This is a genomic window from Psychrobacter sp. JCM 18900 (genome assembly GCF_904846625.1).
In the GTDB taxonomy this organism is placed as follows: domain Bacteria; phylum Pseudomonadota; class Gammaproteobacteria; order Pseudomonadales; family Moraxellaceae; genus Psychrobacter.
On record NZ_CAJHBL010000006.1, the window covers coordinates 57,672 to 115,342 of the forward strand.

The 57,671-nt window shown below is 42.6% G+C and carries 53 protein-coding genes and 1 tRNA gene (2 of these 54 cut by a window edge); 28 read left to right on the plus strand and 26 right to left on the minus strand.

Going from position 1 to position 57,671, the window contains the following annotated elements:
- On the minus strand, window positions 1-548 hold the start of the coding sequence (locus JMX96_RS11550) for a DUF4139 domain-containing protein (protein WP_201569182.1). It extends 1,105 nt beyond the left edge of the window; 548 of the gene's 1,653 nt are visible here — the first part of the coding sequence; the start codon lies at window positions 546-548; its stop codon lies beyond the left edge, outside the window.
- A gap of 412 nt (window positions 549-960) precedes the next feature.
- Between JMX96_RS11550 and urtA the strand changes: the two genes are divergently transcribed.
- From urtA to JMX96_RS11595, 9 genes are all read left to right on the plus strand, one after another.
- Complete coding sequence (gene urtA / locus JMX96_RS11555) at window positions 961-2,313, plus strand: urea ABC transporter substrate-binding protein (RefSeq protein ID WP_201569184.1); 1,353 nt, start codon at window positions 961-963, stop codon at window positions 2,311-2,313.
- Between the two features lie 312 nt (window positions 2,314-2,625).
- Window positions 2,626-4,353 (plus strand): urea ABC transporter permease subunit UrtB, encoded by a 1,728-nt coding sequence (gene urtB, locus JMX96_RS11560; protein WP_227677042.1) that lies wholly within the window; start codon window positions 2,626-2,628, stop codon window positions 4,351-4,353.
- 10 nt (window positions 4,354-4,363) lie between these two features.
- The gene (gene urtC / locus JMX96_RS11565) at window positions 4,364-5,434 is read left to right on the plus strand and encodes an urea ABC transporter permease subunit UrtC (protein WP_201569186.1); all 1,071 of its coding nucleotides are present in this window, start codon (window positions 4,364-4,366) and stop codon (window positions 5,432-5,434) included.
- Between the two features lie 44 nt (window positions 5,435-5,478).
- On the plus strand, window positions 5,479-6,288 hold the full coding sequence (gene urtD / locus JMX96_RS11570) for an urea ABC transporter ATP-binding protein UrtD (protein WP_413786746.1): 810 nt from the start codon (window positions 5,479-5,481) through the stop codon (window positions 6,286-6,288).
- Between the two features lie 78 nt (window positions 6,289-6,366).
- Window positions 6,367-7,065 (plus strand): urea ABC transporter ATP-binding subunit UrtE, encoded by a 699-nt coding sequence (gene urtE / locus JMX96_RS11575; RefSeq protein WP_101204888.1) that lies wholly within the window; start codon window positions 6,367-6,369, stop codon window positions 7,063-7,065.
- 303 nt (window positions 7,066-7,368) lie between these two features.
- Window positions 7,369-8,253: a prolipoprotein diacylglyceryl transferase gene (lgt, locus tag JMX96_RS11580; RefSeq protein WP_057761969.1), complete on the plus strand. Its 885-nt coding sequence runs from the start codon at window positions 7,369-7,371 to the stop codon at window positions 8,251-8,253.
- A gap of 33 nt (window positions 8,254-8,286) precedes the next feature.
- Window positions 8,287-9,003 (plus strand): DUF2971 domain-containing protein, encoded by a 717-nt coding sequence (locus JMX96_RS11585; RefSeq protein ID WP_201569190.1) that lies wholly within the window; start codon window positions 8,287-8,289, stop codon window positions 9,001-9,003.
- Window positions 9,004-9,051: 48 nt separating this feature from the next.
- Window positions 9,052-9,912: a thymidylate synthase gene (locus JMX96_RS11590; RefSeq protein WP_201569192.1), complete on the plus strand. Its 861-nt coding sequence runs from the start codon at window positions 9,052-9,054 to the stop codon at window positions 9,910-9,912.
- Window positions 9,913-9,976: 64 nt separating this feature from the next.
- A complete protein-coding gene (locus JMX96_RS11595; protein ID WP_201569194.1) occupies window positions 9,977-10,549 on the plus strand; it encodes a dihydrofolate reductase in 573 nt (190 codons plus the stop codon).
- Window positions 10,550-10,682: 133 nt separating this feature from the next.
- Here JMX96_RS11595 and uvrC read toward each other — a convergent pair whose 3' ends face one another.
- Both uvrC and JMX96_RS11605 read right to left on the minus strand, forming a co-directional pair.
- Entirely contained in the window at window positions 10,683-12,527 is a 1,845-nt protein-coding gene (uvrC, locus tag JMX96_RS11600) for an excinuclease ABC subunit UvrC (protein ID WP_201569196.1), read from the minus strand.
- 154 nt (window positions 12,528-12,681) lie between these two features.
- Entirely contained in the window at window positions 12,682-14,205 is a 1,524-nt protein-coding gene (locus JMX96_RS11605; RefSeq protein WP_201569198.1) for a DUF3360 family protein, read from the minus strand.
- A gap of 512 nt (window positions 14,206-14,717) precedes the next feature.
- Here JMX96_RS11605 and JMX96_RS11610 point away from each other — a divergent pair.
- Entirely contained in the window at window positions 14,718-15,278 is a 561-nt protein-coding gene (locus JMX96_RS11610; protein ID WP_102093128.1) for a DUF4442 domain-containing protein, read from the plus strand.
- Window positions 15,279-15,517: 239 nt separating this feature from the next.
- On the opposite strand, the gene rplS is transcribed toward JMX96_RS11610, so the two are convergent.
- The 4 genes from rplS to rpsP all read right to left on the minus strand — a co-directional run bounded on the left by rplS (window position 15,518) and on the right by rpsP (window position 17,956).
- Window positions 15,518-15,940, minus strand: a complete 423-nt coding sequence (gene rplS, locus JMX96_RS11615) for a 50S ribosomal protein L19 (RefSeq protein WP_057761981.1) — start codon at window positions 15,938-15,940, stop codon at window positions 15,518-15,520.
- 205 nt (window positions 15,941-16,145) lie between these two features.
- Window positions 16,146-16,910, minus strand: coding sequence for a tRNA (guanosine(37)-N1)-methyltransferase TrmD (trmD, locus tag JMX96_RS11620; RefSeq protein WP_201569200.1), 765 nt, complete (start codon window positions 16,908-16,910; stop codon window positions 16,146-16,148).
- A 77-nt stretch (window positions 16,911-16,987) separates the two neighbouring features.
- Window positions 16,988-17,521 (minus strand): ribosome maturation factor RimM, encoded by a 534-nt coding sequence (rimM, locus tag JMX96_RS11625; RefSeq protein ID WP_201569202.1) that lies wholly within the window; start codon window positions 17,519-17,521, stop codon window positions 16,988-16,990.
- Between the two features lie 165 nt (window positions 17,522-17,686).
- A complete protein-coding gene (gene rpsP / locus JMX96_RS11630; RefSeq protein WP_021812802.1) occupies window positions 17,687-17,956 on the minus strand; it encodes a 30S ribosomal protein S16 in 270 nt (89 codons plus the stop codon).
- Between the two features lie 426 nt (window positions 17,957-18,382).
- Between rpsP and JMX96_RS11635 the strand changes: the two genes are divergently transcribed.
- Window positions 18,383-19,858, plus strand: coding sequence for an ATP-binding protein (locus JMX96_RS11635; protein ID WP_201569204.1), 1,476 nt, complete (start codon window positions 18,383-18,385; stop codon window positions 19,856-19,858).
- Between the two features lie 38 nt (window positions 19,859-19,896).
- On the opposite strand, the gene JMX96_RS11640 is transcribed toward JMX96_RS11635, so the two are convergent.
- The 13 genes from JMX96_RS11640 to JMX96_RS11700 form a co-directional block, all read right to left on the minus strand.
- Entirely contained in the window at window positions 19,897-20,076 is a 180-nt protein-coding gene (locus JMX96_RS11640; RefSeq protein ID WP_201548390.1) for a hypothetical protein, read from the minus strand.
- 204 nt (window positions 20,077-20,280) lie between these two features.
- Entirely contained in the window at window positions 20,281-21,978 is a 1,698-nt protein-coding gene (locus JMX96_RS11645) for an ATP-binding protein (RefSeq protein ID WP_201569206.1), read from the minus strand.
- Between the two features lie 329 nt (window positions 21,979-22,307).
- The gene (locus JMX96_RS11650) at window positions 22,308-23,024 is read right to left on the minus strand and encodes a response regulator (RefSeq protein ID WP_057761994.1); all 717 of its coding nucleotides are present in this window, start codon (window positions 23,022-23,024) and stop codon (window positions 22,308-22,310) included.
- A 600-nt stretch (window positions 23,025-23,624) separates the two neighbouring features.
- Complete coding sequence (locus JMX96_RS11655; RefSeq protein WP_057761996.1) at window positions 23,625-24,041, minus strand: F0F1 ATP synthase subunit epsilon; 417 nt, start codon at window positions 24,039-24,041, stop codon at window positions 23,625-23,627.
- Window positions 24,042-24,155: 114 nt separating this feature from the next.
- Window positions 24,156-25,589: a F0F1 ATP synthase subunit beta gene (gene atpD / locus JMX96_RS11660; RefSeq protein WP_057761998.1), complete on the minus strand. Its 1,434-nt coding sequence runs from the start codon at window positions 25,587-25,589 to the stop codon at window positions 24,156-24,158.
- 38 nt (window positions 25,590-25,627) lie between these two features.
- Window positions 25,628-26,509, minus strand: coding sequence for a F0F1 ATP synthase subunit gamma (gene atpG, locus JMX96_RS11665; RefSeq protein WP_102093132.1), 882 nt, complete (start codon window positions 26,507-26,509; stop codon window positions 25,628-25,630).
- 216 nt (window positions 26,510-26,725) lie between these two features.
- Window positions 26,726-28,270 (minus strand): F0F1 ATP synthase subunit alpha, encoded by a 1,545-nt coding sequence (gene atpA / locus JMX96_RS11670; protein ID WP_057762002.1) that lies wholly within the window; start codon window positions 28,268-28,270, stop codon window positions 26,726-26,728.
- 93 nt (window positions 28,271-28,363) lie between these two features.
- Window positions 28,364-28,987 (minus strand): F0F1 ATP synthase subunit delta, encoded by a 624-nt coding sequence (locus tag JMX96_RS11675; RefSeq protein WP_057762004.1) that lies wholly within the window; start codon window positions 28,985-28,987, stop codon window positions 28,364-28,366.
- 13 nt (window positions 28,988-29,000) lie between these two features.
- Window positions 29,001-29,471 (minus strand): F0F1 ATP synthase subunit B, encoded by a 471-nt coding sequence (locus JMX96_RS11680; RefSeq protein ID WP_101205956.1) that lies wholly within the window; start codon window positions 29,469-29,471, stop codon window positions 29,001-29,003.
- A gap of 117 nt (window positions 29,472-29,588) precedes the next feature.
- Complete coding sequence (gene atpE, locus JMX96_RS11685; RefSeq protein WP_010197960.1) at window positions 29,589-29,837, minus strand: F0F1 ATP synthase subunit C; 249 nt, start codon at window positions 29,835-29,837, stop codon at window positions 29,589-29,591.
- 33 nt (window positions 29,838-29,870) lie between these two features.
- On the minus strand, window positions 29,871-30,737 hold the full coding sequence (gene atpB, locus JMX96_RS11690) for a F0F1 ATP synthase subunit A (protein WP_101205957.1): 867 nt from the start codon (window positions 30,735-30,737) through the stop codon (window positions 29,871-29,873).
- Between the two features lie 676 nt (window positions 30,738-31,413).
- A complete protein-coding gene (locus JMX96_RS11695; protein WP_201569208.1) occupies window positions 31,414-31,812 on the minus strand; it encodes an ATP synthase subunit I in 399 nt (132 codons plus the stop codon).
- 277 nt (window positions 31,813-32,089) lie between these two features.
- Complete coding sequence (locus JMX96_RS11700; RefSeq protein ID WP_227677037.1) at window positions 32,090-32,983, minus strand: metal ABC transporter solute-binding protein, Zn/Mn family; 894 nt, start codon at window positions 32,981-32,983, stop codon at window positions 32,090-32,092.
- Window positions 32,984-33,193: 210 nt separating this feature from the next.
- Between JMX96_RS11700 and JMX96_RS11705 the strand changes: the two genes are divergently transcribed.
- The 6 genes from JMX96_RS11705 (at window position 33,194) to gluQRS (ending at window position 38,875) form a co-directional block, all read left to right on the plus strand.
- Window positions 33,194-33,772, plus strand: coding sequence for a Fur family transcriptional regulator (locus JMX96_RS11705; RefSeq protein WP_201569212.1), 579 nt, complete (start codon window positions 33,194-33,196; stop codon window positions 33,770-33,772).
- A 72-nt stretch (window positions 33,773-33,844) separates the two neighbouring features.
- Window positions 33,845-34,642: a metal ABC transporter ATP-binding protein gene (locus JMX96_RS11710; RefSeq protein ID WP_201569214.1), complete on the plus strand. Its 798-nt coding sequence runs from the start codon at window positions 33,845-33,847 to the stop codon at window positions 34,640-34,642.
- 104 nt (window positions 34,643-34,746) lie between these two features.
- Window positions 34,747-35,550: a metal ABC transporter permease gene (locus JMX96_RS11715; protein ID WP_114701802.1), complete on the plus strand. Its 804-nt coding sequence runs from the start codon at window positions 34,747-34,749 to the stop codon at window positions 35,548-35,550.
- 316 nt (window positions 35,551-35,866) lie between these two features.
- Window positions 35,867-36,706, plus strand: coding sequence for a metallophosphoesterase (locus JMX96_RS11720; protein ID WP_201569216.1), 840 nt, complete (start codon window positions 35,867-35,869; stop codon window positions 36,704-36,706).
- Between the two features lie 492 nt (window positions 36,707-37,198).
- Window positions 37,199-37,636: an RNA polymerase-binding protein DksA gene (gene dksA, locus JMX96_RS11725; RefSeq protein WP_057762021.1), complete on the plus strand. Its 438-nt coding sequence runs from the start codon at window positions 37,199-37,201 to the stop codon at window positions 37,634-37,636.
- Window positions 37,637-37,879: 243 nt separating this feature from the next.
- Window positions 37,880-38,875 carry a tRNA glutamyl-Q(34) synthetase GluQRS gene (gene gluQRS, locus JMX96_RS11730; protein ID WP_201569218.1) on the plus strand — a complete coding sequence of 332 codons (996 nt, stop codon included), beginning with the start codon at window positions 37,880-37,882 and terminating at the stop codon, window positions 38,873-38,875.
- Between the two features lie 136 nt (window positions 38,876-39,011).
- On the opposite strand, the gene ftsW is transcribed toward gluQRS, so the two are convergent.
- Both ftsW and murD read right to left on the minus strand, forming a co-directional pair.
- The gene (gene ftsW / locus JMX96_RS11735; RefSeq protein WP_201569220.1) at window positions 39,012-40,208 is read right to left on the minus strand and encodes a putative lipid II flippase FtsW; all 1,197 of its coding nucleotides are present in this window, start codon (window positions 40,206-40,208) and stop codon (window positions 39,012-39,014) included.
- A gap of 280 nt (window positions 40,209-40,488) precedes the next feature.
- Window positions 40,489-41,913: a UDP-N-acetylmuramoyl-L-alanine--D-glutamate ligase gene (murD, locus tag JMX96_RS11740; RefSeq protein WP_201569222.1), complete on the minus strand. Its 1,425-nt coding sequence runs from the start codon at window positions 41,911-41,913 to the stop codon at window positions 40,489-40,491.
- A 708-nt stretch (window positions 41,914-42,621) separates the two neighbouring features.
- On the opposite strand from murD, the gene JMX96_RS11745 reads away from it, so the two are divergent.
- The 4 genes from JMX96_RS11745 to JMX96_RS11760 all read left to right on the plus strand — a co-directional run bounded on the left by JMX96_RS11745 (window position 42,622) and on the right by JMX96_RS11760 (window position 47,341).
- Complete coding sequence (locus JMX96_RS11745) at window positions 42,622-44,121, plus strand: SulP family inorganic anion transporter (protein ID WP_201569224.1); 1,500 nt, start codon at window positions 42,622-42,624, stop codon at window positions 44,119-44,121.
- A gap of 178 nt (window positions 44,122-44,299) precedes the next feature.
- Entirely contained in the window at window positions 44,300-45,154 is an 855-nt protein-coding gene (locus JMX96_RS11750; RefSeq protein ID WP_102092102.1) for a universal stress protein, read from the plus strand.
- A gap of 479 nt (window positions 45,155-45,633) precedes the next feature.
- Window positions 45,634-45,972 (plus strand): P-II family nitrogen regulator, encoded by a 339-nt coding sequence (locus tag JMX96_RS11755; RefSeq protein WP_010197981.1) that lies wholly within the window; start codon window positions 45,634-45,636, stop codon window positions 45,970-45,972.
- Window positions 45,973-46,078: 106 nt separating this feature from the next.
- Window positions 46,079-47,341: an ammonium transporter gene (locus tag JMX96_RS11760; RefSeq protein ID WP_057762031.1), complete on the plus strand. Its 1,263-nt coding sequence runs from the start codon at window positions 46,079-46,081 to the stop codon at window positions 47,339-47,341.
- Between the two features lie 192 nt (window positions 47,342-47,533).
- Here JMX96_RS11760 and JMX96_RS11765 read toward each other — a convergent pair whose 3' ends face one another.
- The 3 genes from JMX96_RS11765 to JMX96_RS11775 all read right to left on the minus strand — a co-directional run bounded on the left by JMX96_RS11765 (window position 47,534) and on the right by JMX96_RS11775 (window position 49,362).
- Window positions 47,534-47,917, minus strand: coding sequence for a DUF2147 domain-containing protein (locus tag JMX96_RS11765; RefSeq protein WP_191114376.1), 384 nt, complete (start codon window positions 47,915-47,917; stop codon window positions 47,534-47,536).
- A 261-nt stretch (window positions 47,918-48,178) separates the two neighbouring features.
- Entirely contained in the window at window positions 48,179-48,442 is a 264-nt protein-coding gene (locus JMX96_RS11770; protein ID WP_201569227.1) for a hypothetical protein, read from the minus strand.
- 71 nt (window positions 48,443-48,513) lie between these two features.
- Window positions 48,514-49,362: a DNA/RNA non-specific endonuclease gene (locus JMX96_RS11775; protein ID WP_201569229.1), complete on the minus strand. Its 849-nt coding sequence runs from the start codon at window positions 49,360-49,362 to the stop codon at window positions 48,514-48,516.
- A 174-nt stretch (window positions 49,363-49,536) separates the two neighbouring features.
- On the opposite strand from JMX96_RS11775, the gene JMX96_RS11780 reads away from it, so the two are divergent.
- Together JMX96_RS11780 and JMX96_RS11785 are read left to right on the plus strand one after the other, a co-directional pair.
- A tRNA-Ser gene (locus tag JMX96_RS11780) sits at window positions 49,537-49,627 on the plus strand.
- A 282-nt stretch (window positions 49,628-49,909) separates the two neighbouring features.
- On the plus strand, window positions 49,910-51,265 hold the full coding sequence (locus JMX96_RS11785) for a tyrosine-type recombinase/integrase (RefSeq protein WP_201569231.1): 1,356 nt from the start codon (window positions 49,910-49,912) through the stop codon (window positions 51,263-51,265).
- Between the two features lie 151 nt (window positions 51,266-51,416).
- On the opposite strand, the gene JMX96_RS11790 is transcribed toward JMX96_RS11785, so the two are convergent.
- Window positions 51,417-52,640, minus strand: a complete 1,224-nt coding sequence (locus JMX96_RS11790) for a hypothetical protein (RefSeq protein ID WP_201569233.1) — start codon at window positions 52,638-52,640, stop codon at window positions 51,417-51,419.
- Window positions 52,641-53,172: 532 nt separating this feature from the next.
- Between JMX96_RS11790 and JMX96_RS11795 the strand changes: the two genes are divergently transcribed.
- The 5 genes from JMX96_RS11795 to JMX96_RS11815 form a co-directional block, all read left to right on the plus strand.
- Complete coding sequence (locus tag JMX96_RS11795) at window positions 53,173-54,087, plus strand: inovirus-type Gp2 protein (protein ID WP_201569235.1); 915 nt, start codon at window positions 53,173-53,175, stop codon at window positions 54,085-54,087.
- A gap of 119 nt (window positions 54,088-54,206) precedes the next feature.
- A complete protein-coding gene (locus tag JMX96_RS11800; protein WP_201569237.1) occupies window positions 54,207-54,488 on the plus strand; it encodes a hypothetical protein in 282 nt (93 codons plus the stop codon).
- Window positions 54,489-54,530: 42 nt separating this feature from the next.
- The gene (locus JMX96_RS11805) at window positions 54,531-55,523 is read left to right on the plus strand and encodes a DUF932 domain-containing protein (protein ID WP_201569239.1); all 993 of its coding nucleotides are present in this window, start codon (window positions 54,531-54,533) and stop codon (window positions 55,521-55,523) included.
- A 106-nt stretch (window positions 55,524-55,629) separates the two neighbouring features.
- Window positions 55,630-56,757 (plus strand): YqaJ viral recombinase family protein, encoded by a 1,128-nt coding sequence (locus JMX96_RS11810; protein WP_201569241.1) that lies wholly within the window; start codon window positions 55,630-55,632, stop codon window positions 56,755-56,757.
- Between the two features lie 138 nt (window positions 56,758-56,895).
- Window positions 56,896-57,671, plus strand: the 5' portion of a protein-coding gene (locus tag JMX96_RS11815) for a hydrolase or metal-binding protein (protein ID WP_201569243.1). The gene runs 136 nt beyond the window's last position; the window shows 776 of its 912 coding nt (coding positions 1-776); the start codon lies at window positions 56,896-56,898; the stop codon falls past the right edge of the window.

Sequence of the window (57,671 nt, forward strand, 5' to 3'; positions counted from 1 at the left end):
ATTCTTTGGTTAATACTGGTCGCTTGAGTTTCTATATCGCGGGCATTATTGGCAATCGTACTAGCTGTATTGACTTGCGTGGCTTTGGTCAAATTCTGCAAGTAGGCCTTTGCTAACCGTGCCGCTTCTAATTCAGCATTGATATTGGCTAGGGTATTTTGCTGCGTCTGTACCTTGGCGTCACCTTGATACTGACATTGGGCTGCCTGCTCACCTGTCAGCTCTTCGATACTGACTTCCCCAACGTTGACACTACCTGTCGCTTGTACGCTTAGACTTTCTTTATCCATATAAGGTGAAAGGCAGGAAAACACCACCATTTGCTCACCGCTACCTGTGACTGGCAATGCGCGCGTCACGCTCGCTAGCCCCTGATAAATGGTCACTTGCTCGACGCTACTGGTGGCCGCTTGTGCCGAAGACAACCCCAAGATGCCACTACTACCAAGTACAAATGGCAAGATAGCAAATCTGGTCATTTGATTAAGTGGCGGCAATACGCTGCCATGCCCTGTTGAGACAGGCGAATCCGTTAATTGTGCGTTCATACATCATTCCTTAGCAGTAAAATCCATCATGGCAGCCACGCATTGGCTCAACGCGCAAAATAGTAACTATCTTAGAGATATTACCGTAGCCGTTTTGCAGGTCTTTGGCAATAAATGCTTTTGGCAGACAGCATTTTTAGTAATAAGCACTTTTAACGATAAATCTCTTCATATGATAGCTATGCAATTTTAAAAATTTGGTTTTCTGGATTGCACCATTTTTTTGTTCATCTCCCCTTTATGGTGCAATTTATTAACCATCCTGCACTAAATTAATGAATATATTAAACAGAACTTAATTATTGCTCAATTATTACTCGATTATTGGCTTTTTTAACTTGGCACAGAACTTGAACTCTTAATGGGTGTTCAGGAACATTATTTTACCTTTTGTATTTATTAGGAGATGTCCATGTTTTCGTTACCAATTTTAGCCAACACTCAAGTAGTAGACCCTCAATCACACGGAAAAATCAAATCGCGTTTATCGTTACTAGCGGTAGCCGTCGTTGGCAGCCTAAGTCTTATTGGTTGTCAAAAACCTGCCGAAACTGCTGCATCAACAGAGACCACAACTGAAACCAGCACAGAAACGACCACCGAGCCTGCTGCTGATGGCGACACTATCAAAGTTGGCATACTACATTCACTGTCTGGCACCATGGCCATCTCTGAAACCTCTCTAAAAGATACCGCGCTGATGACGATTGATGAAATCAATGCCAATGGCGGTGTGCTCGGTAAGCAACTAGAACCAGTCGTCGTCGACCCTGCTTCTGATTGGCCATTATTCGCTGAAAAAGCCCGTCAGCTACTCACTCAAGATAAAGTAGATGTCATCTTTGGTGGTTGGACATCGGTATCGCGTAAATCGGTATTACCTGTGGTTGAAGAGTTAAACGGATTGATGTTCTATCCAGTGCAGTACGAAGGACAAGAGCAATCAGAAAACATCTTTTACACTGGTGCGGCACCAAACCAGCAAGCCATTCCAGCAGTAGAGTACTTGATGAGCGAAGAAGGCGGCGGTGCAGAGCGCTTTGTATTGTTAGGTACTGATTACGTCTATCCACGCACCACCAACCAGATTTTAAAGGCATTTTTGAAATCAAAAGGCGTGGCTGATGCAGACATCATGGAAGAGTACACACCATTTGGTTTCAGCAATTATCAAACCATCGTATCTAACGTTAAAAAGTTCTCAACGGGCAAAAAGACCGCGGTTATCTCGACCATCAATGGCGACTCAAACGTTCCGTTTTATCGTGAACTAGCGAACCAAGGTATCAAAGCGTCAGACATTCCAGTCATGGCATTCTCAGTCGGTGAAGAAGAGCTACGTGGTATCGATACCAGTCTGCTACAAGGGCATTTAGCGGCATGGAACTACTTTATGTCGATCAAAAACCCGACCAATAGTGCCTTCACCAAACGCTATAAGCAGTATGCATTGGACCAAAAACTACCAAATGCTGAAAAAGTCGTGACCAATGATCCAATGGAAGCTACTTATGTCGGTATCAATATGTGGAAGCAAGCTGTCGAAAAAGCAGGTACGACTGATGTTGATAAAGTACGTATTAGCATGGCGGGACAAACGTTCGATGCACCTTCTGGCTACACGCTAAAAATGGATGAAGAAAACCATCATCTATGGAAGCCTGTCATGATTGGTCAAATTCGTGCCGACGGACAGTTTGATACGATTTTCAAAACGCCAGAAGTCATTCAAGCCCAGCCATGGAGCGAGTACATTCCTAAATAGGCTATTCCCTAAATAAGCCAGTACTGAAAAGCACGTGGATAGTAATTGAATAGTAGGCGGATGGATAAATGACACTGATAACAGTCCTAACGCCTACTTTTCACATTTATTTTCAACACTTATTCTCAACTTTTAAATAACACCAAACCTTATCAACTCTTCTATCGCTTAATCCGTTAAGTAGTAGTGGCTAAGGGTTTGTTGTCTATGAAAAACAGGGAGCCGCACATGCAGCACCATACTTTACGCCCGTTTGTAGGGCCAACATCGTCCAAAAGTGGTAATAACCCACAAGCATCAGCCAGTGAAGTCATGCAGTATGCGGCTCGTTTTTCAATTTATGCGCCTCTGCGTTTACTTGCATTGATGGCATTATGCATAACAACATTCATCACCACGGCGTATGCCGATCATGATGGTCAGGTACATGACCACGATACGGATACCGCTCATAGTGAGCAATCGTTGCTCACGCCTGCGAACATTCAAACCACCTCAGATACCTCAGTAGCAACTACAAGTTCAGGCGATGCCATTCAACAATTTGTAGCCGGTGATTTTAGTAAGCGCCAAGCCATGCTAAGTGATTGGCCAGGATCCGTTGAGAGTTTAGATAGTTTGGTTGAATTCATTGCCAATGATGAGCTATATCAAGGTAACAGTGGGCAAACGTATTTACTGAATAAAGATGATCAGCTATTTACCTATCCTGAGAAAAAAGAGACTGACGATTGGCCAAGTGATTTATCACAAATCACCCTAACCAATGCCCTTCGCTCAGCGCTCATCTTTGGTCAAGCCAAGGTAAAGCTAGCTTCTGACAAGCCCGCACAGCGCCTGCAAGCTGTAGAGATTTTGGCCGATAATATTGACCAAGTAGACCCAGCCATTATCACAATCGCTGCAGCAAATGAGGACAATGCTAAAGTTCAAAAAGCACTAACGGCACTACAAGCTCGTATTGATTTCAAAAACGGCGACCTACCCACTCAGATTGCAGCGGTCAACCTACTGGCAGATAGTGATAACCCACAAGTTTTGGTCGATATTGAATCTGCCCTCGCGGCTGATGGCTTAGATACCTCGCTCAAAGCTGCACTTATCGATGCTGAATCTAGCGTGTCACGTCGTATCGAAATCAGCACATGGACGGGTCATATCTTCACCGGTATGAGTACCGCTAGTATTTTACTGCTAGCGGCGCTTGGTCTCGCCATTACCTTTGGTTTGCTTGGTGTGATTAATATGGCGCATGGTGAGCTGATTATGATCGGGGCTTATACCACTTATATGGTTCAAAACTTCTTTCAAGCTTATATGCCAGATATGGCAGGTTGGTATTTGCTTGCGGCTATTCCAGCTGCGTTTTTAGTCAGCGCTGTTATCGGTATGATTATTGAGCGCATTGTCATTCGTCCATTATATGGTCGTGAGCTAGAGACATTATTGGCGACATTCGGGGTGAGCTTAATATTGATGCAGTTGGTACGGATGATTTTTGGTGCGCAGAACGTTGAAGTCAGTAACGTGGCATGGTTAAGCGGCGCATATCAAGTGTCATCAAGTTTGGTACTACCTTATAACCGTATAGCCATTATTGGTTTTACCGTCATCGTCGTGGCGCTACTGGTGTACTTACTTAACAAAACCCGCTTTGGTTTGTTTATACGAGCCGTTACCCAAAACCGTCAAATGGCACGTGCTGTCGGTATCCCTTCTGCACGTATCGATATGATGGCATTTGGTCTGGGCTCTGGGCTGGCTGGTATGGCTGGCTGTGCCCTTGCTCAAGTCGGCAACGTCGGTCCTGATCTGGGTCAAACTTATATCATTGATACGTTTTTGGTCGTCGTCGTTGGCGGTGTCGGACAAGTATGGGGCGCAGTATTGGCTGCCTTAGGACTTGGTGTGAGCGGTACGGTACTTGAGATTGGTATCGGTGCAGTATTGGCAAAGATTGTGTTGTTGGTTCTTGTGATTCTGTTTATTCAGAAACGGCCACAAGGTTTATTTGCACTCAAAGGCCGCTTTGTCGAATAAGGAGACTCCTATGATACTGTCCAAATTACTGTCTGATACACCGCGTAGTGCTGTTTTAATTGGATTATGTTTTGCCGTACTACTGATACTGCCTTGGCTACATCTTATGCCGGAGACTTCAGCTTTTCACCTTTCAGCCTACTGGATTACCTTGATTGGCAAAATCATGGCACTGGCCATGGTGGCTTTGGCACTAGATCTCGTCTGGGGCTATGCTGGTATTTTGAGCTTGGGACATGGCTTGTATTTTGCTTTGGGTGGTTATGCGTTTGGCATGTACCTAACACGTGAGACAGCAGGCGACGCGCTTCCTGACTTTATGCGCTTTTTGAGCTGGACTGAGATGCCATGGTACTGGGCTGGTACACAGCATTTTTGGTGGGCAGTCGCACTGGTTATATTAGTGCCTGGCTTAGTTGCTTTTCTCTTTGGTTTCTTTGCCTTTCGCTCCAAAATCAAAGGGGTTTATTTTTCTATCATCACTCAAGCCATGGTCTATGCAGCAGCCTTGCTGTTCTTCCGTAATGAGACAGGCTTCGGCGGCAATAACGGCTTTACTGGTTTTACTACTCTTTTAGGCTACGACATTACTGCTGCCTCAACTCGCTCAATGCTGTGTTTTGTCACGGCCGTAGCATTGTTAGTCTCTTATATGGGTTTGCGTCATTTAATGAACCAACCTTATGGGCGCGTACTTGGTGCGATTCGTGACAGCGAAAACCGCTTGCAGTATTTGGGCTACCGTACGCTGTGGTACAAGCTATCCGCTTGGGTATTATCCGCTGTCATCGCTGGTATCGCAGGTGCGCTATACGTACCGCAAGTAGGCATTATCAATCCGAGTGAAATGAATCCTGTGAACTCGATTGAGATAGCCGTCTGGGTAGCGACTGGTGGTAGAGGAAGCTTAATTGGCGCGATTTTAGGAACTGGTGTGGTAAATGCTGTGAAAACCTACTTTACGGTCGCCTACCCTGAGTTTTGGCTACTGATATTAGGCGGGCTATTCGTCGTCGTGACGTTGTTTTTACCTAATGGCATTATGGGCTTGTTCGATCGATTCAAAAAGGAGAAACAGTAATGCTAAATGATAAATCCTTATCAACTGAACAATCGACCAAAGCGCTGTCTGAATATGATCATACTGATGGACGTGACGGTCTCAGTCACCCCAAAAAATCAGGCGTCGATTTTAGCCATGGTATTGCTCTGTACTTAGAAGATGTGAGTGTCTGGTTTGATTCGTTTCGCGCACTTAACAATCTATCGCTCTATATCGAAGAAGGCGAGCTACGCTGTATTATCGGCCCCAACGGCGCTGGTAAAACCACGCTAATGGATGTCATCACAGGTAAAACCCGCCCTACGGAAGGCAGCGTGTTTTTTGGTCAGACTCATAACCTTGCCAACTTATCTACCGAACAAATCGCTGAAGCGGGTATCGGCCGTAAGTTTCAAAAACCTACTGTCTTTGAAAATTTTACCGTAATGGATAATCTGTTACTTGCTGCGCCGAAAGACAAACGTGTGGTTAAAAGCTTATTTAACAAACTCGATGCCGATACTCGCGATACCCTCGACGCTACCTTACAACAAATTCGCCTGACCGACAAAATCAACAAGCCAGCTGGATTGCTTTCACATGGGCAAAAACAATGGTTAGAGATTGGCATGCTGTTAATGCAAAGCCCCAAGCTGATTTTGCTTGATGAGCCCGTAGCAGGTATGACCGATGCAGAAACTGAACATACCGCCGAGCTGTGTCTACGCCTTAAAAAGAATCATACCTTGGTCGTAGTTGAGCATGACATGACCTTTATCGATGCTATCAGTGAAAAAGTCACGGTATTGGCACAAGGAGCGATTTTGGCCGAAGGTACATTAGCTGAAGTGCAAGCCAATGAGGCAGTGATTGAGTCCTACTTAGGTCGATAGCTAAACGTATCATCTAGACGAGCCAAACGAATATAACCTTTAAAATATTAGAAAAGTTTTAGAGTTTAGGAGACAGCCATGTTACAAGTGAACGATATCAACCAATATTACGGCGGCAGTCATATTTTACGAGACGTCTCGTTTACAGCGCCTGTAGGCGCGTGCAGCGTGGTACTTGGACGTAACGGCGTAGGCAAAACTACGCTACTTAAATGCCTGATGGGGATACTACCGATCAAATCAGGAGAGATTTTGCTTAATGATAAAGACATTAGTAAAATGTCTCCAGAGCAACGTGTCCGAGCAGGTTTAGCTTATGTACCCCAAGGTCGTGATATTTTTTCGACACTGACGGTAGAAGAGAACATATTAATTGGTATGGCAAAGTTTTCACGCAGTAAGGCCAAACATGTACCTAAGCATTTATACGATATTTTCCCCGTACTCGATGAGATGAAACATCGTCGTGGCGGTGATTTGTCTGGTGGTCAGCAGCAGCAGCTTGCCATTGCACGCGCCTTAGCCTCCGAGCCGACTGTGTTGATTTTAGACGAGCCAACTGAAGGTATCCAACCCTCTATTATAAAAGATATTGGCCGTGTCCTTCGAGACCTAGCAGATAAAGGTGACATGGCCATTGTGCTGGTTGAGCAATTCTATGAATTTGCCGAAGAGCTAGCTGACAATTACACGGTACTATCACGTGGTAAAGTAGTCTCACAAGGTGCAGGCGACACAATGGTCGAAAATAACGTACAAGATCTGGTCGCCATCTAATTTCTTTTAATAATAGATGTAATAATACAAATTGGTAGTGAACGCTCGATAATGCTAAAAATGGCATTTTTATCCCAAGCTGCTAGCTACCAAGATTACATATCATCACGAAAACACTCCTTAATTAAAGTCACTTTTTTCACCTCACTTCTTATTTTTTGACGCTTAGCCTATACATTCTCTACTATCTAAAAAACTCAAATTACTCATACACTCTGATTGGTGTCATAGCAATTATGTATGCCCAGCGAACGAAATTTGCTATTATAGTCAGCATTTTATTATCAATATTATGATGCCCTTATGATGATTCATCCTCAGTACGATCCTGTAGCATTAGCAGTTGGACCCGTCGAAGTCCATTGGTATGGGCTGATGTATTTGTTGGCATTTGCCGCCGCCTACGGACTGGCATGGTATCGCAGTACCAAGCGTGAAGGCTGGACGACAGATATGGTCTCAGACCTAGTGTTCTTTGGCGCACTTGGTGTGATATTAGGTGGTCGTGTCGGCTATGTATTGTTTTATCAGTTCGGTGAACTGCTTCAAAACCCTGCCTATCTGTTCAAAGTCTGGGAAGGCGGCATGTCATTCCATGGCGGCCTGATTGGTGTCATGTTGGGTATGCTGTATTTTGCCCGCAAATATAAAAAGACACCTTTCCAAGTGCTCGATTTTGTCGTTCCCTGTGTACCAACTGGTTTATTGTTCGGACGTATTGGTAACTACATCAATGCCGAGCTATGGGGCCGCGTCTCTGACGGTGGCTACAACTGGTTGACCTACTTCCCGCAGGCCGCTAGCGTTGATATGCAGCAGCTACAAGCCAATCCTGCGCTGCAAGACCTTATGACTGAAGTCAATGGTCAGTACCTGTTGCCTCGTCACCCGTCACAACTATATGAAGCCCTTGCAGAAGGTCTGCTGTTGTTTCTATTCTTGTGGTGGTACTCATCGAAGCCCCGTCCTCGTATGGCAGTGACCGGTGTCTTTATGCTTGGTTATGGCTTTAGCCGATTTATCATTGAGTTTTTCCGCCAGCCAGACATCGACCAAGGATTCATCTTGCTAGGCTGGATGACCAAAGGTCAGATACTAAGCGCCCCAATGATAATTATCGGTCTGTTCTTGATCGGTTACGCTTACAAACGCGGCATCTACGACTGGGGTAAGCAAGCTGCTTATTAAGTACGAGAGAAAATAATGTACGAACTCATAAAAATGGACGCTGTGTTAACAAGATATACTCCTTTTGTGAAGCTTATATCTATGTTAGAGCAAGGTTTTTTTATACCTAAAACAAATCTATTTGTTGATAACTGGGAAGGAAGTCTTCATTTATTTAACGGCAAAAAAGACCATTTTCAAACTGAAAATCAATTGGTAGCTGCAAAAGAATGGGTTTATGTAAGCTGTTGGTATTTAGACGAACCTGAATCTCATGCTATGTGGAATAGTTATGGACAGTCCAATGATTCTTTAGCAATTCAAACTACTCATCAAGATTTTAAGCTATCTTGCTCTCGTTCAAAAATTAATATGCTTGCTTATTTTGATAGGGTTAGATATCAAGAACCTAATACTGCTCAAAGGCTTTACAACGATCATCCTATAATGCGTTGGTATGACGAAGAGTATTCTTTCAGTGACTCTGTTTTCAATTACCTGCCATTGCAGCTCTATCACAAACATAAAGCTTTTTCATTTGAAAATGAAGCAAGATTAGTATTAGTAGATAATGGCGCTACTTTAGAAAGTAATAATAAAGAAGCTGGTCTCCATCTTTCTACTGAGCATAGTAGAAAAATGATAACGAAAATTATTTTACATCCCAATTCTTCAGCTTGGTTTGAAGATACTGTCCGTAAACTTATTAATGATACATATAAGCTAAATATTCCGATCTGTAAATCATCATTGGTTGGTCATAAAAATTAATCTAGCTGAACATTAAAATCTTTTAAATATTTATTGAAGTTGAAAAATATGATGAATAGTAATAACGAGCAGGCATATCTTGATTTGCTACGCCACGTTCTCGACAATGGCACTGAAAAAGGTGATCGTACTGGTACTGGTACGCTTAGCCATTTTGGCGCACAGCTACGCTTTGACTTAGCAGAGGGATTTCCACTGCTAACGACCAAAAAAGTTCACTTTAAATCCATCGTCTATGAGCTATTATGGTTTTTAAGTGGCAGTACTCATGTCGATTATCTCCAACAGAATAACGTTCGTATCTGGAATGAGTGGGCAACAGCAGAACAGACCGCGCGCTTTAACAGACCTGCTGGCGATTTGGGCCCTATTTATGGTCATCAATGGCGTAACTATGGTGCGACCAAAAATGAAGATGCTAGTTATAATGCTGATGGTGTCGATCAAATCGCACAGGTCGTTGAACAGATAAAGACCAATCCGAATTCACGCCGTTTGATTGTTTCTGGCTGGAATCCAGGTGAGGCAGAGCAAGTAGCCCTACCACCATGTCATACGTTATTTCAGTTCTTTGTCGCAGACAATAAGCTGTCATGCCAGCTATATCAACGTTCTGCTGACTTATTCCTAGGCGTGCCTTTTAACATTGCAAGCTATGCGCTATTGACTCATATGATCGCGCAGGTATGTGGTCTAGAAGTTGGAGAGTTTGTTTGGACGGGTGGTGATTGTCATATTTACCAAAACCACCGTGAACAGGCCGAGCTACAGTTAACACGCTCGCTATATAAACTGCCGACATTGTCTTTGAACCCTGAAGTAAAAGACATATTTGCGTTTGAATACGAAGACATTAGTGTCAATGACTATGAATCGCACCCTGCTATCAAAGCAAAAGTCGCCGTATAAAGTTAGTCTGATTAACTACATTAAATAAGAGCAAGATTTAAAAATACAATAAAAAGGATATATTATGAGCTATGCCCATACCGAAGTTGCCCAAATCGCTGCTATTAGTAGCAATCGCTGTATCGGCAAAAACAATGAGCTACCGTGGCATATCTCAGCAGATTTGCAACATTTCAAAAGCATGACGACCAAAGAAAACGATAGCAAGATTCAAGGTATCGTGATTATGGGTCGTAAGACATTTGAGTCGATGGGTAGCAAACCATTACCCAAGCGCGTGAGCTTCATTGTCACGACACAGATGGATTATGCTGAGACAAAAGGTCTCGCAGATAGCAGCAACGCCTATGTGGTACACAACCTAGACGATGCCCTGACACAAGCAGCTAGCCTTGCTCATGGCGCGCATCTCGATACGATTTGGGTGATTGGCGGTGAGCGAGTATTTAATGACGCTCTGATGTACACCGACCGTATTGAGTTGACTCATGTAGATACTGACATTGCTGACGGCGATGCATTTTATCCTGAGTTGCCAGAACGCTTTAAAGTAGCAGACGAATCTGAGCAAATGCACGATGAAAAAAGCGATTTAAGCTTTAAATTTACCACTTATAAAGTAGAAACTGATAAGTAGTAAAAGCCTATTAAAAAAGGGGCAGTCTTGGATAAGTAAAATTATCTAAGATAGCCCCTTTTTTTGTTTAATCTTCACACAGTCTTATTTATAGACAATCAATAAAAACTGCTGCTTGATAATATCTAATCCATTACTCATGCAATACCTTGTACACCGTTTTTGCGAGTACTGGTCCGATACCTTGTACGCCTGCCAACTCCTGCTGTGAAGCGCCTAATAGCTGCTGCATACCACCAAAGTGATTGAGCAAGTCACGACGACGTTTTTCACCCAGTCCCGGTATTACCTCTAGCACTGATGATGAGCGACGCTTATCGCGTTTTTTACGGTGAGCGGTAATCGCAAAACGATGCGCCTCGTCACGAATATGCATCAGCAAGTGCAATGCTTTGCTATCCATCGGTAGATCTAACGGTTCGTGATCGATAAAGTGCAATACCTCAAGCCCAGCCTTGCGCCCTTCTCCTTTTGCCACACTAATGAGCAAGGTGTCGCCAAGAATACCCAACTCAGTTAATACTTCTTTGGCAATACCAAGCTGACCTTTACCACCATCAACCAATAGCAAGTCCGGCAATGGCTGCTTTTTATAACGTCGGGTCAGCACTTGTTTCATCGCTGCATAGTCATCGCCGCCTTGGATATCATGGATAGCATACTGACGGTAATCGCGACGACGCGAGCCACCTTGATCAAATACCACGCAGCTGCCAATGGTCGCCTCACCCATCGTGTGGGAGATATCAAAACATTCAATGCGATCAATCGTCCGATCGGTGACAGTCGCCAATACGTCTTTTAGTGCGCCAAAGCGTGCATGCAGCTCTAAATAATCGCCAAGCTTGGTTTTTAATGCATTACTGGTATTTAATGTTGCTAAGTCCAGCCACTCTGAACGGTGTTCGCGTACATTGGTCTTGATGACTACTTTATTACCAAAGTGTGTTGCCAATGCTTCACTCACTGCCACCTGATCTGGTATCTGATGGCTCAATATGATTTCAGCTGGCAGATCATCGGTCACTTGGAAATAGAATGACGTAATAAAGGCCGATAAGTTATCTGCTAACGACTCACTACTATCCACATCTGGGAAATAGTTTTTTCCGCCCAATACACGGCCGCCACGTACTGTCAGTACGTTCACACAAGTCATGCCAGCCTGACTGGCAATGGCAATCACATCTGCCTCACCTTGTACGGTATAGACCGCTTGCCTTGCTTGTACTTCACGTAACATAGACAGCTGATCGCGATAAAATACCGCCTTTTCAAAATCTAGTGCTTCAGCTGACGCTTCCATCTTTTCAATCAACGTACTATGGATATCGCTAGAGTCACCCTTTAAAAAACGAATGGTATTATTCACATCTTCTGCGTACTCTTCTGGCGAAACCAAACCGACACAAGGCGCACGGCAACGTTTGATCTGATACTCCAGACAAGGACGCTGACGCTGCTTAAAAAAGGTGTTAGTACATTGACGCATTTGAAACATCTTCTGCATCAAGACCAATGTTTCTTTTGCCGCATGTGCAGAGGGAAACGGGCCAAAGAATCGACCTTTTTGGTGATTGCCTTTGCCGCGACCGTAAGCCAAACGTGGATAAGGCTTATCGGCTGAGATAAACACATAGAGGTAAGATTTATCATCACGCAGTAGCACATTATAAGGTGGACGATGCTCTTTGATCAGATTCTGCTCGAGCAACAGCGCTTCGGTCTCACTACGCGTAATGATAGTCTCAATATTATGAATCCGCGCCACTAGCGCCCGTGTCTTTGGATGATCAATCGTTTTGGCAAAATAGCTATTTACCCGATTTTTTAGCGATTTAGCTTTACCAACATATAATATATCGCCGTTCTTACCCAGCATCTTATACACCCCTGGTAAATTAGGCAGGCGTTTAATCAAATGCTTAAGACGGGCTTTTTTATCATCGACAGGACTCGATTCTGAGACATTAACCATAGAATTTATTGCTCTTAAAAATCTTAGTAATACTGCTAGTTATGGGGCGGGAGTCATTGTTTTACAAGCCAATTATTATCATAGCTTCACCCATAAAAAAGCCAGCTTTCGCTGACTTAGTTTGTTCTATGATCGTTTATTCAGCAACATACTACTAATGACGGAAGTTTGCCATCAATGCTGGGATGCCTGGCAACATACCAACGATAGCCATCACGCCAGTCAATACCACAAACATAATACCTGGTATGATCCAGCGGCTCATCTTAGTCAAATTGGCGCTACGTTCTTTAGAGCCAATCAAGCCCAAGTTATCAAGTAATAACGTAAGTGACCAACCAAAGGCAGGGTTTACCAATGCAGAGGCAAACACCACAATCGCAGCAGATTGGGTCGTTTTTCCTTCGCGAGTCATTTCCATGCCAGCTTCAAGCAGTGGAATAAACACCCCAACGATCAATGCCACACACATCACTGGCTGCCAAATAGCCAAATCCATTGGATAGCCCCAAACCCCTGCGATAATACAGAACAATGCCGTCAATAAGGCACCGGCAGGAATCGGACGTTTGGCAATCGCTGCTGGGACAATATACGTGCCCCACGATGACGCAAAGTTAGCACCGCCCAATACAGAGCCGACGACCTGACGAAACGAAGCGCTGGTCATCGTGTCATCGATATCCATGAGTACCTTTTCAGTACGTTTAGGATAGCTGATTTTCTGAAAGACCTGATGACCCAAGAAGTCTGGTGACCACATCGCAACGGCCAAAATAGCAAATGGCAGTACGACAATAAAGCTTTCAACCGTCGGTAATCCTAGCATCCAACCAGTATTTTCACCCCACCAATACATCGGGTTCATATTCGGTAAGCCTGGTGCGGTTTTAAACTCAAAAGGAGCGCCCAATGCAAATGCAAGCCCGCCACCTAAGACACAGCTTAGCGGCACCGCAAGCCAGCGTTTTTGCCAATGTTCAAGCAATGCATACAACAGGATAGTCGCCAGAATAATAAAGAAAGCGATATGTGACATGCCAATCCCTTCTGCCCAAGCAAAGAGATTTTTGACCTGCGAGGTGGTTCCGATAAAGCCCAAGTAAATCAAGAGGCCACCGCACACACCTTTACTGGTTAAGTTGGCTAGTAGACTTCCTCCTTTACTAATCGCAAGGAGCAGACCAAAAGCACCGATAAGCAAACCAAAGGCCATCGGGTGCCCACCAGCTGCTACCACAATAGGAATCAGAGGGATTAATGGGCCGTGAGTACCAGCGAGGTTGGCCGTCGGCAGTAGAAAGCCCGAAAATAAAATAATAAAGAAGGAGACGATCAATAGCTCATATCGCACGTTTTCTAAGACAAACGCATCACCTAAGCCGAGTGGACCTGCAAAGGTTGCTGCAATGGCGCCCACCATAACAACTTTACCGATGGTCGCGGCCATTGCTGGAATAGTATCTTCGTATTCAAAACGGTAATCACGGAATGGTAAATTAGGACGCCAGCGTTTCGGCTGCATGATTTGTAATTCATGGTTTAAATAAGCATCACGACTGTCAAAACTAGAACTGGGCTTATGCAAATCTACATAACTGCCTTGTACTTGACTGTCGTGGTTTACGTTCGAGGTCGGCGTATTAGACCCTGAAGAGGGGGTCTGAGGGTTACTCATCACATTTCCTTGTGTCGATTACGTCTTTGATTGACTACACACGCTCTGCTCTAATGTCATAGACCAAAGCGCCTATTACAAACTGCGAACTATTGTATGCCAAGACTTGATGAAATGCGAACCTAAAACCATTTAAAGATACTATGTATCTCATTATAATATATAAACTAAAGTTTCTATTTGAGACAAAACTGACCTTAATAGAAAACCATGAGGAAAAAATCTCTCTGTTATAGATGTTGAATTAGAATAAACGACCCTTTTATTGATAATGATTTACATCTAGGTGGATTTTTATCACATAGATGAATAGCAAAGATAGTTATAATAAATAACGATCGTTACCTGTAAGTGGGCATAAATATGCCATTTTGGTTACGCTTTAGAGCTAGCAGGCTGAGTACTTTTTAATTATGATAAATACTTTTTATCGATTTATTTCTCAGTAATACTGTGTAAAACCGCATTATTGATACAATCAAAAAATTGAGAAAAGGCAATAGGACAAGTTTATGAGTGTATTACCTACCAACCTTGAGACTTTGAAACGTCGGGCCAAGCAAAGCATCATGCCATTGCTGACACCGCATTTATTAAAGCTACGCCTTAATACTTATGCACCATATATTGGCGCAGGTATCAAAATCGATCATATCAGTCTCGATCAGGGTTTGTGCGTGGTAAGCATGGGGCTAAATACCCTAAACAAAAACATCGTCGGTACTCAGTTCGGTGGTAGCTTGTATTCAATGGTCGACCCTTTTTATATGCTTATGCTGATGCATCAACTGGGTAGCAATTACGTGGTATGGGACAAAAGCTCGCACATTGATTTTGTTGCGCCTGGCAGTAGCAAAGTCACTGCACGCATGAAAATACCTAGCTCTGAAATCATTACCATTCAAGAGCTGGCAAAAGAAGGCGAAGCGGTATTCCGTGAATATAAAGTCGACATCGTGGATGAGCAGCAAAAGCTAATTGCGACCGTCACCAAGACTTTATACATTAGACTGCGCAAATACAGTAAGTCCAAGGAGCAAGTCAACCGCATCGATACCTTTGATGCTCAATAAACTTTAGCTTATAACTGGCGCTATTAGAGCTGGTAATATCAGAGCTGATAAAATTCAAATTATTAATGCTATACATACAAAAACCCCAATCTAGCTTGCGCATAGATTGGGGTTTCGTCTTTTTTGGTATGGCCCGCTTATTTATAAATAAACCTATGAATAAGGGCTTGTATCTACTATTACCTTGTCTGGAGCCAATCCTAAAATTATAGGACTAACTCAAAACGGCAAACTTGTGCTTAGATACCAGGTGCAGTATCAACTGCATCAGGTACGCCAGCGTCAGTTTTTTTCTTAGCAACTGGACGAGCACCAAGTTTTTCGCGGATACGTGCTGATTTACCAGAGCGCTCACGTAAGTAGTATAGTTTCGCACGGCGAACAGCACCGCGACGTTTCACTTCGATGCTCTCGATGATTGGTGAATGCAATTGGAATGCACGCTCAACGCCAACGCCGCTTGAGATTTTACGTACGGTAAACGCTGAGTTTAAACCGCGGTTACGCTTAGCAATTACAACGCCTTCAAAAGCCTGTAAACGCTCACGCTCACCTTCACGTACTTTTACTTGTACCACAACGGTATCGCCGGGTGCAAAGCTTGGGCGCTCAAGCAATTGAGCGTTTTCGATGACCTGAACCAATGGATGCTTGTTGCTCATGAGAGTTATCTCCTCACATTAGATAATAGAGGCTTGACGCATATCACCTGTTTGTAATAATTAATCGCATCTCTTTATAGTGAGACACAACGTAAATGGGTTATAACCAACGGCCACTATGCTATGACTCGTTTTATTATTGCTCAAAATTCTGTTTCTTAACTGTTTATCAAACCTAGTAACGATAAAGTCAGATTCTAAAAATCTACTTTTTATCTGCTTTGGCCAATGCTTTCAACCACTTCGCTTGCTCTACCGTTGGGGTAAACGCTTGCCATAAGTCTGGACGACGCGTTTGCGTACGACTGACTTGCTGACTAAAACGCCACTTAGCGATATTAGCATGGTGACCTGAAAGTAATACCTCAGGAACCGCCATACCCGCAAACTCATGCGGCTTAGTATAGTGTGGACAGTCAAGCAAGCCATCGACAAAAGAGTCTTGCTCCGCTGACATGTCATCACCCATGATATCAGGCAGACGACGTATCACACTATCCATCAGCACCATTGCTGGCAACTCGCCACCAGTCAACACGTAATCACCTAACGATACTTCCATATCGACATATTGTGACAGTAAACGCTCGTCAATACCTTCATAACGACCGCATAATAAAATCATGCCATCGTAATCAGTCATATTGACTACGCTACTCTCACTAAGCGTCTGTCCTTGCGGTGACATATAAATCACCGGACAGTGCTCACTATCGACACGGCAACCATGTTGACTGGCACGCAATCGTGCATCCTCAATGGCTTTCGATAATGGCTCAGCCATCATGACCATTCCAGGACCACCCCCATAAGGGCGCTCATCAATACGGCGATAGTTATCGGTGGTATAATCACGTGGATTAATGCATTCAATCGTAACTTGCTCTTGAGTCACTGCTCGGCCCGTGATTCCAAATTCACGAATCGTGGCAAACATCTCAGGAAAAATACTAATTACGGCAAAATACATCTGATGTCTACTTGCGTTAAGGCTAAAACAATCGGTGTAAGTAATAACAACGTCTGACTAAAAAGCCAGAAACGCTATCAGTAATCACTCGGCCATGCCACAAGCACTGTTTTTTCAGTCATATTGACTTCTATTACAGTTTGCTTATGCCATGGAATCAGGCGTTCTTCATTGTCTAAACTGTCTGAATTTGCCGTTACACGCATGATGTCATGGGCACCGGTTTCAAACATTTCAGTGATATTACCTAGATACTCATTCTGCTCGTTTATCACGCGCAGACTGACCAAATCCGACCAATAATATTCGTCTTCAGCTGTTTCAGGCAGGACGTTTTGTTCGACCCAAACGGTAACACCGTTCATAGTCTCAGCAACATTACGATCAAGAATCTGCTCAAATTGAGCTACGATCCCTGTTCCTTGCTCACGCCAAGCCTTCACAGTTAAAGGTTTCATGCCAGTGGCAGTTTTCATCCACCACGGCTTCATGTCGAATATCGCTGTACGGTCATCCGTATCACTAAATACCCAAAGCCAGCCTTTAATGCCGTAAGGCTTCTTAAGCTGACCAATTTTCATAAGGGCACTAGCGTTTGGAACAGATGACATAGCAGCTAACCTAACAATGATTAAAACAGCAATTGCAAAAACAATTGCGTCAAAAGCGATAAACAGTTAATGGCGCACCCTGGTCAGACCAGTTACGCTATGTATTCTAAAGTCTACTGAGTCATGTCATAGTTTTGCTATGAACGTCTCAGTAACAACCAAAACTTAAGCAGTTGCTTCAGTTTGAGCTGCAGACTTGTTGTAAGCTTTTGCTAATGAAGCAACGCGATCTGAAGGTTGTGCACCTTTTGCGATCCACGCATTGTACGCTTCCATGTTTAGGCGTACTGCTTCTTCAGACTCTTTAGCGAGTGGGTTAAAAAAGCCGATGTTTTCAATATAGCGACCGTCACGCGCGCGGCGTTGATCAGCAACAACTACTTGATAAAATGGGCGTTTCTTGGCACCGCCCCGTGCTAAACGAATAACAACCATGTGAATTCTCTCTTTCGCAGGTATACCAAAAAGGGCATAATTATATCACAGTCTTTATTTGTTGAAAACATAAACTGTGCATATTTAATTATTTATTAACAATAGCTTAAATGTCGACCTAAGTAAAATATAACTGATGATAATGGCTTATTTTTAAATTTTTTCTTTAGATTCTATAAATTACTATCGCTCTTTCTGAAAAATAGACAATTGCTAAATACATTTATCCTTAAGCTTAACTTTATACCTATTTCAATAACTATCTGGCTCGCTCGTCGATTGCATACTGTATCAGTACTATTTATTGATTATGCTATTCTATGATATATCGCTATAGATTGATGCACAGACTAGCTTTAAGGCAATCGCAATTAGAGAGCTACACGCTATATCACAATAACTTTTCTTTTACTCTGTTGAACACATATGATCTCTCCAAACCCAAAGCCGCGTCGTAAAGGTTGGCTACCACGCTCTTATTCCAACACTTGGCTAACGACCTTGATGGTTGCCTTTATTGTGCTTATCAGTGTGAGCTTATCAATTTTGTTCTTTTGGCGCAGCCTGTATCTGCCAGAGCTAAAAAACCATGCGCGTTATTTGACGAGTGAGTTGCAGCTGATCAATAGTGTTAATAAAGACTGGCAGGGTCGTCCCGAAGTACGCCAATGGATTTACCAGCACTCTCATGTCGTCGTGGTGAATAACCCCAGCGACTTCCCAGAAGTCGCTGACAAGCCATTCGTGAGCTTTTTTACGGACGTAATGCAACGTGAAATCGGTGCACAGCTCGGTCGCCCTGTAGAGGTCTATTTTAAATTTAAGCCAACACCGCAGCTATGGGTACAAGATAGCCGTGATGACAGTTTTTGGGTGCGTGAGCCTGTCGTCTACTATTCGCAGTATAGCCCGACGTTACTGGTGCTATTTTTGATTGGACTGCCTATCCTATCGTTACTAACGATTATTCTATTAGCGCGTCAGTTAAATCGCCCACTACGCTACCTACAACGTGCAGCTACTAACTATATTCGTCTAGGTCATGCAACCACACTGCCAACGCAAAAAGGCCCCACAGAGATACGTCAAGTTAATATGGCCTTTAACCGACTGTTTACGACATTGAACCAAGCTCAAAAAGAGCGAACTATTATGCTCGCAGGCATCTCACACGATTTGCGTACACCGTTGACACGTATGCGCTTAACCGCAGAAATGCTACCAGATGATTTTTTCCGTGAAGGGCTGATTTATGATATTGAAGATATGGATGCTATTTTGGAGCAGTTCATCTCTTTTATGAAAGATGGTTCTGATGAGCCAGTCAGCCTGACCAATCTAGATACCATATTTAATGAAATTATGGTGCAGTTTGCGCCAATGAAGTTTGTATATGAGTCAGAATGCGACAAGGTCGTTCCCGTACGTCCATTATCCATCAAGCGTCTGATTATCAACTTGGTCAATAATGCCAATCGTTATGGAAAACCACCTATTTATTTATCGGCAACGGTTGTACCGACATTTATAGAAACTGTCAAAGACGAAGATACAGACGTAGTCAGCGAAAATGTGGTGAACAAAGAAGCTCAAGAACAACTAGTGATTTGTGTACGAGACTGCGGTGATGGCGTCGCTGACGATCAATTAGAGCGGATTATGCAACCGTTTGAACGTGGAGAGACGGCACGGACTACTCAAGGTAGCGGACTAGGTCTTGCGATTGTTGATCGTATTGCCCGCTTACATCATGGTACCGTCGAAGCCATTAACCACCCTGAAGGTGGACTACAAGTATGCGTACGCATTCCCCTACTCTCTAAAGTCGCTGGAGATACTTCGCTAGCTGCTGAAGTAGAAGAGGTATCTGAGGTAGACAATACGGTACCAAATTCAAAATAGTGATGAGACTTCAATCTGAATAAGCAAAGATATCAAAGCTAGTCTTTGCTACCAATAGCCGGCGGGATATACTCAGCACTGTTAGTAAAAGCTAATGGCTGGGTAATTTCAGCCTGAGCTGCTTGTAGTGTTTGGGTCGTTGACGGCTGTTTTAAGAATAAATAATAGCCTAGCGTAATCGCATTCAACACTACCAAGCCACCAAATAAATATGGCATCCTATGCCCTCCTATGACATTGTCCAACCGTCTTAAAAATAGCGACGAGCGCGTCATCTAGCTACAAAGCGCTATGGCGCTATACCATTAAGATGCCGCTGATTGTCTTTAGTATCATGACTAATAATTATGGCGTAGTCTGATAATTTAGCATGATAATTTAGCCTGATAGCTCGCTCTTATAGCTTAGCTCTATAACTTGACCTAATCTGACAACTTAGTATCGAAGTCGCGCTCGCTTTTCTCCTGCGTCAATTCATCAGCAGCAAGAATTTGCGTCAATGGTTTGATAGGCCATGTCATCACAAACCTTGCACCGCCTAACTCACGACTCTCATCTACTTTCATACTACCATTAAACCAAAAGGCGATACGCGATACAATAGACAAGCCTAGACCATAGCCACCTGAGGCGCGTGTACGGCTATCATCTAAACGTGAGAATGGAATGAATACTTTTTCGCGATCTGCTTCAGGAATACCATGTCCATCATCTTCGACACTAACGAAGGCATTACCTTTTTTGACACCAGCACTAATGATAATGGTTGTTTCTGCATAGCGTAATGCATTACCTGCAAGATTTTGAATCACACGGTGTAAGTAGCGTCTATCTGCCACTGCTGTTACTTTTGCATTTGGTAAACTGGTTACTATTTTGATAGGTTTACCTAGCGCATTGGTTTCGCGCTCGATCTGCTCTAACAGCTCTCTTAAGTTCACTGGTTCTAAATCTAACTTTGGTGATCCTTCCTCAAGCTTAGCATAGGTCAAAATCTCATCAATCAAACCATTAAGCGATTCAATATCTTCATCAATATAATCACGCTGCATAAAACGTGAGTCTTCGTCATCCGTATCAGCAAGCATATCTACTGCAAATCGAATACGAGCCACTGGCGTACGCAGCTCATGTGAGACCGCTCGGGTAAGCTCTCTCTGTGATTCAATCAAACGTTTAATATGTGAGGTCATAGCATTAAAAGTCGCTGACAAACGCGCTATTTCATCTTGACCAATAACCTGTACTTGAATATCAAGGTTACCTTGACTGACCTCATTCACACCTACCTGAATCAATTGCAGCTTACGTTCAAGCGGGAAGATGAGCGCATATACACCCAAGCTAATTAGGAACATACTGATAAGAATCATACTAATGATTAAGTTAAGCGGAAACCAGTTAAATAAAGGTATAGGCCCAATTAAAATTGCCATATCATTGATTTCAGAGGGTACTATTACCCTAATCGCAGAGTTACTCGTACTACTGTTAGTATCTTGCAGCGATATAACAACTTCGTCACGACGCAGACGAGCCATCTGATCTGAATCTAACTCAAGCGTATTAACTGCTTTGAATGCTAAAGGGAAAGAAAACTTCTTTTCCAATTCAGCCAAACGTGCGCGCTTGTCCGATAGTGTCATGTGATAAGACAAATCGTCTAATAAAAAGACTGCAATTGCCCGTACTTGCTGCTCGGTAACTTGAGAGATTCTTGCTGTTAACACACTCTTGTTGTCCGGCAAACGATAATAAACATCTGCATATACAGGCTGGTTAAAATAACGTACAACGGTATTATCATTTTTAAAGCGGCGTAGCTCACTGGCACTAAAGTCTACTTCGTCAATAGGTAAGACTTTAAAAGTAGTACCAAACAAACTACTTGCATCTGATAACCAATATTCACGCTCTTCCTCGGTATTTTGGTGAGAGATTCCTTCACTCACCAAATGGAACGCCCCCATTGCCATATTTTCACGATAGGACTGCACACGCTCCTTATTAATGGTATCCATCAATAACTGCGCAAACAATGCCACACATAAGCAGACTATAAGTAGCCCAGCATAGATACGAACAAAAATACTGTGTTTTAAAGAAGAGACTAATGACATACGTGCCGTGACCAACTTAATAAATAGAGATTGCCAATATCATCAAACATATAGGTAGTGCTATGTGTTTGATGATATCGAACATGATCGAATAGAGAGAGACTTTAACTTTGACTTTTAATTACCGCATTTTAATTCATATGTGGCAATCATCCAAAGACTTATATGTATGACATATATTTAGTCAGTGTCTACAATAATGGGTTAATTAAACCACATAACACTGCATTTAAGTTTAAAAATTAGAATTTAGCCACAAAAAAACCAGCATCGTTGCTGGTTTTTTCGAATAGCGATTAATAATTAATCAATGTACAGAAGCAACAATATTAGTTGCCTTCTTTTACAAATAGATAGCCTTTACTACGTACGGTCTTAATACGTTTTGGATTTTCTGGATCATCACCGATTTTTGGACGAATACGTGAGATACGTACGTCAATTGAACGATCTTGACCATCATACTCAATACCGCGTAGACGCTCAAAGATATCTTCGCGAGATAGGATACGACCTGCATTAGAAGCAAGTAACCATAGTAGATCATATTCAGCACTGGTGAAATCAACCAATTCATCACCTAGGTTAACTGAACGGCCACCGTTGTCGATAACTAACTCGCCAAACTCTAGACGTTGTGGCACATCTTCTGATGGTGCATTTTCTGAGCGGCGCAGTAGCGCACGAATACGGGCAAGCAATACACGTGGCTGAGCAGGCTTGGCAACATAGTCGTCAGCACCCATCTCAAGACCCAATACCTGATCCATGTCTTCAGTACGTGCAGTCAACATCAAAATTGGATTTTGATAATGCGGACGCACTTCACGGCATACGGTCAAACCATCGCTACCAGGTAGCATGACATCAAGTACAACCATATCTGGTTGCTCATTGACGATACGGCGAATAGCACGATTACCATCAGTCTCAATTGCCACTTCTAAACCATTTTTGACCAAGTAATCTTGAGTCAACATGGCCAGACGCTCATCATCTTCAACAATCAAGATTCGGGGGGTGTTGTCTTCTTCATTCGTTGTCATTGTTATATCCTCTAATACATCTAATTTAAAAGCAGTAAAAGTAAGAGCGGTAAAATTAATAGCACCATATAGTGGCACAATTGATGTTCGTATAGCTGTTACAAACTTGGTAGCACAGTATACTATTAAATTATCAGCTTCCTATACTATAGCTGATAGTCGGTAACAAAACCTATAAACTACCCCTATCAAAACTTTAGTTTGCGTCCAGAAATTACGTCAATTACTTCGTTAGTACATCGCAATTTGTATTATCTATCGTTTGCTAATTATCCAAACCATTGAGCAAACATTATCGCGTACAGTTACTGCTCGTTGCTTATAATACGTTATGTCTAATATAACCATATATTAACGTTGTCGCCAGTGTCTTTTTAAGAAAATTCCAATAGGCGATGATTCATTGATAATAAAAGATTTTTCCTGAGAATAGATTGAACTACCGCAAATACTATCCAAGTAATAACCGTGTGTATTTACCGCAGAACCGTTAATTTCATAATGAATAGACATAAAAAAACAGCCCATATAATGGACTGTCTTTTTATTATTACTTCTAGCGATAACTCTGAATGACTAGCTAGAGCTATCAGTAATAAATTACGCGCGGTTTTTGTACTTACGAATAGTCTGTAATTGTCCTACTGACTCTGCAAGTGAGGCCAAAGCCGCATTGGTTTGTAGCGTATCAGACTGGTTAACTAGCATTTGCTCAGCTTTTTTACGTGCTTCGACGATTTTGCTTTCGTCAAGATTGTGTGCACGCATGGCTGTATCAGCCAATACCGTAACCATCTTAGGCTGTACTTCTAGTACGCCACCTGAGACGTAAATTACTTCTTCTTCACCGTTTGGTGTTTGCACTCGCATTGCACCTGGCTTTAGCAAAGTAATAAGCGGTGTGTGACCTGGCAATACACCAATCTCGCCTTCGGTACCAGTAGCTATTAACATGCTAATTTCGCCTGAATACAACTCTTCACGAGCACTTACGACGCGACATTGTAACGTTGCCATACTTAATTCCTTACCATCAAAGCGCGATCAAAAAACAGTAAAACTGCGATGCGTTACTGAAGAGTAGATACAAGGTTTATATTATATCTACTCGTTAGCTTATGCTCATACAACTTACGCTGACTTAGACTTCATTTTTTCAGCTTTAGCGACTACTTCATCGATGCTACCAGCCATGTAGAACGCTTGCTCTGGTAGGTCATCGTATTCACCAGCGATGATTGCTTTAAAGCTAGCAATGGTATCGCGTAGTGGTACGTATTTACCAGGTGCACCAGTGAAGACTTCAGCTACGTGGAATGGCTGAGACAAGAAGCGCTGAATCTTACGAGCACGATAAACAACCAGTTTATCTTCTTCTGATAACTCATCCATACCCAAGATAGCGATGATGTCTTTAAGCTCTTTATAACGCTGTAGAACTTCCTGAACACCGCGAGCAACATTGTAATGATCTTCACCGATTACTTGTGGATCTAACTGACGTGATGTTGAATCCAATGGATCAACCGCAGGATAGATACCTTGTGATGCGATATCACGGCTTAGTACAACTGTTGCATCCAAGTGAGCAAACGTTGTAGCAGGTGATGGATCGGTCAAATCATCCGCAGGTACGTATACCGCTTGAACTGAAGTAATAGAGCCTGACTGAGTTGACGTAATACGTTCTTGTAATAAGCCCATCTCTTCAGCTAGTGTTGGCTGATAACCAACCGCTGACGGCATACGACCAAGTAGTGCTGATACTTCTGTACCCGCTAGTGTATAACGGTAGATGTTATCAACAAACAATAGGACGTCACGACCTTTGCCAGTAACAGGATCTTTGGTATCACGGAAGTACTCAGCCATGGTCAAACCAGACAGTGCAACACGTAAACGGTTACCCGGTGGCTCATTCATCTGGCCATATACCATCGCTACTTTAGACTTACTGAAGTCTTCAGTGTTTACAACGCCAGCTTCCTGCATTTCGTGATAGAAATCGTTACCTTCACGAGTACGCTCACCAACACCAGCAAATACTGACAAACCTTCATGTTTTAGAGCGATGTTGTTGATCAGCTCCATCATGTTAACGGTTTTACCAACACCAGCACCGCCAAACAGACCAACTTTACCACCTTTAGCGAACGGGCAAAGTAGATCGATAACTTTAATACCAGTCTCTAGTAGCTCAGTGCTGTTTGACTGATCCGCGTAGCTTGGCGCTTCACGGTGGATAGACCATTTTTCGTCAGCAACAACAGGACCTTCTTCATCGATAGGACGACCAAGAACATCCATGATGCGACCTAGCGTACCAGTACCTACAGGCACAGAGATAGGTGCGCCAGTATTAGTAACAGGTAGGTTACGCTTTAAACCTTCGGTTGAACCCATTGCAATAGTACGTACAATACCGTCACCTAGCTGTTGCTGTACTTCTAGGGTAGTTTCGGTACCGTCTACTTGCAAGGCATCAAAAATTTGAGGAACTTCATTACGGTTGAACTCAACGTCAAGAACCGCGCCAATAATCTGTACAATACGACCGCTACTCATTGCGTTCTCCTTGAACTTCTATATATAGGTGTAGTCAATTATGAAACAGCAGCAGCACCGCCAACGATTTCCGAGATTTCTCGGGTAATCGCCGCTTGACGCAGCTTGTTATAAACCAACTGTAAATCGTTAATAAGGTCACCAGCATTATCTGTTGCCGCTTTCATCGCAACCATACGTGAAGACTGCTCAGAGGCAATGTTTTCCATTACCGCTTGATAAACAATCGACTCAATATAGCGACCAAGCAATTCATCAATTAACGTCTTGATGTCAGGCTCGTAGATATAATCCCAGCTAAGTTCTGTCTGTAGACCACTGTCTTCATCATCAAATGACTGCTCTGGTAGAGGAACCAACTGATTGACTGTTGGTTTCTGAGTCATCGCATTGACGAATCGGTTGTAGACCACATAGATACGGTCAATATTGCCGTTACTATAGTCTTCAAGCATCGCTTGAACCGGTGCATTCAACTGTTCAAACGTTGGTTTATCGCCATAATCGGTCACAGCCGATGTAACTTTACCACCAAAGTTTTTAAAGAAACTCACACCTTTGGCACCGATGACTGCAAACTCAGCTTGTACAGACTGATCTTGATAATCTTGGATACTTTTAGTTAGGGCTTTGAATAAGTTAATATTCAAACCACCCGCTAGGCCACGGTCAGAGGTAATGACAATATAGCCAACCTTATTGACTGGACGCGATACCATATACGGATGTTTGTAGTCTGATGAGGCATGCACCAAATGTGAAATAACCCGGCGCATACTATCAGCATACGGGCGACCCACTTCCATGCGCTCTTGCGCACGGCGCATTTTACTTGCCGCTACCATTTGCATAGCACGAGTAATTTTCTGGGTGCTTTTAATACTGGTGACTTTGGCACGTATCTCTTTTAAGCTTGCCATAATGATTCCAATATAAGAGGGTTAAAAAGCATTGGCGCATGCGACAATCGTTTGATATACAACATCAATCCTACAGAATAACATTTTATATCTTGTGGCATTACGCGATCTAATACCGGTAATGGTTAAAACAGTGGCGCAAATATCTGGTCAGACAACGCGCCACTTTATCAGCTCTAAGCTACAGTTATAACCAATTCGGCTTAACCCGTTAAATTAATAACTGTGATTTTGTTTAAAGGTCTCTAGAGATGACTTTAAACGACCTGCGATATCATCATTGTAGTTCGCAGTGTCATCAATCTCACGCATCAATTCACTTTGCTCATCATGCATATAACGTAGGTACGCTTCTTCGAAAGAACCAATCTTTTCGACAGGTACGTCAGCTAAGAAGCCTTCGTTTGAAGCATAGATAACGGCTGCTTGCTCAGAGATTGACATCGGCTGATACTGCTTCTGCTTCATCAATTCAGTCACACGCTCACCATGATCAAGCTGTTCGCGAGTTGCGTCATCAAGATCTGATGCGAACTGAGCGAATGCTGCTAGTTCACGATATTGAGCTAGAGCGGTACGAATACCACCAGATAGCTTTTTGATGATCTTAGTCTGAGCGGCACCACCAACACGAGATACCGAGATACCAGCATTTACTGCTGGACGGATACCTGAGGCGAATAAGCTAGACTCTAGGAATATCTGACCATCAGTGATCGAAATCACGTTAGTTGGTACGAATGCAGATACGTCACCAGCTTGTGTTTCAATGATTGGTAGTGCGGTTAAAGAACCAGTTTTACCTTTCACTTCACCGTTAGTGAACTTTTCTACATAATCAGCATTTACACGTGATGCACGCTCAAGTAGGCGTGAGTGTAAATAGAATACGTCACCAGGATAAGCTTCACGACCTGGCGGACGACGTAATAGTAGTGAAATCTGACGGTAAGCAACTGCTTGCTTTGATAAGTCATCAAATACAATCAGTGCATCTTCGCCGCGGTCACGGAAGTATTCGCCCATCGTACAACCTGAGTACGGTGCGATATACTGAAGTGCTGCAGGCTCTGATGCTGAAGCAACCACAACAGTGGTATATTCTAGTGCGCCAGTTTGCTCAAGCTTACGTACTACGTTAGCGATAGTCGAACGTTTCTGTCCGATAGCCACGTATACACATTTAATGCCTGACGCTTTCTGTGCGATGATCGCATCGATAGCCATCGCTGTTTTACCAGTCTGACGGTCACCAATGATAAGCTCACGCTGACCACGACCGATTGGAATCATGGTATCAACGGCTTTATAACCAGTCATTACTGGTTGATCTACTGATTGACGGTCGATAACGCCTGGAGCGATTTTTTCGACTTTATCAGTCATCTTGGCATCGATAGGACCTTTGCCATCAATAGGATTACCCAAAGCATCAACAACACGGCCTAACAGCTCAGGACCTACTGGTACTTCAAGAATACGACCAGTACAATAGGCTTTTTGACCTTCTTGCAGCTTTAGGTAATCACCAAGTACTACCGCGCCAACAGAATCACGCTCTAAGTTAAGAGCCATTCCGTAGATTTCGCCTTCAAACTCAATCATTTCGCCGTACATGGCATCTTCAAGACCATGAATCTGCACGATACCGTCAGATACTTTGACAATCGTGCCTTCATTCTTTGCAGTTGCACCCGCATCAAGGTCTTGAATACGCTGCTTAATCAGGTTACTGATTTCCGCTGGATTCAATTGTTGCATTGCCTTGTTTCCTTTAATTTATGATAACCCGCCCACTGACTTAATTGCTCTTATAATCATACAGTCAATATTTGACTGTATTGATGATTGGCATTAGGCAGTTAGCTGTGTTTTTAACTGTTGTAACTTGCCGCGCATCGAATCATCAATGACTTTGTCACCGACTTTGATTGTAGCGCCTGCCAATAGACTTGGATCAACTGATTCGTGAATCACTACACTAGCATTTAGCGAGGCAGCAAGACGCGTTTGTAGCGTTTGACGCTGTTCATCAGTCAATGGGTAGGCAGAGGTCACATATGCGTCAAGCTGCTTTAAGCTTATTGCCTTGTGACGGCGATAATGCTCATAAACTTCAGGAAGCAGCGCCAGACGCTCTTGTTCTGATAACTGTTTAACGAAGTTACTAAGTGCTACTGATACTTTTGGATAGCTTACGTTACTGTCAAGACTAGTCCCTTGAGCTTCGCTTAATAACTGCTTGAAAGCAGAATCATTAGCGCTAGCTACTTGCGTATCATAAAGATCGACCAAAGCAGCTGACTTATGCTCAGCAGAAACAGCTGGATTGTCTAGCCAAGTACTGAACGACTTGTCATTGACAACAGTGCTAGCAACAAGTAAGAAGTTTTCCCACTCGTTGACTGCGCCGTTTTCGTTGGCATAGTCAAACGCGGCTTTAGCGTACGGTCGTGCTAAGGTTGATAAGTCAGCCATTATATCCTCACAATTACAGCTTCGCCGCCAGTTGGTCTAACATACTGGCATGTTTTTGCACATCGACTTTGTCTTGCAAAATCTTCTCTGCACCAAGTACAGCCAGTTCAGCAACTTGGGCACGCAATGATTCACGCGCTTGATTGATTTCTTGATCGATAGATGCTTGCGCTTGTTGACGAATGCGCTCGCCTTCCGCTTGGGCTTGCGATTTTGCATCTTCGACGAGCTGATTGGCACTCTTGTTCGCTTGCTCGATTAGAGCGGCAGCCTTGGTCTTTGCAAGATCAAGTTCCTGCTGGACATTTTGCTCCGCGGTCGCCAAATCTGCTTTTGCTTTTTCTGCGGCATTCAGACCTTCAGCAATTTTACGCTGACGCTCATTGATGGCACCGATAAGTGGTGGCCACACGAATTTCATGCAAAAAATCACAAATATTGCAAAAGCAATGGCTTGACCGACGAGGGTAAAATTGATATTCACGTGATCACCTCTTTGTTAATGAAAAATCAGTTTCATTGATCATGTTTGGTAGTCAAATCTTGACTATATTTGATAGAAAGTCTCCGAATACCAAACATTTACAACTGAGCTTTCGGATTAACCTGCTAGAGGGTTAGCGAACAACAATAGCATAGCAATACCAACACCGATCATCGGAATAGCATCAAGAAGACCTGCTACGATGAACATACGAGTTTGCAATTGTGAGCCAAGCTCTGGTTGACGCGCAACGCCTTCTAAGAATTTTCCACCTAGAATAGCAAAACCAATACCTGTGCCAAGTGCGCCAAGACCGATAAGTAGTGCTACTGCGATAACTGTGTAACCACCTAATACTGGATCCATTGATGTATCCTCATTTACCTATTGAATGTCTAATTAATGTTCAGTTGATGATGCAAGCGACATGTAAACTATCGTCAGCATCATGAATACGAACGCTTGAAGTGTAATAACTAAGATGTGGAAGATAGCCCACGGTACCGATAACGCCCATTGAATCCAAAACGGCATTAGAGCAATCAGTATGAAAATCAATTCCCCAGCATACATGTTGCCGAATAGACGCAAACCAAGTGATACAGGTTTGGCTATTAGAGTAACTGCTTCTAGGATGAAGTTGATGGGAATCAAAATCGCTTGTACGATTGGGTTTTTGGCGCCAAACGGATGCAGTGTTAACTCACCGATAAAGCCGCCCAAACCTTTTTCTTTAATGCTATAAAAGATAATCAGTGCAAAGACAGAGAACGACATGCCAAGCGTGATGTTAGGATCAGTCGTTGGAACAATCTTAAAGAAAACATGATGTGGATCATGGCCCATAGCGGCACCGATTTGCCCAGCAATACCTGGAATGAAATCAACAGGTATTAGATCCATCAAGTTCATCAAAAAGATCCAAACAAAAATGGTCAACGCCAATGGCGCAATCAGTTTTGATGTACCACTGTATGAATCACGAACGTTGTTATCAACAAACTCAACGATCATCTCAACTGCTGCCTGAGTTTTTCCTGGCACGCCTGAAGTGACTTTTTTGGCAACCATCCAAAAGACGGCGCAAAATAAGATACCTAGACCAATCGACCATAGCATAGAATCAAGATGGATAGCGTTAAAGCCCATTGCCCCTGCTTCTTCAGCAGTATGAGCAACTTTCCAACCTTCGCCCGGCAGATAGCCATACGTCCAATTCGTTAAGTGGTGAGAGATATATTCTGATGATGTTTGCTCGGATGCCATAATGTAAGCTTCTTATTAATCAACGATTTAATCAACTACCAAAAATATGGTTGTCATCTGATGAGGTGTAGTATTGATATCTATCTTGCTATTAAGCAGACAAATAAACCGTACTAAATCACTCATGTAACCAACAACATCCAACCCATAGTTCTATTACTAATATGCAGTATTTGATAGCGTGAGATAAATTTTAGCTATCAAAAAAGGGCTTATGATAACTCAGTAATAGCCCTTGCATTTTTATACGCAAAATTATTATATATGTGCTTGCCCACTGACCGTTTTTTACGATCGGCGCTTAATGTAGCGCTTATAAGCAAAATATTTAGCCGCCTATATTAATGCAGCGTTGTATTCGTGTAAAGTCAATTGTGATTTTTTTATCCACTGTATGAATAAGTTAGCCACCAGTTTTACTTGCTAATATAGCTACTAACCATAATCAGATAACCGTACTCTAATTATCAGCAATACAGATAGTTGAATAACCCCTACCCTCTCACTGCATACTACGTCTAACATTGAGACTCATAGTGCGGTCTTTATAATCACTGGTGCTATCCTAAGACAGCGTTGTGCTTCGACTTTTCGAACTAGTCATAGAGAAGCTGGACGGCAGGGTGACTTGCCAGTACTATTAATAAACCATCTGTTTAGCGATCATTTATTAGCGCTAGCGTATATGCCACAACATCCAACTGTGACTAATTTGCATTACCATAAAACCGATAAACAGCGCTGGCGCAGATAGGGGTTGTACGGTAATAAAAATTAGTGCAAAACCAAACACGGTCAATAACCATTTTGACATTTGACCCCGATATAGCTGGCTAACGATGTGTTGGCGCGCGCGATATCCGGTGTACCAAAAAATAAAAAACGCAAATACTGCTTGAGTGATGAAACTTAGTAGCGCACCAATTGCAGTGCTTTTTGCTATCGTAAGCTCACTATGTAACCAAATAGTATCTACTATCCAAGCAATGATAATAAGGATAAATAGTATCCATGCTTGTCGTTTAATATAGATGCCAATCTTGTCTTTTTGCGTGCGTTTGGCAGGCTTGGTCATCGGTATTCCTATAGCCTTTACAGCATTGGGACAATATATCATACTTATGATAATTTTATCCGTGAATGACTTACTCTACAGGCATTACCTTTCGGCCAAAATAAAACGCTACTTATTATAGGTAGAGCGTAACTATTAAGCAAGTAAAATATGACTTTTATCAGTCACCTAACGCATTTTGCTAAGATTATTATATTACGTAGTCTATAATAAATGCTTGAAGCGAAGCTGTACAACCAACTTAAACAATCCTAGCAAATTGCTGTTTTTGGCTACATTAAGAGATACATTGATATATCTGTTTGGCCATATTCTGCCAACCGCTGATAAAGTCATCGCTACTACTCATATCTTCTGGCTGTACCGTACTCTTCACTGGTTGTAACTTCGCAAGTAAGCCTTTTGCTGGCTCACTTGGACTAATCAAACACATTTGCTTGGCTGGGCGTTGCTCATTTAACCAACGGAGTTGGCTTGCTTTGGGTGATAGATGATGATCTACGCTAAGGCTACCGACGAGCGTTAAGTGTAAGCTGTCTTCGATATATTGATAAGCATCATGATAAGCCCAATAAGGTCGTGTTTTTGAGGCACTTTGAATAGAGCTTTGCTCAAATGCAGTAACTTCTTTGTCTAGTTGCTGTGCAAATTTTTTCGCGTTGGCTTGGTATAGGTCTTTATATTGTGGATTAGCATGGCTATGTATTACAGCCAATGCACGGGTAATGGCTTTGGCATTTTCAGGGTCTAACCAAATATGTGGATCTAGTGTACCCGCGATAGCGTCGCCCTTTACATCACGTAATGGATGTCGATTGAATGCATCAAACTCAAATAAAGCAATGGCATTTGGGGCTGTTTTTAGACTTGCTGCTAGATTGTTTTCTAGCGGCTCACCGAACCATACCACGAACTTGCTGTCTTTGATTGCCTTGATATCACCAGGGCTGATACTACCATGATGACCCACCTCCCCCGCTTGCAATAGTCGATTGGCTGATGGCGCGCCTTCTGTTACTGCTTCACTTAACAAGAATAGCGGATAATTACTAACACTGACCGTTGCAGCTTGTGCATTCAGCGTGAAAGTTCCTAAAACTATCAGTCCTGTCATTAGCAAGCGCTGTAATGTGATAAGCGAACGTACGGAGTAAGTAAACACAGCGTTCATAGTAAGCTCTTTTATTGTTAGATAGCATTGTTGGATAACGAAAGTATAAGTCATAGTATCTTGCCCCACTCCTGTAAAAAGGGTAGATATACAAGACTACTATAAGACAATTCACTTAGTTCTTATTTTAGTATGTTATACTATAACAATAAAAAACGCTATCATAAAAAACGTCATGCGATTACCATGCTATTTTTAGGAGCTTGTACCATGTCTATTACTTCATCGATCTGCGAACATTTGCATGATGTGCAAGATCTGACTCCGCATGATGTTCATGAACGCTTAGCAGCAGCTAAAGAGCATTGCCGTCTAAATGGCGCGCGATTTACTCCTTTGCGTCAGCAGATATATCAATTGGTCTTAGAGGCAGATCAGCCCGTCGGAGCTTATGACTTAATCACTCAGTTGCAGCAAATGCGACTGTCTATAACTGATGACAGCGATACTCAAAAAGTAACTAGCTCACCAACACTTTTGATAGACACTAAGACAACCAAAAAACGCGCGCCGAAAAATGTCGCGCCACCAACGGTTTATCGCAGTTTAGAATTTTTGCTAAGTGAAGGGTTGATTCATCAATTAACCTCTATTAATGCTTATGTTCCTTGCTGTCATCCGCGCGCCCAGCATACAGCCGCCTTTTTGATCTGCGATCAGTGTCAACGTGTGCAAGAATGCAGCAGCCTACCCGTTCAGGAAATGATGAGCTTCGCCGAGCAAGATGTAGGGTTTGTGGTTGAGCGTAGTGTCATTGAGCTTAGCGGTCGTTGTCAAGCTTGCCAGTAATGCTACTGTGGTTTTTGTGAACGTTTTAAGCATGATTCGTCGATTGTCTATTTACCTATGCGTTGTCATATTATGAATACCTCTACCCTACCTTCTAATCAGTCAAATCCTGCTGTTACAAATGACAGTACTGTGAGTAATGCTGACAAATTATTGAGCTTAAACAATATCAGTTATCATATCGGGCCTCAACGCCTGCTCTCTCACATAGATATCGACATTGCTGTTAATGAAACGGTCAGCCTTATCGGTCCCAATGGCGCTGGTAAGTCAACGCTAGTCAAACTTATCTTAGGTTTGATTGAGTCAACTGATGGCTCTATGACAGCACATCATCCGCTACAGCTTGGCTACGTACCGCAGCGATTTGCTGTGCCACCGATATTGCCGCTACGTGTCTGCGACTTGTTGGGGCAAGCAGATAAGAAACGTTTAACCCCTGAGCAGCGGCAGTTTATCTTTGATAACTTATCATTAACCCATCTACTGTCACGGCAGATGTTGCATTTATCAGGTGGTGAGACGCAGCGCGTACTATTGGCCAGAGCGCTACTAGACAAACCCAACTTGCTTATTTTAGACGAGCCGATGCAGGGTCTCGATCCCGATACTGAAGTTTGGCTATACCAGTTTATTGACGAGCTGCCTGATTTCTTACGTTGCGCCATGCTGGTGGTGTCTCACGATTTGCATTGGGTCATGAAAGGCAGCCGCCGCGTCATTTGTTTGAATAAGCATATTTGCTGTGAAGGACAACCAAGCGAGCTAGCTATTAGTACTGAATTTCAAAAGCTATTTGGTCATCATTATGAACAACCATACGTACATCAGCCCCATGCCTGTGAACACCATGCGCCAAGCGAGTTATAGTTTTAATAAACAAAGCTCGAAATCTAGCTCATCAAAGCCAAAACTATCAAACATATAAATAATATGGCTTTACTCTATTTATAAAATTTTTACGGACATTCATTATGACTGCTTGGTTAGCCATCATTGCGCCTGCTTGGATCGCTGGCAGTATATTAGCGTTATTATCAGCGCCGTTAGGTTGCTTGGTATTGTGGCGGCGTATGGCATTCTTCGCCGATGCCTTAGCCCATGGCACGTTGCTAGGTGTAGCCTTGGCTGTATGGTGGCAACTGCCAATGGGTATCGGCATTGCATTGATCAGTGTCATGGTCGTACTGGGACTGGTATTGATTGATGATGAGCGTCTGCCAGTGGATGCTGTATTGGCAGTCGTGTCGGTTTCACTCTTATGCTTAGGCCTACTAGCCTTAACCCAATTGACTGACCAACAGGCCAATGTGCTCGGGTTTTTATTCGGCAATTTGCTAGATCTCGATTGGGCAGATTTGCCTTTGCTTGCTGGTAGCGTATTAGCTGGCTTGGGACTGCTTATTTATATTTGGCCCGCGCAAATCAAGCTCGCAACGCATGAAGCATTGGCACGTATTCAAGGTATCAATCCAACACGGCAACGGCTGTTTTTTATGGGTGTACTGGCAGGGTTTTGTGCGATTGCTCTACAAGCAGTTGGCAGTCTATTAATCAGCGGATTATTAGTGCTACCTGCACTGACCGCACGTCTATGGTCGGCATCGCCAAAACAAATGGTGATTATAGCGTTGATAATCGCTCAACTGGGTGTGACACTTGGTGTGTGGGGTAGTATTTGGTTGGATATTCAGACAGGTCTTTCTATCGTCTTGATATTAGCTGCTTTATTTTTTACTGCACTCATTTTTTCGAAGCTAATAAAGATAAAACTTTAGTTAGCGACGCTGTAAATACGTTATAATGAATAAATTATGACTGTTTTTCGCTATCTTTTTGTTCGACTTTATTTTATTAATATAATGAATACTTTAGCTCGATAATACTATAAGTCGGCTCTAGACTTTAAATTTGCTATTGCTAGTTGATAGTATAAATATCGTTGATTAGAGTCAAAGTAAGTTCAAGGCAAACGCTGTGCTCTTTTATAGTATATTGATGATAATTATAAATACCCAGTGAAAAATAGTAGCTCATTTATCCATACTCGCGCTAACAATACTTATTGTTGTGACTCGATAAGGGACTGAACCAATGCCAAACTATCCTGCCAATAAGTTAAGCACCTCTGATAAAACGATAAATATTTTACAAATTACTGATTTGCATTTATCGACGCCTGTTTTTGTTGATGAGAGTAATACCTATAGTGACGACATGGCTTGTCAGCGTAGTTTTGAAGCAGTGCTCCAGCAGGCACTTAGTGAAGATATTCGCTGTGATTTGATTATTGTGACTGGTGACTTGGTCAATCGAGTAAAGTCCTCAATTTACGATCATATCTTTACTGTATTACAGGCGACTCAGATTCCGTTTGCTTGTATTGCTGGTAATCATGATGTGACGGACGAGAATGGTAAAGACTTGCCATTTTTTCAGCGAGAGCTTGTCGCTCAGCCTGCTGACTCACGCTTGTTAAGTCGTCATGTCATTGAAACTGAATACTGGCAGCTGTTGTTATTAGACTCCTCCATTTCTGGTAAGGTCGCAGGCGAGATTACGCCTACTGATATCAATTGGTTATGTGAGAGACTCAGCACCTGTGATAAGCCCGCATTAATCGCCCTACACCATCATATTGTTCCAGTTGATTCTGACTGGATTGATACCCATATGGCAGAAAACACTGAGAGCTTTTGGCAGCATATGGCGCCATTTGAACAGCTACAAGTAGTGATCAGTGGCCATACTCACCAAGAGCAAGTTCGACTGCGCCAAGGCGTCACGGTGTATAGCACGCCATCGACCTGCTATCAGTTCAAACCTTATGAAGATGATTTCTCTTATGATGAGCAGGCATTACCAGGATATCGCTGGTTGCAATTAGCCAACAATGGAACAGTTGCAAGCTGGGTTGAAAGACTGGATACTTGATGCCCAGAATTATTGGTACTAGTAAAAGCTATAGCCCTTTGTACTTATAGCTTTCGTCAATAATTCCTAATCAAAAATGCAGTGATGAACAAATAAAATATGAATTCAATATAAAAAATCACTTCATTATTATTACAAACAATGATACAACTTATGAAATAAAGCAAGGGTGGCCCAATATCTGATATGAAGCCACTGCAAGATAGCTAGGATGGCCCATTAACCACAAGCTCAGTTTTCACAATAAATGACCTACGGCATGCTTTAGACAGTATTTTTCAAACCGAAGTTTATATAACAACCTATCTAACAATCGGTATATAACTGTCAAGATATAAAGTCTACGATATTATTTGATCAGCTGTGTTACTTGTATTACCAAGTGGTGAAACGTTTGATAAAAGGACAAATTGTAGCGTTTGTAGCATTAATAACGTCTTGTCTTTTGATACGTCGTTTTATTGAATTAATTTGAAAAAGTAGGATACCCATATGAGCACCCTGACCACGAATCCGAGTGAAGTTAAATTTACTCCTTATGTGCCGGCCAAAGACGAAGAGTATATGTCTGATGCGCAGTTGGAGCACTTTAAGGCTATTTTATTGGATTGGAAAAACCAACTGATTGGCGAAGCGGATCGTACCAAAAACTACATCCAAGATGAGTCAAGCGCCATGCCAGACATCAATGACCGTGCCACTCAAGAAGAAGAGTTTGCATTGGCATTACGTACTCGCGACCGTGAGCGCAAACTTATCCGCAAAATCGACAAATCTATGTTAGAAATCGAAAATGATGACTATGGATTTTGTGAGACTTGTGGTGTAGAGATTGGATTACGTCGCCTTGAAGCACGTCCAACCGCTACCCAATGTATCGACTGCAAAACCTTATCTGAAATCAAAGAACGTCAAAACCAAGGCGCTTAGATCAGATATTACAGATATGAATGTAAGCAGAAGCGACCTTATAATAGGTCGCTTTTTGTATTTTAGACTGTCACTATTTTGCTGCGTTACTGACTTTATTCTGAATAAATATAATCGCTTGAATAATGACATGACTAACAAAACAATCTCATTTAATGAATATCTTTTGTTACTCATATTTATTATTCTATCTTTATTACCTTTTATAGACAGCCATTTATTTTGAAAACAATGCCTACCGCCATGCCGACTCAAACGCCACCATCACAGCCCATTGGCCGCTTTGCGCCTTCACCAACGGGTGAGTTACATCTTGGCTCTCTAACCACCGCGCTTGCCAGCTTTTGCCATATCAAATCAATCGGTGGTAAGTGGCTGTTACGTATGGAAGATACCGATACTGAACGCTGTGATAGACAGTTCACTGAGCAAATTTTGATGGATCTTGAGGCCCTTGGGCTACATTGGGATGGTGATGTTATTTATCAGTCTGAGCGCATTGATATCTACAACGACTATCTATTATCATACCTAGGGCCGTTGACCTATGGCTGCCAATGCTCTCGTAAAGACTTAGAACATTACTGGGCGCAAGAAGAGATAAGTAGAAACCATAGTCGTGCCAGCTTAGCCGCGGCGACCGACCAGACATCGTTAGACGAACAAGTTTCATCTATTAGCCAAGTACAGCCAAATCGGCAGCGCTATCCACGTCGCTGTGTAGCAGCTGACCTTGATAGACAGCAGCATAAGCTACGTATTCAGCTACCAGACTATCGGATTGGCTTCAATGACGGTATTCAAGGACTACAATGGGATAATCCGCAGCAGACATTAGGCGATATGGTCGCTCGTCGTCAGGATGGCATGATTAATTATATACTGGCAGCCAGTCTCGATGATGGTCTACAGCAGGTTACTCATATCATGCGTGGTCTTGATATTCTACCTATGACGACGGCGCAAATCGGTATCATGCAAGCCGCGCGCCTACCCACTATTGACCAATGGTATCATCTGCCATTGATTAATAATGCTGATGGCCAAAAGCTCTCTAAGCAAAACCTTGCTCAACCAATCGACACATCAGATTCGAGTCAACTTATTGCTGAAGCCCTATCGCTACTGCAGCAACCAAAGGTCGATATCGACACCCCAGAAAACATGCTCAAACAAGCCATTGCGCAATGGGACAATACCCCGCTACAAGGTAAGCAACAGTTAAACTTGTCTTATTAATGAGAATTATTCCATCAAAAGTCATAACATAGACAATAAAAAGCGCCACTAAAAGTGACGCTTTTTATTGCAATAATGCTAAACACTATTTACCGAAACTCTGAGTCTATGCAAAGACTATTATATATAGAGCCTATTAGTAATAACGGCATTGGCTTTTCTCGATCTCAGGGCTTTCTTTATATATCTTCAATAATAGCGCGACCATAACCAAGCTAATCAACATAGACGAACCGCCATAACTAAAGAACGGCATAGTGAGACCTTTGGTTGGAATGGCACCCATGTTCATCGCAGCGTTAATAATCGTCTGGGCAATAAATACTACACCGATTCCGAAAGCGGTATAGCTCATACGCATTTGACGACGTTTTAGCGCGTTGTAACTGATACGCATCGCACTACCGATGATCAACGCTTCAAGTATCAGTACCATGCTGACACCGACGAACCCTAACTCTTCACCCGTAATGGCTAATAAGAAATCCGTATGCGCCTCAGGCAAATGCGACAGTTTCTGTACACTTTCGCCATAGCCGACACCCGTGAACTGCCCACGGCCAAAGGCGATCAAACTACGTGCCAACTGATAATCGGTATCCTGTACGTCATCAAATGGATCCATAAACGACATCACACGCACCAATCGGTACTCTGCCGTAGTCACCATCAAGACAGCCCCGCCAACAGCAGCAGCACCCAAGGCTAAGAAGTGCTTATAAGGTGCCCCAGCGATATAAAAAATCGCGAACAGTGTACCGATAATGACGACAAAAGAACCAAAATCTGGCTGCGACAATAGCAGTATCGTTATCAGCGCCACTACCAGCATAATTCGCAAAAAACCATCTAGGCCATTACGAACTTCAAAAGATCGGCGCACCACAAAGTCAGATACAAACACAATCATGACCAGTTTGGCTAACTCAGCTACCTGAAAGTTAAAACCACCTACCGTAAGCCAGCGCTTGGAACCATTAATTGGCGTACTAAACAATGTGGCAACAAGTAATAGCCCCGTGATGCCCAACAAAGCAAACTGGGTCTCGGTCTTATATAGTGTGCGTAAAGACACGCTATAATAAGGAATGACCGCAACGATTAAACCAATCGTCATATACAACAACTGGTTTTTGAAAAAATACAGCTCAGTCATACCGCGGCTAAGCGCAAAAGGAATAGAAGCAGAAGCAACCATCAGCAGACTAAGCACCATCATACAGCCGACGCTTGATAATAAAATTGCGCGCGCTGATGGCATAGACAGAACACCATCTGAGCCAGAGGTTTGCTTGGTTTGGGGCGAGGAACGAAAAAAAGAAGAGAGCGCCATAATTTTATATACACTAACAAACGAAAAAACACGGCGTCTATGAAACGCCACCGTTTAAAAAATCATAAAATAAATCGTACTAAATAGATGGTGATAGAAAACCTGTAACCATCGGCAAACGCCTTAGCTAGCACCTATTTTAGTAATCAGGATTATATGCTTGACAGTAGCAGCAATCTATAAGCAAAACAATCATTTATCCAGAAAATACTGGCTGTTGCTAGAGAAGAGACATCTGCTATGCCAATCTATATAGCTGCTTAATATATTGGACTACCTATCAAGCTTCTGATTGTGCGGTATCTAACTGATTGACCAGTTGGCTAAAGTGGTCACCGCGAGCCGCATAACCACTATATTGGTCAAAGCTAGCGCAGGCAGGTGACAACAATACAGCCTGCACTTGCGATAAACTACTGGTAGTGACTTGTTGAATAGTCGCAAAGGCATTCTCTAATGTCTGACACTGCTGTAGTGCGACATCATCACTCAATTTCGCAGCTCTTAGATGTTGTTCAATCTGCTGGCCATCTTCACCAATAAACAAAACTTGGCTCACATATTGATTGATAAAAGGCGTTAATTCACCAAACTGTTGCCCTTTGCCTTGCCCACCTAAGATCAATAATAGCTTACCGTCTTTTGGCGCATAGACTGCGCCCAAGCCTTCAATAGCGGCCATGGTCGAACCAATATTTGTGCCTTTAGAATCGTTGAAATAATCAATGCCAACAGCCTTAGCCACATATTGGCAGCGGTGTTCGAGACCTGTGAACTGCTGTAAAGTGGTCAGCATACTCTCTAACGGTAATCCTGCAAGCTCGCCAAGTGCTAGAGCCGCTTGTGCATTCAATAGATTATGACGACCTTTAATCAACAGTTTGTCTGCCGACAGTAATCGTTCTGTACCACGAGCGAGATAAGTTTGGCCTTCTGTGTCGGTAATCAGACCATACTGACCTTTATCAGGGGCATGAATACCCGTACTAATTCTCGGTAAGTTGTCTGCGACCAATGGACGAGTGAGTGCATCTTCACGGTTAATCATCACTGATTTAGCACCTTGGAAAATACGATGTTTGGCTTGATGGTAGCCAAGCATATCTCCATGACGATCTAAATGATCAGGCGACATATTGAGCACAGTCGCTACTTTTGCGCCCAAATTGGTGACGGTTTCTAATTGGAAGCTAGACAACTCAAGTACCGCAAGTTCCATATCAGGATTATCTAGCAATGTTAAAGCTGGTACACCGATATTGCCGCCGACACCCACGTTAACGCCAGCATCAGCTGCCATTTGACCAACTAACGTAGTGACCGTACTTTTGGCGTTAGAACCTGTAATCGCTACGATGGGTGCGGTACACGCTTCGCAGAACAGTTGAATATCACTAACTACAGGAATATTGGCTTGGCGAGCAGCAGCCACAGCGGCAGTCTCAAGAGAAATACCTGGGCTAATAATAATACGTGCCGATTGCTGCAATAAATCGGCATCTATCGCACCAAACTGACGAATCTCTATCTCGGCTGGCAACTGAGCGGCCAATTTAGGGGCAGCTTGAGCATCAGTGACTGCGACTTGATAGCCTTGCTTGGCCAGATAATGCGCGACTGACAATCCAGACTGCCCCAAACCCACCACGACTTGTAGACCACTACCCTTATGAAGTAAGGCTTCTGTTGCTATGTTAGTGGTCATATCTATTCCTTCTATTAAACGAGAAAAATTGCATCAAATAAGTCTGCTGTATAGCGATTCTAATCAACACCGCTAAGATGTGCAGCATCTTAACGCCATCGTTCAGATTTCGGTACTGATTTTTTATGACTTTATGCTATTATTCGCCTGTTTTTATATTAAGTGGCTAATGCTATAATAGTCAGCTTGATTAATATTTATCAGTATTTTGCTGAGCGCATTGCTCAAGCATTTTAGTTTAGCATGTTGTCACATTTATCGCGCTATTGTCATGCCTCTTCATCAACGATTCTTGTTGTGATAAGGGTGTATCAGACAATTTTGATAATTTGACGAGTGATATATCACCTTCTACTACAGCAAGTGATTGCTGACTCTATATATTATTGTAGGTACATCTATCTAGTTGCCTATTTTAAGCAATCTTTTAAAAAATATTTTTAGGTAATTTACTGCCCTTATCATCGTATTGATTATTGATGAGCGTATTTTTGATACCAAAAAAATCAGTAGCTACCTTAATTATTAGTTAGATACCTCGGTTATTAGTTAGATATCTTGGTTATTAGTTTCTCACAATCCAACACAGCAACATGACTTAGTGCATGTTGAAGTAAAAGAAAAATGAATAGCTATTATTAGCGACGCGATCATTTTATAAATGAGTAATGATTACTTTTTTTGCCTCTAACCCTATGTAGTTTACTTATGACATCTTTTATTGATAACTTGCGTGACGAATGGTTTTCCAATGTTCGCGGTGACGTTTTATCGGGTTTGGTTGTAGCCCTAGCCCTTATTCCAGAAGCTATTGCCTTTTCCATTATCGCTGGTGTTGATCCAAAGGTTGGCTTATATGCCTCATTTTGTATCGCGGTGGTGATCAGTTTTGTCGGTGGTCGCCCAGGTATGATTTCGGCAGCGACTGGTGCTATGGCATTGGTCATGGTCGATTTGGTTGCTGATCACGGTCTGCAATATTTGCTTGCTGCAACTTTGCTTTGCGGTGCCATTCAGGTCGTGATGGGCATTCTAAAGCTTGGTAATCTGATGCGCTTTGTCTCTCGCTCAGTGGTTATCGGTTTCGTCAACGCTTTAGCAATATTGATTTTTGCTGCGCAATTGCCAGAATTGAACCCGATGACTGAGCGTGTTGGCATGACCGTTTATATCATGACGGCAGCTGGTTTAGCGATTATTTATCTGTTTCCACTTATCCCTAAAATCGGTCGCATCGTTCCTTCACCGCTTATTTGTATTGTAGGTTTGACCGCCGTTGCAATGTATATGAATCTCGACATTCGCAACGTTGGCAGCATGGGTGATTTGCCAGATTCATTGCCAGTATTCTTGTTACCTGACATTCCATTAAATCTAAATACCTTATTGATTATTGCGCCATACTCTATCGCGCTTGCCATCGTTGGTCTTTTAGAGTCTATGATGACAGCAACGATCGTCGATGAATTGACCGATACACCAAGTGATAAAAACAAAGAGTGTCGTGGACAAGGTATGGCTAACGTTGTGTCAGGTTTCTTTGGTGGTATGGCAGGCTGTGCGATGATTGGTCAGTCAATGATCAACGTCAAATCGGGTGGTCGTACGCGTCTGTCTACTTTGATGGCCGGTGTTGTCCTTCTGATCATGGTCGTGTTCTTAAGTGAATGGGTCAGTCAAATTCCAATGGCAGCCCTAGTTGCAGTCATGATTATGGTATCGATTGGCACGTTTAACTGGCAGTCTATTCGCGAGTTTAAGACGCATCCAATGTCGTTCAATATCGTTATGCTAGCGACTGTATTGACTACCGTCTTTACTCACAACTTAGCTTACGGTGTGGGCGTAGGTGTCTTGCTATCTGCTTTAGCATTTGCCAATAAAATTGGTCAGTTCTTAACTATCTTTAGTGAATATGATGACAGCAGCAATACCCGTTATTATTATGTTCAAGGGCAGGTATTCTTTGCCTCTACCACCCAGTTCCTAAATAGTTTCGATACCAAAGAAGCTGTAGATAGTATTCAGATTGATGTAAGCCAAGCGCATTTTTGGGATGTCAGCGCTGTTGATACCTTGGACAAGCTAGTGATGCGCTTGCAACGTGAAGGCATTGATGTCAAAGTGGTAGGACTCAACAATGCGAGTCGAACACTGATTGATCGCTTCTCTGTTCATGACCGCCGAGACATTGGCTTGTTAGACTAAGCAAAACTGCTAAGCGAATCTACGCGGTCGCCAGCCATGTGGCTATATTATTAGTCCATGGCTAATGTATCGGATATTAATAGACAGTTATATTGGTAAAAGGATTGGATGTATTTTTTATACACCCACTCTAAACTAAGATAGCCGATTTTTATTATTAAAATGATGTGGTCGTTTTATGAGTAATTTAAAACCAGATAGTGTGATTGCTTGCTTGGACTGTCCTGATCATGTTCAAGCGGTACTAGAGGCCAGTATGTGGGCTTCTATTCGCCTGCGCGCGCCTGTTGGCTTATTGCACTCGATGCCAAGCTTGCAGCAAAAAGCCGCTATTAATTATTCTGGTTGCCTCAATATTGATGACGAAAACGCTTTGCTCGAACAGTTCACATCTAAAGAACATCTGAGCAACTGTGAGCTAAAAGCACAGGGCCGATTGCTATTGTCTCAAGCAACTTCGTATTGTGAACAGCAACGCCATAAGCTAAAGACATATACACTACATCGTCATGAGAACCTCAACCAAAGCATTGATTACGTCGATGACCAAGCACAATTGATCGTTATAGGGCATCATGTCACTTGCAAATCAACATTGAGCCAACTCATCCGAGTCAGTCACTGCCCCATTTTGGTGACACATGCACCATTTTTGCCCCCTACTACCGCTTTATTTGCGTTTGATAACAGTCCAACGTGCCATAAACTACTAAATTGGCTGTGTAAAACGCCACTGGTGCGTGCACTAACGGTTCATATTGTGATGGTTGGCAAGGAAACTTCTGATAACTGTGATGCGTTGCGTGAAGCCTACGCCAAACTCAAACAGGCAGGTATCAAATCCAAAAAGACATTGCTTGACTGCCGTGATGTAGCTGCGGCTTTGAACTACTATCAAAACCAACATGATATCGGTTTACTTATGACTGGGGCTTTTGGCCAATCTCGTCTACGCGAATTACTACAAGGTAGCGATACAAAAAAGCTATTGGTCAGTACAAAAACCCCTTATCTACTATTTCCTAAAGCCTAACGACGTATATATCAACACGTCCAAACCCTTTATCTACCTAAGCGCAGGGGTCTGACTACTATGTTAGGCTCTGCCGCTTACCTCTATTTTCTCTCTACCTTCCCGCCATTCATCTTTGATACGCTTGCATGAAAAGGCCAAGCTAACGACCAAACTCAAGTTAGCAAATCGTCACATGAAATACAGGGATAGCCTCCCCAAGCACTCAAAAAGTTGGTTATAATAAAGTTTTCATTAACCAAACGCTAAAGATTGATTCACCTTTATTATGCTTGTAGCGATGGCTCTAATCGTTGCATCGTAGCCCATATTCTATGTTACTACTGTCATTACTTTTTAATGAACAATGCCAATTCTACCTCCCCCCTTGAGTAGGTTGGCACGGTTCTTGAATAACTTACAGTAAGCAAGGCAGAGATATGATGATGCACCATAGTACTTCTATCAATCTGCGGCATCACACAAATAAGGAATTTTTTATGAAGCTAATCACTGCGATCTTAAAACCGTTTAAGCTCGACGACGTGCGTGAAGCGCTTTCCGACATCGGTGTTAAAGGTGTCACTGTCACTGAAGTCAAAGGTTTCGGTCGTCAAAAAGGTCATACAGAGCTCTATCGCGGCGCAGAATACGTGGTGGACTTTTTACCTAAAGTAAAAGTCGAAGTCGCTGTGATCGACGAAATGGTTGAGCCTGCTATCGAGGCAATCACTCGTATCGCTAGCACTGGTAAGATTGGTGATGGTAAGATTTTCGTCACTGCACTTGAGCAAGTTATCCGCATCCGTACGGGTGAAACAGGACCTGACGCTATCTAAATTTGAAGACCTACCTACGGGCATAAACTTATAGGTACAGACTCTTACAGCATTTTATCTATCGGTAATGCCGATATCTATATTATAAATTCAAGGGGGAATTTAAATGGAAAGTCAAATCTTTGAGCTCCAATATGCGCTCGATACGTTTTACTTTTTGATATGTGGTGCGTTGGTCATGTGGATGGCAGCAGGCTTCACTATGTTAGAGGCCGGACTGGTCCGATCAAAAAATACAGTCGAAATCTTAACCAAAAACGTCGCACTATTTGCGACGGCTAGTATCATGTATATGGTATGCGGCTATGCGATTATGTATGGTGGCGACCTATTCTTAAGCGGAATTGCAGGCGGTGATACGTTAGTAGAAGACGCCTTAGCAGCCTCTGCTGAAAACGGCTTCGGTGGCGACTCTGTCTACTCTGCCGCATCAGACTTTTTCTTCCAAGTGGTCTTTGTAGCGACCTGTATGTCAATCGTATCAGGTGCTGTTGCTGAGCGCATGAAACTGTGGTCATTCTTATTATTTGCTGTGGTCATGACTGGTGTTATCTACCCACTAGAAGGTAGCTGGACATGGGGCGGCAACGATGTCTTTGGTCTATTTAACCTAGGCGACATGGGCTTCTCTGACTTTGCAGGCTCTGGTATTGTGCATATGGCAGGTGCTGCAGCAGCTCTAGCAGGTGTACTACTATTAGGCTCACGTAAAGGTAAATATGGACCTAACGGCGAGATACGCGCTATTCCTGGTGCCAATCTACCATTGGCGGCACTTGGTACACTAATATTGTGGATGGGTTGGTTCGGTTTCAACGGTGGTTCAGTGCTCAAATTAGGCGACATCGCTAGTGCTAATGCTGTTGCAATGGTATTCTTGAACACTAATGCTGCTGCTGCTGGCGGTGCTGTCGGTGCCTTGATCTTAGCTCGCATCATCTTTGGTAAAGCGGATCTAACTATGCTCCTAAACGGTGCATTAGCAGGTCTAGTTGCCATTACTGCTGAGCCTTCAACCCCTTCTGCATTGCAAGCTACTATCTTTGGTGTTATTGCCGGTATCATTGTAGTGTTATCGATCTTAGCCTTAGACAAAATCAAAATTGATGATCCAGTGGGTGCAATCTCAGTTCACGGTGTGGTCGGTCTATTTGGTTTGCTAATTGTACCTATCACTAACCCAGCATCTACCTTTATCGGTCAGATTGTGGGCGCTGCAACCATCTTTGCTTGGGTATTCATTGCCAGCCTAGTGGTTTGGTCTATTATCAAGCTGGTTATCGGTCTACGTATCTCTGAAGAAGACGAGTACGAAGGTGCTGATATTGCAGAATGTGGTATGGAAGCTTACCCAGAATTTATAAGATAAGCTCCTTTCCAGTAAGCTAAGGATTACTGTTAAATACGCTGATACTACCTACTGTAGTATCGGCGTTTATAATTTTAGTGTTTAAAGATCTCCCCTATTGAAGCCATAAGCTTAAATCTAAAACGTAAAAATCCCGCGAGACCTTTCGGTAACGCGGGATTTTATATATTAAGCTAAGACTAATTTTTTAGTTTATTTCTTTTTCCACTCTTGGCTACGAGAGAATGGCCCGATATAGCCTTTTAGCTTTAATGTGTTGCCGCTTAAGCTTGCAGTCATACGATAGTCTTTACCTTTTGCTGGATCAGTAATCGTACCACCACTATATTTACCACCACCGTCAGCTTTTAGACCTCTAATAACAGTCGTACCAACGTGCTTTTTGCCTTTCGCAGTATTAGCAGCAATAAGAGTACCGGTCAGAACACCATTTGACTCAGTGATTTTTACCGTACCTTTTGGTTCACCATCATCATATGTCTGCCAAGTAGTGTTGGCTAATGGGTCAGCGGCGAATGCCATGCTAGCAATACCAATACCAGCAACTGCTAAAGTGGTCTTTGTAAATAATTTCATAGATTGACTCCCTTCATACAATGATTACTCGAAACGTTATGTTTCTGTTGTCCTATGCTTATCCTTTGCTAGAACCTTTCATTACGAGCTTTACGGTTTCGACCTTTTTCAATGATAGTTACCATTACAACTTATAAGCTTTTGGTTAAAGATTCGAGCGACACAAGCGATGTCTTAACTCATTATAAGCAATTTTTAGGTTTTGCCTAGTAATTTTTTTATAGTTTCTTATTTCTACAAAAATAAAGCCATATCAAAGACTTATAGAAAAGGATTGTCGATATCTTTATCTAATTGGTCATCATTTTCCTTTGACTTAGCATCGTTCTTGCTATATAGATTTTTATCTGCAAATGCTTGTACGATTTTCCCCGACAGCTCATGTAGCTGTTGGGCTTGCTCGTATCCTAACTCATCAAAAGTGAGATCAATATCACCATATATAATAATCTTGTCTTTTTGATTTTCAATGACAAGATCACCAATCTGCATGCTTTGATGGTCGTTGGCGAATGGCTCAATCATTTGATTATCCTTATTATCAGTAACATTTTATTTTTTTCGAAATGAGTGTGTTTTTGGGTCTTACTGCCAAATTAAGCCTGCAACTGTGCAATTAACCATTCTAAAATAGCCCACACAAACAGCATCCACTCTGGCTCTTCTACTGGTGCCTCAGGGGTATCTGAACTCTCACCTGCCTTCAATGGTAAATCAAACGCTTGAGATTTGGACTGACTATCTAGCATAGGCAATACATCGATACCAATCTCAGTGGTTAGCTCATCGATACTAATCACATCGATGCGTTCCGACTCATCATTTGGTGCATAATACACGCCTGCTTGATTGGTTGCTGGGATATATACAGCTTTGAAGAAATGGCTAGGCACAAGGACACGATTAGCGAGCTGCTTGGTTTTTTTATCAGTAAATGCCACACCTGTGATGGTATACACCTCACCGTATTGCTGCGTTAAATACCGAGTGGCAGATTCGATATTACGCCAGATGTAGCGATTGTTACGTGGTGACTGCGGGGCAATATTGGCTAAACTAAAACTATCATACTGCTGGCTGCGATTGGCCATATTGGCGTTGGGTGCCAAATGCCCTCGATCATAGCCAGAACCTGAATAATCGGATAATGAGGCTCGTGCTGACTTTGGCAGTTTACTCTCTTCGTGAAAGCTGTCTTCACGATCGATCTGCTTAGCTTGTTGTAGACGTGTGCGATCGAGATACTCTGCTGACCAAAGTGGTGTACGCGATACCCCTGAGTACATAATTGCAAAGCCATCCATGCATAGCGTTTGTATGTCTTTTTTTAGCTTGGTATTGGTAAATTCAGGATAAACACCCCCATAAAAAGACTGGCTACATTGGGTCAAATCATCAGCATGTGCTTGGGTAATACCCGTCGCGACAAGAAATACTGCCATCATCGCACTATTCTTACATCCGTACTTAAGCCTACTAAAACTTATCATTCAACTTTCAACCATTTATACTTGCCGTTACATACTTGCTATCCTAGCAGGCGCTTGCCAATAAAGAAAGATAGCGCGCAAGTCGTGACATTTTAAATGGTATCCGCTATACTTAGGCGTTCAAAAAACGGTGAAGTGGGTGAGTGGCTGAAACCGCACGCCTGGAAAGTGTGTATACGTTCATAGCGTATCGAGGGTTCGAATCCCTCCTTCACCGCCAATCTTATAAAATCTTAGTTTTCCTAGCTTGTCCTAAACTATCCTATATACATATTAAACCCTTTAAATATAACGCGTCTAGCGTTTTTTTTATGTCTGTCGTTTTCCCGGTCTATCCGAACATAACCCATCTATCCCGTGACTTGTGTTGGTCTATCTGTTGGTCTATGATTTCATTAGACCTCAAAAAGACCAACATTTAGGCTTTATAATTCAGCTTTAGACCAACGTTTTAGTTGTAACGCTTGAATCATATGTCTTGTAGCCACAGGAATAGACCAACATGCTAAGCGATAGTAAGATCCGCAAGCTTAAACCAAGTGAAAAATGCACGCCTTCGCGTCCTGACAAATACAGCGATCAGTATGGCCTACAGCTTTTGGTACGCAGTACGGGCACAAAAACATGGATAAGCGCTTATCGCTTTGATAACAAGCAGACGCGTATGACGCTTGGCACCTACCCCATTATGTCATTGTCTGAAGCAAGACAGGCCAACACTGAGATAAAGGCTCTGCTAGCTGACGGTATCGATCCAAAGAACAAAAAGCGTCAAGATAAGCTTGCGAATATCCACGCACAAAAATTCAATGATTATGCGTTAGAATGGCTCGCTGAGCGCCAGCGTAACGTCAAGCCTCGTACTTATCAGCAAGACTATAACCGTATGCACAAAGACGTGTTGCCACACTTTGAAGGCATTGCGCTAAAAGATGTGAGCTTTGAAGATTGCCGATCAATGGCAGATGAGATCGAAAAGCGTGTGAACAAAGACGGTGAGCCGCCACGTGAGGTGACCAGACGCACTATCGATCTGGTGGCTAATGTTTTAAGACGTGCCAAACGCGAACGCATCATTGACCAAAACCCAATCGATGATCTAAAAGCACTCTACCCTAAAGCCAAAAGCCAGCACATGAAGCATGTAGATATACATGAGCTGCCTGCCCTACTCCAAGCTATCGAGGGCTATCATGGTCATGATCAAACCCGTTTAGGTATGAAGTTTTTAGCTTATTCATTTTGCCGCACCATTGAGCTACGTATGATGAAATGGGCACATATTGATTTTGCTAACCGTTTATGGCGTGTTGATATCGATAACCTTAAAATTGCCCGTAAGCATGTCGTACCATTGTCAGACCAAATGCTTGCGGTGCTAGAAGAAATGAAAGCTATCACGGGGCAATATGAGTACGTGTTCTACCATACAGGTATGCATCAGCCCTATAGTGAGGAATTCATTAATAATGCACTAGATATACTAGGATATGCTGGTAAACAAACTGGACATGGCTTCCGTCATATCGCATCTACCAACCTCAATGAGCTTGGCTATATGGGTGACGCCATTGAGAAGCAAATGGCGCATGATAAAAAAAGCAGCATACGTGCGGTTTATAACCACGCGCAACATTTAGAGGAGCGCCGTAAGATCATGCAGGTCTGGGCAGACTTTTTAGACCTACTCAGAGACACAGGCGAGGTTGTAGACTTTCAGACAGCGCGGCAGCAGATTGAGAGTTCGTTAAATAACTATCAATCTGATGGCCTTGAAGCAATCGATAAACGAAACCTTATTCAAGCGCTCATTAATAAGGGTATGACGAAGATAGAGTTGCAGAAACTATTACAATAATTCATTCTTACAATGTTAGTAGACCTCTTGCATAAGTCATCGCTAGCCCTTGTGAATCTGTCAGTGGAAGTCAATGAACTGTTACTTTTGCAAGAAGTCTAGTTATTAAAAATATCATATCAAATCGACCAGTTTTACATACTAGAGCCATCTATTTCTTATTAAAGATTCTGTCATGTTCATCTTTAATCAACTGACCTACAACTTTTGAGGCAGAAGTGGTTCCTTCTGCTTTCTTAATAGAGTCCAGTAGATCTTGGTCTTTTTTATAAATCTTTATTTGGCTTAGATCTTCGTTTTTGTTACTCGCTGAAAATTTATTCCATGCGTCTTTCATGTTCTCTATGACTTTATCTCTATATGATATTACTGGTATCGTCTCGAAATCAAAGTTAGGGTCACTTGTATTTATATTTTTAGTAAAGCATTCATACGTGTAATCTACGTTTGATAGAATATCTAGACTGGCTAAGATTAAGTTGTACTTGTCTTCTAGAGATACGGGTATAAAGACATTCTGAAGTATAAGGTGGTCTCTCTTTTCTGAGCTCAGATAGTTATAAGCCCATTCAACTTGTTCGCTATCATCACCCTTGAGCCACTTAATTTCTCTATCAGTACGATTTCTAAAATAGTTGGACTTAACTATTTCGATACTGCGTGTTAAAGGATGCGGATGACTGTTTATGTCTACAAGATTTGCATAATACGGAAGGGTGAGTGGACTGCAGTTAAAATGCGTGACCTCATATTTTAGATAATTCGAAATATGAGAAACTAACTCAGTACCTCCGACCATAGTTTTGTCGTAAAAAGAACCTTGAACTACATAAGCAATATGCAGAGCGTTACGGAGATCATCTTTGATCCAGTTGAGCGAGCTATCTGGTAGCTGATTATCAATTTTAAATTGCATTAACTCGTGAAAATATTGGATTGGATAATGCTGAGTTTTAAACATACTTTTCAAAATAGGTTTAAAAGCCCCCTTATCCAAGTTCATGTTAACTGTTGTGTTTCCCGTATACATATTGTGCGCAAACACTAGGCTCTTGCACTCATCCTCATTAAAACGTTCAACCGTTTTATAAAAATCTTCCAAGTTTTTCCAAGTTTGTTTTTGGTGATGAAAATATAAATCAGTATTAAATTTATATTGTTGAGCTAAGTGGTATGCATTAGCTTGATTTAATAATTCTTGATTTAAGTTAAAAGGCTGAATATGGGTTTCGACAACCTCAGATTTCGGAATGCTTGAAAGGCTTGAACTTATTTCAGCATCGTAATTTCGTTCGACAGTGGTAACTACGTTCGAACCTAATTCATCACCAGATTGGCTATTATTTTCGTGATTATCATGGTATTTCATTGCCATAGTTCTTCCAAAAAAACTCTTAAAAAGTGGGTTTATAGTCTATTTTAGTAGGAAAAAACTATGTTTTAACTACATGAAAACTCCCTAATATAGGGGCATGAGCAGTATTACCCCCTTTTTTAGCTTAAAATAAACCTGTATTTTATATTTCATCTTGTCGTCTTAACTATACATTGGGTTTGACCCTTGTTCTAGCAGTAAGTTTAGACAGTTTCTTTCCTAACATTACTATTTCGTTTAAGGGTTAACTACGTTGGATTGTTCAGGTTATCAGGCCACTAAACAAAGACACTCTACGACAAATTTTGTAACCCTATCCGCTAACTCCATTTCGACATAAACCCAAACTCTGAAGACAATTTACTATAAAGCTTAAATTGCAACTCCCAGGTACACGACGAAAAAAATGAACTATCCCCTCATTCTTAGTGGGTTATTTATATTATTAATTAATACTTAAGAATGTATAGTAAAAAACAACGCACTTCATTGATGGTTATGTACGCCAAACTAAAATCAATGGAGCATACTCATGTCATATTCACTCATTAATCAATCACAACTTATTGCTAGTATCGATAGTCTCGTCAGAGACATCATATTCCAGCCTTTCAATTTTAACGACATTAACAATCGTTTGAATGCGCTGTACAACCCTTTCATGGAAAGTCTAAATCCTGATCTATTCTACTCGCAGACTATCGACTCATTTGTCTACAGTACCGATGCTATTGTCGGCGATTCATACCCCTCCGATGTTATCTGGGATCATGATAAAACTCAGCAATTCGTTAATAACATAGCTTGCTATAAAAATAACATTGAGACCGAAGACAACGCTTGGCGTTATCAAGAGAGTCAGAATAAAAGAAACCTTGAACGCTACGTTAGAAGTTTGCTCAATCACTACTCAAGACTATTATTCGTTCGTGTTGACTTAAAGTACTCACAAGAAACTAGCCATACTGTGACCATTGAAGATTTTAATCGTCACATGTCTAAGCTCAGAGAGCTGATTGGTAATAAGCAAACTTGCTTTACACATTTGCAAGGCAACGCTTGGGCATTGGAGCAAGGGTATGAGAACGGAGGGCTTCATTGTCACTTACTGCTGATCTATGATGGATCGGAAAGGCAAAATGATTGGTTCATCGCTAAGGAAGTTGGTGAGAAGTGGCAGGAGGTCACAAATGGTACAGGTGCTTATTATAATTATCATAATGCAGAGACTAAGCAGAGGTATCAGATAAACGATCGCTTAGGCATTGGTATGATAAATAGAGATAACCCAGTGCAAGTAGAAAACGCTGTATGTACAGCGTTGTATTTAACCAAGCCTGAAAAGCTAGGCCAGCACTTAAAAGTATGGTTGCCTAGCATGCGTACCTTTGGTAATGGTATTTATAGGACTGCTAAGCGTCGAGGACTACCGCCCATAGCTAAATAATTTCAGATACATACTACATTCATGAGATCGAGCATTAACGTCCTAATGCTCATCCTTACTCATCATTAAAGGCCTGCCTCGTACAGGCCTTTTTTATGCCCATCATTTAAGGAGTTTTTATGAAACCAGTATGTCCACGTTGTCAGTCATTATCGGTGTATGAGATGACTTATGATGCTCACGATTGTTTGATCGATGAGCTGTTGTCTCCCACTGCACTGATCGGTCTTAGCATCAGTCTATGCAGGACGTTTAGAGTACATCTTGTGATCGGTGTGATTACAGGTACTGCGATTGCAACCCTGATCGAGATGGCTCAATCAAACACTACTATACCGATGCTAGTCAACAAGCAATATCGCTGTGATAACTGTAGCCACGTGTTTACGACTTTCAACTAACTATCAACTTACTTAACCAATCAATCTAAAAGGAATATTCTCATGGCACATTTAATCGAATCAATGGCATACGTTGGCGAAACACCTTGGCATGGCTTAGGTAATGAGCTGGCACCCAAGCAGCCTATCGAGGTCTGGGCTAAGCAAGCCGGTATGGACTGGCGTATTGAGTCATCGGATGTCAGTTACATGGCAAACAACCATAAAGGCCACAATCTGATTCTGCCCTTTGCTGAACAGAAGGTGTTGTACCGTAGTGATAACTTCGAGCCGTTATCGGTAGTCAGTCAGCGATATCAGGAAGTACAGCCACGTGAGATTCTAGAATTCTATCGTGATCTTACTGAACAGTCTGACTTTGAGCTGGAGACTGCTGGGGTATTAAAGGGTGGTCGCAAGCTATGGGCACTGGCTCGTACAGGCCAGTCAGCAACGCTTAAGGGTAAGGATGTCAGTAATGGCTACTTGTTACTGGCAACCGCTTGTGATGGCACGTTAGCGACTACCGCTCAGTTCACCTCTATCCGTGTGGTATGTAATAACACTTTAGCGATTAGCTTGGCTAACGGTAATGGTGGTGTGGTGAAAGTACCGCATTCCACCTCCTTTGATGCTGACAAGGTCAAACAGCAATTAGGCGTATCAGTGAAGCAGTGGGAGGAGCACAGCTATGAGATGAAGCAGTTATCTGAGCGCCGTGTCACTCAAGCAGAGGCGGCTAACTATCTTAGCCGTGTGTTCAATGATCAAGACAATGACATCATTCTGTTTAACAGCGCTAAGAAAGAGAAAGATGCAGTGCCCAATGCCAAAGCGATGAATCAGGTCATGAAGATGTTTAACGGCCAAGGTCGCGGTGCCACACTCGATGCAGCCAGTGATACGGCTTATGGCTTGCTGTGTAGCATCACTGAGTACGTGGATCATGAACGACGTGCGATGAATACGGATAACCGTCTCAATTCAGCATGGTTCGGTGCTGGCGCTAAGCTGAAACAGAAAGGGTTAGAGCAATCGCTACTGATGCTTGCTTAACCAGGGCTGTTTTAACTTGACAAACAATTAACCACGCCTTTGAGCGTGGTTTTTTTATGCCGTTTATTTCTTATCAATCAATAACCATTCTATTAGGGAGTTCACTATGAACCTGATCGCATTAAACACGACGACTCAGCCAAGACAGACCAAGCGTGCCACCGTTAAAGTTAAGATGCCGATAAAGACTAAACATGGTATCGAAGATAGACCAAAGACCAAGCTAGAGAATAAACCCGTTAAGCTGCCTACTGGTCAATCAACTACAGCTAAGCGTTTGGTCAATACCAAATATTTAAGTCGTGAAGAATGGCTACAAGTGCGCAAGCAAGGCATTGGCAGTTCGGATGCCGCTGCCGCTTGTGGTATCCATCCGTATTTGTCGATGCTTGAGCTATGGATGATCAAGACTGGTCGCATGAGCTCAGATATCAATGAGAGCATCGAAGGCTATTCGCCACTGTACTGGGGCAATACCTTAGAGCCGATGGTCGCTAAGTACTATCAAGAACATACAGGAAACAAGGTACGCCGCGTCAATGCCATCTTGCAACATCCTGATTCTGATAAAGCCTTTATGCTGGCTAACCTAGACTATGCCATTACAGGTAATGACGAGGTACAGATTCTAGAGTGTAAAACCGCTGGTGAACACGGAGCCAAGCTATGGAAGCATGGCGTGCCGTTATATGTGACATGCCAAGTACAGCATCAGTTAGCAGTTACAGGTAAACAAGCTGCGCATATCTGCGTGCTGCTGTGTGGGCATGAAGCTAAGATCTACAAAGTTGAGCGTGACGAGCGCTTGATTGATTCCATCATGGAGAATGAGCGTCTGTTCTGGCAGTACGTGGAGACAGACACGCCACCAACCCCCGACCACTCAGAATCTGCTGCTCGGGCATTAAAGCAGTTGTACCCAACCCCTAAGCCATCAAGCAAGGTTGATCTAACGGATGATGATGGCGCTAACAAGCTGTTTGAGCAATTGCTGAGCTACCGTGACTACATGCAGGAGCTAGAAGAACGCCATGACCAAGTGAAGCATCAGCTGCAAACGCTGATTGCTGATAATGAAGTGGCTGTGTTTGAGAAAGGCGCGATCTCTTGGAAACGCTCAAAAGATAGTATTGGTTTAGACAGTAAAGCCATTATCAAAACCCATCCTGAGCTATTAGCCAAGTTCAGTAAAACAAAGCAAGGCAGCAGACGTTTCGTTGTGCTTAATGACTGAGAGAAAGATCACTCAATCATCAACACAATAACAATCAGTCAAAGCTAATTAATCAAAGCAAGTGCATAACTGCCCACCTATCACAGGTGGGCTTTTTTATGGCTCAACATACTCTATAAACACATAAGGAATACCATTATGATTAAAGGTCTAACGATAACCCCACCAGTTTTAGGTCGTATTAGCATTGGGCGTGTCATTCAAAAGGATGGCAAGCGCCTACCTGCTAAGGACGATCAATTCACTATCACCAGTCAAGTTCAGAACAAGGATGGTTGGATCAATCATCCACTTGATGCAAAGCTACGCGAAAAGAATGACGGTAAGCTCAGACAAATACCCGTACGCATGCTGTTTAATGATCCTGAGCTCAACCTACGTGCTGAGTACACGCTGTTCGATAGACAAACAGGTCGTCCACTATGCGTGGGTGACGGTGAGCAGTGTCAGAGACGAACCAATAATGGTGTCGAGCAACTACCGTGTCCATCTCCTGATCGCTGTCCACTGGCACAAGGCGGTTCTTGTAAGCCGTATGGCAGACTGTACGCAAATCTGAGTGAAGACGATGAGCTGGGTACGTTTATCTTTCGCACCACAGGCTTTAATAGTATCCGTACCTTGGCAGCAAGATTGAGCTATTTTGCTGCGGTATCAGGCAACAAGCTGTCATGTTTGCCACTGCAACTCACGCTCAGAGGCAAAAGCACCACGCAAAGCTATCGAACTCCGATTTACTTTGTGGATTTAACCCTGCGTGATAATGTGACGCTGAAGCAAGCGGTACAAGATGCTGGAGCTATTGATAAGGAGCTTAGCGAACATGGCTTTGATCAAGCGGCGTTAGAGGCAGCAGCAAAGCTTGGCTATGTGAACTCATGCTTTGGTATCGATAGCGAAGACGCAATGGAGGT

Coding starts and splice junctions, on each gene's coding strand:
- JMX96_RS11715 (WP_114701802.1), top strand. CDS start 34,747: ATGACTGCTTGGTTAGCCATCATTGCGCCTGCTTGGATCGCTGGCAGT.
- JMX96_RS11610 (WP_102093128.1), top strand. CDS start 14,718: ATGAGTGTATTACCTACCAACCTTGAGACTTTGAAACGTCGGGCCAAG.
- urtB (WP_227677042.1), top strand. CDS start 2,626: ATGCAGTATGCGGCTCGTTTTTCAATTTATGCGCCTCTGCGTTTACTT.
- urtA (WP_201569184.1), top strand. CDS start 961: ATGTTTTCGTTACCAATTTTAGCCAACACTCAAGTAGTAGACCCTCAA.
- urtE (WP_101204888.1), top strand. CDS start 6,367: ATGTTACAAGTGAACGATATCAACCAATATTACGGCGGCAGTCATATT.
- ftsW (WP_201569220.1), bottom strand. CDS start 40,208: ATGGCGCTCTCTTCTTTTTTTCGTTCCTCGCCCCAAACCAAGCAAACC.
- gluQRS (WP_201569218.1), top strand. CDS start 37,880: ATGCCGACTCAAACGCCACCATCACAGCCCATTGGCCGCTTTGCGCCT.
- JMX96_RS11645 (WP_201569206.1), bottom strand. CDS start 21,978: ATGTCATTAGTCTCTTCTTTAAAACACAGTATTTTTGTTCGTATCTAT.
- rimM (WP_201569202.1), bottom strand. CDS start 17,521: ATGTCATCTGTTCCAAACGCTAGTGCCCTTATGAAAATTGGTCAGCTT.
- uvrC (WP_201569196.1), bottom strand. CDS start 12,527: ATGGTTAATGTCTCAGAATCGAGTCCTGTCGATGATAAAAAAGCCCGT.
- atpD (WP_057761998.1), bottom strand. CDS start 25,589: ATGAGTAGCGGTCGTATTGTACAGATTATTGGCGCGGTTCTTGACGTT.
- atpE (WP_010197960.1), bottom strand. CDS start 29,837: ATGGATCCAGTATTAGGTGGTTACACAGTTATCGCAGTAGCACTACTT.
- JMX96_RS11640 (WP_201548390.1), bottom strand. CDS start 20,076: ATGCCATATTTATTTGGTGGCTTGGTAGTGTTGAATGCGATTACGCTA.
- JMX96_RS11700 (WP_227677037.1), bottom strand. CDS start 32,983: ATGAACGCTGTGTTTACTTACTCCGTACGTTCGCTTATCACATTACAG.
- JMX96_RS11595 (WP_201569194.1), top strand. CDS start 9,977: ATGAGCTATGCCCATACCGAAGTTGCCCAAATCGCTGCTATTAGTAGC.
- JMX96_RS11635 (WP_201569204.1), top strand. CDS start 18,383: ATGATCTCTCCAAACCCAAAGCCGCGTCGTAAAGGTTGGCTACCACGC.
- JMX96_RS11750 (WP_102092102.1), top strand. CDS start 44,300: ATGAGTAATTTAAAACCAGATAGTGTGATTGCTTGCTTGGACTGTCCT.
- JMX96_RS11795 (WP_201569235.1), top strand. CDS start 53,173: ATGTCATATTCACTCATTAATCAATCACAACTTATTGCTAGTATCGAT.
- dksA (WP_057762021.1), top strand. CDS start 37,199: ATGAGCACCCTGACCACGAATCCGAGTGAAGTTAAATTTACTCCTTAT.
- JMX96_RS11810 (WP_201569241.1), top strand. CDS start 55,630: ATGAACCTGATCGCATTAAACACGACGACTCAGCCAAGACAGACCAAG.
- atpG (WP_102093132.1), bottom strand. CDS start 26,509: ATGGCAAGCTTAAAAGAGATACGTGCCAAAGTCACCAGTATTAAAAGC.
- JMX96_RS11675 (WP_057762004.1), bottom strand. CDS start 28,987: ATGGCTGACTTATCAACCTTAGCACGACCGTACGCTAAAGCCGCGTTT.
- JMX96_RS11790 (WP_201569233.1), bottom strand. CDS start 52,640: ATGGCAATGAAATACCATGATAATCACGAAAATAATAGCCAATCTGGT.
- urtC (WP_201569186.1), top strand. CDS start 4,364: ATGATACTGTCCAAATTACTGTCTGATACACCGCGTAGTGCTGTTTTA.
- JMX96_RS11720 (WP_201569216.1), top strand. CDS start 35,867: ATGCCAAACTATCCTGCCAATAAGTTAAGCACCTCTGATAAAACGATA.
- JMX96_RS11785 (WP_201569231.1), top strand. CDS start 49,910: ATGCTAAGCGATAGTAAGATCCGCAAGCTTAAACCAAGTGAAAAATGC.
- JMX96_RS11655 (WP_057761996.1), bottom strand. CDS start 24,041: ATGGCAACGTTACAATGTCGCGTCGTAAGTGCTCGTGAAGAGTTGTAT.
- trmD (WP_201569200.1), bottom strand. CDS start 16,910: ATGTATTTTGCCGTAATTAGTATTTTTCCTGAGATGTTTGCCACGATT.
- murD (WP_201569222.1), bottom strand. CDS start 41,913: ATGACCACTAACATAGCAACAGAAGCCTTACTTCATAAGGGTAGTGGT.
- JMX96_RS11770 (WP_201569227.1), bottom strand. CDS start 48,442: ATGATTGAGCCATTCGCCAACGACCATCAAAGCATGCAGATTGGTGAT.
- JMX96_RS11710 (WP_201569214.1), top strand. CDS start 33,845: ATGAATACCTCTACCCTACCTTCTAATCAGTCAAATCCTGCTGTTACA.
- JMX96_RS11695 (WP_201569208.1), bottom strand. CDS start 31,812: ATGACCAAGCCTGCCAAACGCACGCAAAAAGACAAGATTGGCATCTAT.
- JMX96_RS11705 (WP_201569212.1), top strand. CDS start 33,194: ATGTCTATTACTTCATCGATCTGCGAACATTTGCATGATGTGCAAGAT.
- JMX96_RS11765 (WP_191114376.1), bottom strand. CDS start 47,917: ATGAAATTATTTACAAAGACCACTTTAGCAGTTGCTGGTATTGGTATT.
- JMX96_RS11650 (WP_057761994.1), bottom strand. CDS start 23,024: ATGACAACGAATGAAGAAGACAACACCCCCCGAATCTTGATTGTTGAA.
- atpB (WP_101205957.1), bottom strand. CDS start 30,737: ATGGCATCCGAGCAAACATCATCAGAATATATCTCTCACCACTTAACG.
- JMX96_RS11800 (WP_201569237.1), top strand. CDS start 54,207: ATGAAACCAGTATGTCCACGTTGTCAGTCATTATCGGTGTATGAGATG.
- JMX96_RS11775 (WP_201569229.1), bottom strand. CDS start 49,362: ATGATGGCAGTATTTCTTGTCGCGACGGGTATTACCCAAGCACATGCT.
- lgt (WP_057761969.1), top strand. CDS start 7,369: ATGATGATTCATCCTCAGTACGATCCTGTAGCATTAGCAGTTGGACCC.
- JMX96_RS11760 (WP_057762031.1), top strand. CDS start 46,079: ATGGAAAGTCAAATCTTTGAGCTCCAATATGCGCTCGATACGTTTTAC.
- JMX96_RS11605 (WP_201569198.1), bottom strand. CDS start 14,205: ATGAGTAACCCTCAGACCCCCTCTTCAGGGTCTAATACGCCGACCTCG.
- JMX96_RS11585 (WP_201569190.1), top strand. CDS start 8,287: ATGGACGCTGTGTTAACAAGATATACTCCTTTTGTGAAGCTTATATCT.
- rplS (WP_057761981.1), bottom strand. CDS start 15,940: ATGAGCAACAAGCATCCATTGGTTCAGGTCATCGAAAACGCTCAATTG.
- JMX96_RS11805 (WP_201569239.1), top strand. CDS start 54,531: ATGGCACATTTAATCGAATCAATGGCATACGTTGGCGAAACACCTTGG.
- atpA (WP_057762002.1), bottom strand. CDS start 28,270: ATGCAACAATTGAATCCAGCGGAAATCAGTAACCTGATTAAGCAGCGT.
- JMX96_RS11590 (WP_201569192.1), top strand. CDS start 9,052: ATGATGAATAGTAATAACGAGCAGGCATATCTTGATTTGCTACGCCAC.
- rpsP (WP_021812802.1), bottom strand. CDS start 17,956: ATGGTTGTTATTCGTTTAGCACGGGGCGGTGCCAAGAAACGCCCATTT.
- JMX96_RS11755 (WP_010197981.1), top strand. CDS start 45,634: ATGAAGCTAATCACTGCGATCTTAAAACCGTTTAAGCTCGACGACGTG.
- JMX96_RS11745 (WP_201569224.1), top strand. CDS start 42,622: ATGACATCTTTTATTGATAACTTGCGTGACGAATGGTTTTCCAATGTT.